The sequence below is a fragment of the Mangrovitalea sediminis genome, assembly GCF_002514725.1.
GTDB lineage: Bacteria > Pseudomonadota > Gammaproteobacteria > Pseudomonadales > Oleiphilaceae > Mangrovitalea > Mangrovitalea sediminis.
The window spans coordinates 1-57,671 of record NZ_NTLB01000007.1; the positions used below are offsets into that span (position 1 = coordinate 1).

A 57,671-nucleotide genomic window follows, 5' to 3' on the forward strand; every position below is an offset into this window, starting at 1 on the left:
GAGCCATGATCAAACTCTTCAGTTTAAATCATTCGGTCCGAAGACCTATTCTTGCTCAAGGTCAAATCACTCATCGTTGACGAGCTCTGACCTTAATGTTTCTTACCGAAACATCCCAGCCAGCGCCCACACGAATTACTTGGTCAACTTGTTAAAGAGCTGCGAGCTTTCGCTCAATCAAGGCCGCGTATTCTACCGTAACCTTGCTGACTGTCAACTTATTTTTTCAGAAAGTTTTCGGTTTATCTTGAAAACTCAATTAGTTGCAGCCCTCTCTGGCGTTCCGTACTGCTGTGCTCACCTCGAGAGTGGGGCGCATTCTACAGCCTCACAGAAAACTGTCAACAACTTTCCGAAAGGTTTTTTTGAATCACCCAAGCCGCCGAGAAGGAGCCCGCGTACGCCATCCATTCAGACAACCCTGACACGGGCAATTTTCTTTTTCCCAGCCTGAATAACGTGGGCATCCCCCGGCTTCAACATCAAAGAGGCCTCTGCAACGGCGCCATCGATATACACGGCTCCTCGCCCCAGGACATCCTTGGCGGCTGCACTGTTTTTCACGAGACCAGCCAACCGCAACACAGCGACCAGCGGCAACGCTGCCTGCCCTTCTGTATCGACATCGACTTCCGGCACATCCTCAGGAATATCCCCCAGGCCAATCCGGTTACCAGCAGAGCGATGGGCCGACGCTGCCGCTTCCGCCCCATGAAAACGCTCAATAATCTCCTCGGCCAGAATCCGCTTGATATCCTGGGGGTTAGCGCCCGCCTCCATATCCCGACGAAAACCATCCACCTCTTCCATGGGTCGGAAGCTCAGAAGCTCAAAGTACCGCCAGAGCAGTTGATCCGGCATCGAAAGAATTTTTCCGTACATCTCGCCCGGCGCATCGTTCACGCCGATGTAGTTCCCCAAAGACTTGGACATCTTCTGAACACCGTCCAAACCCTCAAGAATCGGCATGGTCAGTATGACCTGCGGTTCCTGACCATAATGGCGCTGCAGAATCCGCCCCATCAGCAGATTGAACTTCTGATCCGTACCACCCAGCTCGACATCCGCCTCCAACGCAACAGAGTCGTAGCCCTGAACGAGCGGGTACAGGAACTCATGGATGGCAATCGGCTGTTCGGAGTGGAAACGCTTACTGAAGTCATCACGCTCCAGCATACGGGCAACCGTATATTGACCAGCCAACCGTATCACGTCCGAGGCGTTCAGCTTATCCATCCAGGATGAATTAAAGGCAACCGTCGTTTTTTCCGGATCCAGGATCTTGAACACCTGTTCTTTGTACGACTTTGCGTTTTCGGCAACCTGCTCACGGGTCAGCGGCGGGCGAGTCACACTTTTCCCCGTCGGGTCGCCGATCATTCCGGTAAAGTCGCCGATCAGAAAGATGACCTCGTGCCCCAGATCCTGAAACTGACGCAGCTTATTGATCAGGACCGTATGCCCAAGATGCAGATCCGGCGCGGTCGGGTCGAAGCCCGCCTTTATCTTGAGCTTGCGACCCGAACGCAGCTTCTCAATCATTTCCTCTTCGGGCAGTAACTCATCCACCCCACGCTTGATCAATGCCAAAGCTTCGTCGATCGCGCTCATTCCCGCTCCATCGCAACAAATATTTACTCGAAGATTCATTACATTACGCAGGATCCGGACCCATATCTCAGTTCCAATCGTCCTGCATGGCTACTCTTTTGTGGGCGGCATTATAGCAGGAAGCCTGTATACACTCAGGCACAGAGACAATTTTGGCGAGCCCATGCTTGTGGCCTATACTGCGATCAAGTTTACGGTGCGCGCCCAACCACTGGGTTTTGCGAGAAAATCAGGTAAAAAGACGTGTTCCACACTCTCCCGAAAAAGCACTTGGTTGCAGCGGCCTTGCTTAGCGCCCTTGTCGGAGTCGGCCTCTTTTTGAGTTCCAGCGAGAACGTCGAAGCACAGCGGATATCTATACCGTTGTCGCTCAAGACCCCACAGACGTCAAACTCACCAGCGGAAGAAGCCATCCGGGTTGCCACACAATCCCTCGCCGGCCCCACTGCCGCAGCGAACATCCCGCCAAGCCAGCAGCCCGCGGAGACAGCCACGCTGCAATGGCACGAATACCAGGTCCGCAGCGGCGACTCCCTCTCCACCCTCTTCCACCGGGCAGGATTCGACGACAGCCTGATGTTCACAGTCCTCAACGGCAAAGGGGACGGCAAGGCGCTGGCCGACCTATACGTTGGCGAAAAGATTGCCTTTGGGATTGACGACCAGCAGCACTTGGCAGGCATCAGGCTTACCAAGAGTCGCCTTTCGCGCATCGAAGTCACCCGGGAAGGCGACCATTATGAAACCCGAAAAATCGTACGCCAACCGGAGGTGCACGTCGCCTTTGCAGACGGCGTCATTCAGGACTCTCTGTTCGTCGCCGGCCAGAAGGCAGGGCTGTCCGACCGGTTAACCATGGAACTGGCGGGCATCTTCGGCTGGGACATCGATTTCGTTAACGACATCCGCCAGGGCGACCGTTTCGACGTCGTTTACGAGCAGCTCTATCTCGACGGCGAAAAAATCGGGAATGGCCGCATCCTGGCCGCCTCATTTACCAACCAGGGCGACGAATATCAAGCCGTTCTCTATACCGATGCCAGTGGTGAAAGCGAATACTACACACCCGACGGCAAGAGCATGCGCAAGGCCTTCCTGCGAACCCCCGTCGCCTTTACCCGCATTTCCTCACCGTTCAACATGCATCGCCTCCATCCCATCCTGCACCACTTGCGCAAGCATGAGGGAACTGATTTCGCCGCACCATCCGGCACACCGATAAAAGCCGCCGGGGACGGGAAGATCATTTACGTCGGACGCAAGGGCGGCTATGGCAACATGGTCATTATCGCGCACGGGCAAGGGATCACCACAAGGTATGGCCATATGCGTAGCTTTGCCCGCAGGACACAGGTCGGCAGTCACGTCACTCAAGGTCAGGTTATCGGGTATGTTGGCCAAACCGGCCTTGCTACCGGACCACACCTGCACTACGAATTCCGCGTTCATGGCGTACCACGCAATCCAGTCACCGTTCATTTGCCGGATGCCAATCCGATCTCGCGCCAAGAGAGAGCGTCATTCGACGCCCAGACGACCAAGTTGCTATCGCAACTCAACACGTTTGAGGCGACCACACGGATCGCCCTGACCCAGCCCGATAAAGAGGCTCTTTGATGACAGAACCCCACGCCCATTATGTGGGGCTGATGTCGGGCACCAGCATGGACGCCGTCGATGGGGTGCTGGTGTCCTTTTTCCCGGACAGAGTTCACCTTACCTGTACACACTCGATGCCCTATCCCGCAGAATTACGGGAAGGTCTCCTCAGACTGGTGAACAATCAGGGAACACCGGAAGACCTCGGCACAGCCGATCAGTGGGTCGGAGAAGTATTCGCGCAATGCACCAACGAACTGATCGCCGCGAGCGGGATCGACCGTAAACACATTGCCGCGATTGGCAGCCACGGTCAGACACTACGACACCATCCTGGCGGCCCCCACCCCTTCTCCCTGCAGATTGGCGACCCCAATGTGATCGCGGAGCGTACCGGCTTGACCACGGTTGCCGACTTCCGCCGCCGGGACATGGCCGCCGGGGGGCAAGGCGCACCCCTGGTTCCGGCATTTCATCAATGGTTGTTTCAAACAACCGCCGAAACCCGGGCTATCGTCAACATTGGCGGAATTGCCAATATCACGGTGCTACCACAAGCCCCCCAGGACACCGTCCTTGGCTTTGACACAGGCCCCGGCAACGGCCTGATGGATGCCTGGTGCCAGCAACACTGGCAACAGCCCTTCGATGAAGACGGCCGTCATGCCCGCGCCGGCACACTGCTACCGCAACTTCTGCATGCGCTACTATCCGACCCATACTTCAATGCACCACCGCCCAAAAGCACGGGGAAAGAGTACTTCAACCTGCAATGGCTGAATCAGCGGGCACCTGGACTGCATCAGGCAAACCCCGAAGACATCCAGCGCACATTGCTTGAACTGACGGTAGCCAGCATCGCAAAGGCGATCACGGACGATGAAAGTATCGGAGGTGTTTATATCTGCGGCGGGGGTGCTCGGAACACCATGCTAATGAAACAATTGACGCATCAACTTGCCAACTACAGGCTCTGCTCGACACAGGACATCGGTCTGGCACCGGAGTGGGTGGAAGCGGCCGCCTTCGCCTGGCTAGCCATGCGCTCGCTACAGCAAGCCGCAGGAAACCTGCCGACGGTTACCGGTGCACGCGGCCCCAGGATTCTCGGCGCCATTTACGCGGGCGCCAGCACGCTCAGCATCCGCTAAAAAGCGCCGCCGAAACAAAAATGCCCGCCAAAACAAGGCGGGCATTTTGCGCGGCCCCCAATCATCCGAGGCCCAATCACTGCAATTCATTATTAAATGGAGAAGGACGACCCACAGCCACAGGTAGTCGTGGCATTGGGATTCCTGATCACAAACTGAGATCCCTGAAGCCCTTCCTGATAATCCACCGTAGAACCCACCAGGTACTGGAAACTCATAGGATCCACGAGCAGTTTTACACCCTCCCGCTCGACCACCGTATCATCCTCCGCCTGCTCTTCGTCGAAGGTGAAGCCGTACTGGAAACCGGAACAGCCACCGCCGGTCACAAAAACCCGCAGTTTCAACTCCAGATTGCCTTCATCTTCGACCAGCTCGCGGACCTTGGCGGTCGCAGAATCCGTGAGAAACAGCGGGGTCGGTACATGTTCCTGGACTGCGCTCATGCTCGACCTCTAGCAACAGATTTCTATTGGACCCAGATTATCGTTTTCCTGACTAAAACAGTCAACTACTAGACCTGATCCCCCAGCAAGCGCTGCTCGGTAGAATCACCCTGCTCCGATACCTCCGCGTCCGGGGCATCGGCCTCCTGCCCATGGCGCAGAAGGCCTACCGGCTCCTTCTGATGCACAAGGTTCCCGTTAACCTCTGCTCCCATAGCCATCTCGATCAGGTTGTAATACACATTCCCCTTAATGGAGGCTTTCGACGCCAACTCAAGATGCTTGGACGCATAGACATCGCCATGAACCGTGCCATTTATGATGACATGGGGTGAAAACACGTCGCCTTCGACCTCACCGACTTCGCTGATGCGAATGACGGCGTCACTGTTTTCCTCCGCACGGACATTACCCTTGATGCGACCATCCAAATGCAGCCCACCGGCGAACGCGATATCCCCCGTCAGGGAGGTCTTGCTTGAAATCAGGGTGTCGAAGTGTCGAACCGGTCTGGATTGCTTCTTCTTACTTTTGCCCAACATTGGCTTGCGTCTCCATCAGTTTCCGCCATGGGAAGGTACGCTCGATGCGAGCAGCATCACGCCCCTGCGCCTGCGCGACCACCTGGATCTCATCGGGAGAGAACCCTGGAGGCAACACCAGCTCACCATCGATATCCTGAAAATAGCGGAAATTGAACGGGATGCCTAATTGCTGAACAGAAGTCGAGACGTCCCTAAGGGGCAAAACATCCTTTTTATCGTCGCGGGTACCGATCAGGTTAACGGCTACCACACCGCGGACGTTCTGCCGATTGTCCCCCACCTGGGCCAGCACCAGCCGGTAGGCAAACTGCGAATCCCCCGACCCGGCATGAAGATCCAGACGCTGAACCTGGAAGCCGGTTTTTCCTGAAGCCGGTGCCATGATATTCCGGTAAAAGGTCACGTCGGACTTGAGGCTATTAACCTGAGATTGCAGCCCCTCGATCATATGCCGAGCCTGCGCCAGCGACTGCTGATCGATGCCGTGCCCGCGTTGCAGATCAACGATGCGCTGCGCCATCTGATCGCCACGGGCTTGCAGCCTGGCCAATTCCGCCTTGAGTGCCACAGATGCCTGCTCGGCATCGCGATAGCCGTGCTGATTCTGCCACGCCCCCATCCAAAAGCCGACAGCAACCGCCAGCACGGAACAGCACAGGAGGATCAGAAAACGGCGGAGGCGGTACCCCGGCTTGAAACGAACGACGATGTATTCCGTGTGTTCCGAGCGCTTAACCATATCCGCCCCCGTCAGGGCAAGAGGGCCGGTTGATCGAGTCCAGCGGTTTCCGGAAGTCCGAACATCACATTCATGTTCTGCACAGCCTGACCTGAAGCCCCCTTGACCAGATTATCGATCACGCCGGAGACAATCAGCGTGCGGCTATTCTCCTGCCGATGCAGGGCAAGACGACAGTGATTGGCCCCACGCACGCTCCTCGTCTCGGGGTGGCTGCCAAACGGCATCACATCCACAAACGGCTCGTTCGCGTACCGCTCCTCATAGAGCGACTGGAGATCCAGATGGTCGGATTTAAGCTCTGCGTAGAGCGTGGCTTCCATTCCGCGAATCATCGGCACCAGATGGGGAACGAACGTCAGACCGATCGGCGCTTTCGCAACATGCTGCAACCACTCGCGGATTTCGGGGCCGTGACGGTGGCCGGAGGCACCATAGGCCTTGAAGCTTTCCCCAACCTCGCCCATCAGAGAGCCCAGCTTAGCCTGACGCCCGGCACCGCTGACGCCGGATTTGGCATCCGCAATCAGCCGCGAAACATCGACCAGCCCCCGCTCCAGCAATGGCAGGAAACCCAGTTGGATAACGGTCGGATAACAGCCCGGATTGGCCACGAGCTGGGCCTTGCGGATCGCATCCCTATGGACTTCCGGGAGACCGTAAGCCGCCCGCTCTGCCCACTCGGGGGAAACGTGGGTTTCGCCGTACCAGTGTTCCCAGACAGGAAGGTTTTTCAGACGGAAGTCGGCCCCCAGATCGACGACCCGGACACCTTTTTCCAGCAGTTCCGGCGCCTGACGCATGGCAACGCCATGCGGTGTAGCGAAAAACACGAGTTCGCAAGCCACCAGGTCGGCGGAGTCCGGCGTCACGAACTCCAGGTCACAGAACCCACGCAGGTTCGGGAAGAAGTCGTCGACACGCTGCCCAGCTTCAGAACGGGAGGTAATCGTCACCACTTCCGCGTAAGGATGGTTGGCAAGGATGCGAAGCAGCTCCACACCCGTATATCCTGTTCCGCCGACGATACCGACCTTGATCTTGTCCTGCGGCACTGAAACCCGGTGACTCATTGCACTGTAACCCTGTTCCGAAGGTAGAGGCCGCTATAATGCCACGAACACCAACGGATTTCCCGTCCGTACCGGCCCTTAGGGCATCGGCGAACGCGTCTGCTGTCCCGACGAGGAATCCTTGCCCGCTTCCGATTCCATGGGGTGCACGCGCCCCTCAGCCAGACCATGAGCCAGCGCATCGTACAACGGATCGGGCTGAACCAGCCGGGAAATACCGTGCGCCAGGAAAGCCCCCACCATCAGCGGCAGCAAAAGCTCGTGATTGTTTCCCGTCAACTCCATAACGATGGCAAATGACGTGATAGGGCGCTGAATAACCGCCGACAGGTAGCTCGCCATGCCCACCACGGTAAGTGCGCCCAACGATATCGCAGGAAACGCCTTCGCGATCAAGGCACCGAGTCCGGCCCCCGTCGCCAGGCTCGGCGAGAACAAACCTCCGGGAATCCCGCTGTAATAGGAAACCAACGTCGCAACCAGCTTGGTAATCGGGAAGGTCCAATCGGCAGCCGTTTGGCCGGACATCAGCGCCGTGGCCTGAGCGTAACCGCTACCAAAGGTTTCCCCATGAGTGAAGAAACCGATAGTTGCGATGGAAATCCCGCAAGCCGCTGCAATCCAGATCGGATGGCGGCGAAGGTAAGGTGCCATGCCACGCGTACCGAGAATCAGCAGGCGCCCGAACAGGCCGCCACCGATGCCGCAAACCGCGCCGATCAGCAACACCGCGGGCCAGGAGCTCGATATCGGCAGAGAGCCTTCGGTATGACCGAAATAACTGTAATGCCCCGACAACATTAAGACGACGACACCGGAGAGGATGATCGCCATGATCAGGGTCCCGCTGGTGCGCTGCTCAAAGGACTGGGCCAACTCTTCGATGGCAAACACGATGCCCGCCATAGGCGCATTGAAGGCTGCCGCCACACCCGCGGCACCCCCCGCGACAATCAGCGAATTGTCCACATAACGCTTGTGCAATCCGCCCTTGAGACCAATGCGATGCATCAGCGCGGCACCGACATGGACGCTCGGCCCCTCCCGACCAATCGAGGCACCGGAAAACAGACCGATACAGGTCAGCAGAATCTTGAAGAATGCCACCTGCAACGAGAGGAAACTCGGTCGTAGCCAGTTGTAGCGCTGTTTGAGCACCAACAACACTTGCGGGATACCGCTACCCTGAGCCGCCGGGCTGAAGCGGTTCATTAACCACGCGATCAGCACAAAGCCCATCGGGGTAATCAGGAAAGGCCAGTAATGGGATTTCCAATACAGGGTATCGAACTGGTCCGTAAACCAGTTGGAAGCCCTTGCAAAAAGCTCCACTACGACGCCAACCAACAGCGCGCCGCACCAGAAGATCAACTGGATCTTCCAGTCCTGTAGAGAACCTATTCGCCGACTGGAAAAACGCCAATAGCGCAGATAAAGGAATTTAGCTGTGCGTAAATTCGAATGTTTTTTGGGTATCATGCGTTCCACTGCAACCGCAGGCGCGGCCACCTAAGAGATACTCTTGCTGTTCAGGCAAGGAAAGAGAGCGTTAAAGTATACGATTCTTGGCGGATTAACTCCAATCACTCCAGCGACAAAATGGACAAGGAATAAACAATCCGTCGCCTCAAACAGGAGGGTACATGCTCTGGGTCAAGGCCTTTCACATCATTGCCGTTATTTGCTGGTTCGCCGGCCTGTTTTACTTACCCAGACTATTCGTCTATCACGCGATGAGCGAGGACGCGGTCTCGCGCGAACGCTTCAAGATCATGGAGCGAAAACTGTACCGCGGCATTATGATGCCCTCGATGATCGCAACCGTGGCACTCGGACTTTGGTTGTTCAGCTATGCACCAGAGGCCTACCTGCAGGCAGGCTGGTTCCACGCCAAGTTGGTGCTGGTGGTGCTGTTGCTGATCTACCATTTCTATTGCGGCCACCTCGTGCGCGTTTTTCGTGATGACGGGAACCAGCGCTCCCACGTGTTCTATCGCTGGTTCAACGAAATGCCCGTCCTTGCCCTGATCTCCATCGTCATCCTTGTCGTCGTCAAACCGTTCTGATGCCCATGATGAAAAAGCCTGCTGTCCTTGTTGTAGCTGGCCTGGACCCTTCCGGCGGTGCCGGCATCCAGGCCGATATACAGGCCATTACGGCACTTGGCGCACACCCCCTGCCAGTGATCAGTTGCCTGACCGTTCAGGACACCCGGGATGTACACGCCAGTGAAGCCGTTGACCCTGAGCTGATAAAGCGCCAGCTAGACTGCCTGAACGACGATATCGAAATTGCCGCCATCAAAACCGGCGCCTTGGGCCAGTCGGCAATCGTCACGGCGCTTGCCGACTTTCTCAGGCGCCGCCCGCCGCTTCCCCTGATCCTTGATCCGGTCATTCGCGCCACAGGAGGCGGACAACTGGCCGATGAGGCGCTCATCGAGACATTGCGCTCCACGCTTTTCCCGTTGGCCGAGCTGTTGACTCCCAACGGCCCCGAGCTCGCCCGTCTGGGCAACGCGGACGATCCCCGGGAGGCAGCCGATCGCCTGTTGCGGCGGGATAAGGTATCAGCGCTGCTGACAACCGGTGGTCACGGCGGTGGCGATCTCCTCACAAACCGTCTCGAATACCGGGACGGGCGCAGCCGCGAATGGCAACTGAGACGACTCCCTGGCGAATACCATGGGACGGGGTGCACCTTTGCGTCTGCGATTGCAGCCCGACGGGCCTGTGGCGACGATCTCGAAACCGCTATCAGTCGCGCCCAACGCTATGTCAGCGAGACGCTGACCTATGCCCTGAGCGTCGGCAAAGGCCATCCCATTCCACACCGAATCGCCTACGACACCTTATGACGAACTTCACCCTCCAGGGCCTTTACGCCATTACCGACCCGGAACTGCTGCCCGGCACCAAACTGATAGAAGGCGTCGAAGCCGCTCTCCGTGGCGGAGCCCGTGTTGTTCAGTACCGGGACAAGGCCGCCTCCGCGGAGAAGAAACATCGCTCGGCTTCCGAGCTACTGGCCTGCTGTCGGGACTATCAGGTGCCGCTACTGATCAATGACGATCTCGCGCTCGCCGAAGCCATCGGTGCCGACGGTGTCCACCTCGGACTGACCGATCATGACCTGGCGGATGCCCGCCGCCGACTCGGCCCCAACGCCATTATCGGCGCCACCTGCCATGCCTCGCTGGACCTGGCCCGGCAGGCACGGGCGGTTCCCGTCGACTATGTTGCATTCGGTCGATTTTTCCCCTCGCAGACGAAATCCAGCGCACCACCGGCGCCACTATCCTTGCTCGAACCGGCCCGCCAACTCGGTATGCCCATAGTTGCGATTGGCGGCATCACGCCGGACAATGCGTCCCAGGTTATTGAAGCAGGCGCCGATATGCTTGCCATTGTCCACGGGCTTTTTGCCGCCGATGACATCGAGGCGCGCGCCCGGATGCTCTCGTCCTTGTTTTTACCGTCTGACAGGAACTCATCACCATGACCCATTCCGACACCCTGTTCGAACAGGCCCAGCAGTTCATTCCCGGCGGCGTGAATTCACCCGTGCGCGCCTTCCGCGGCGTCGGCGGCAACCCCGTCTTTTTCAAGCGCGGCCAGGGAGCCTACCTGTTCGACGAAGACGACCGCCGCTACATCGACTATGTCGGCTCCTGGGGCCCCATGATCCTGGGACATGCCGATCCCCGGGTACTGGACGCGCTGTCCGCACAGATCCAGGAAGGCGTCGGCTTCGGTGCACCGACGGCCATCGAAACGGTAATGGCGCGCAAAGTATGCGAGCTAGTGCCCTCTATCGATATGGTGCGGATGGTGAACTCGGGCACGGAGGCCACCATGAGCGCCATCCGCCTGGCGCGTGGGTATACCGGCCGCGACAAGATCGTCAAGTTCGAAGGCTGCTATCACGGTCATGCGGATTCATTGCTGGTCAAGGCCGGATCCGGTGCGCTGACACTGGGGGTCCCCAATTCACCGGGCGTGCCGGCCAGCGTCGCCGAACATACCCTGACACTACCGTTCAACAGGCTGGACGCCGTTGAAACGCTGTTCGAGGAGATGGGCGAACAAATCGCGGCGATCATTGTCGAGCCCATTGCAGGCAACATGAACTGCATTCCTCCCGTCCCCGGCTTTCTTGAGGGCCTGCGTGCGGTGTGCGACCGCTATGGAACGGTGCTGATCTTCGATGAAGTAATGACCGGTTTCCGCGTTGCCCTGGGCGGAGCGCAGAGTCATTACGGCATCACGCCGGACCTGACCACGCTGGGCAAGGTTATCGGCGGCGGTCTGCCCGTCGGTGCCTTTGGCGGCAAACGCGACATCATGCAGCACATTGCCCCCCTGGGACCGGTCTATCAGGCAGGCACACTCTCCGGTAATCCGTTAGCCATGCGCGCCGGTCTGACGACATTGGAAGCGATTTCCGAGCCCGGCTTCTTCGACCGACTGACGGCCATTGCCGACAAGCTCAAGCAAGGCCTGCACGGCATCGCTCGCGATTGCGGTATTCCCCTGACGGTACAGGGCGTGGGCGGCATGTTCGGTTTCTTCTTCACCGAGCAAGCTCCCGTCACCCTGTACGAAGAGGTAACCCGCTGCGATCTCGACCGTTTCCGACACTTCTATCACGGTATGCTGGATCGGGGCATCTATCTGGCGCCCTCCGCCTATGAGGCCGGCTTCGTCTCCATCGTCCACTCCGACGACGATATCGCTCATACCCTGGATGCCGCCCGCCAGGTGCTCTCTGGCCTAAAATAACAACCCCTTCCTGTGATGCGCCTCCCAATTCCGGGAGGCGCCCACCGCTAGGGCCCGCCTTGCGTTGACGTTTGGTACAACTGTTCGAAAAAATGCAGATGTGCCCGCCAACGGGTACGCGCTGACTGCGGCAACCCACTACAAGAACAACATGGTAAGCAGTGATATGGCTGGCGCTGTGCCAGGAAGCCGCCATGAAGGAGGGGTTGAACAGGTCCGGTGTCACAGGCGTTACCTGACAGGACGTTTGTTCATCTGAGCGGTCTCGCGTCACGCCAGACCAGGATGCGCTATTCAGGGAGTTAAGGACACGGACCTTTCCGTCAGTTCAATAACAACGACAACAAAACTGAAGGGAAGATCGACATGCGACAGCTATTGCGTCTTTTAATGCTCGTCCTCGTTGTAGGGTGGGCCACTCCCAGCGCCGCCTGGTGGTGGAATTCAAAACCGTCTGATTATGCCAAGACCCGTTATCCGATCGTGCTGGTACATGGCATGTTCGGCTTCGACAGTATTGGCGGCATCGACTATTTCTATGGCATTCCCGACGAGTTACGTTCCTATGGTGCGACTGTCTTCGTGGTGCAGGTACCGGCACTCGACAGCACTGTCGCCCGTGGCGAAGCCCTGCTGCCTCAGGTGGAACAGATCGCCGCGATTTACGGCAAGGTCAACCTGATCGGCCATAGTCACGGCGGCCCGACCGCACGCTACGTGGCCCACGTCAGACCAGATCTGGTGGCTTCCGTTACGTCGGTTGGCGGCCCCAATAAGGGATCGCCCGTCGCGGATCTGATCGTGAACTCGCCTGCGGACGGCCTGGCCGTCACTCTGGGGAACGCACTGGGCAGCCTGATAGATCTGCTCTCCAGCGGCGGTTACCCCCAAAACATGCAGGCCAGTCTACAATCGCTGACCACCCAGGGCAGCGCCCAATTCAATGCGCTGGCACCTGAAGGGATTCCGACCACAGCCTGTGGCGAAGGCGCCTACTCAGTGCATGGCGTGCGTTATTACTCCTGGGGCGGCACTGGCGTTCTGACCAATGCACTGGATGCCTCGGATGCATTGCTGGCAGTAACCAGCCTGGCTTTCAGCGGCCAAACGGACGGCCTGGTGGGACGCTGCAGCAATCACCTGGGCCAAGTCCTGCGCGACAACTACTTCATGAATCACCTGGATGAAGTCAACCAGTTGTTCGGTCTGCACAGCCTGTTTGAAACCGACCCGAAAACGGTTTACCTGGAACAGGCCAATCGCCTGAAGAATCTGGGGCTCTGACACCTCAGAGAAGAATGGATGGGAGGCCCTCTCTGGGCCTCCGGTTCAGAAGTTGTTCGCCCGATCCAGCGCCGCCTGGGCGCCCTTACCGTCACCTTGCGCCCGCAGGATATCCGCCATCAAGAGCCAGCCGGAACGCCGCAAGCGGTCACTGGAACCCGCCAGCGACAGTCCTTTACGGGCAAACTGCTCGGCAGTCCCGTAATCGCCCTGTCGCATATAACCTTCCGCCATGGTGTAGTAGACCTCCGGCGCCCTCGGTGAAATACGCTGCGCCCGCTCAAGACGACTGATCCCGCCCAGGATATCGCCACTGGCAATCTGCGCATTGGCCTGACGAATCATATCCGCCGCGACCGGACTCAACGCATCCCCCTGCTGACGATAGCTGGGCGTGACGATTTTGGCCGGCGCCGCCTCATGGGTCGAAGGCGAGGGCATTGAAGAGGCTTGCGACGGCGGGCTGACAGGCACATAGATAGACTCCTGCGGCCCCATCGCCGAACAGCCTGCCAGCAACATCATCACCGACAGTGCACCGGACTTCATCGACACACCCTTGAATCCGGATGGTTTTCTCATCGCATCAAATCCTCGAACCAGGAACGAATCCGGTGACCGATAGCCCCCGCACAGCTGACCGTACGCTTGGGCTCACTGCCATTGATGAAAGGCACATAGCGCGCGCCAGGGCACCCTTCCTCGGTCAGTGCCTGGGCCTTCCCGTCAACCCAATAATAGGTTACGCCGGCAGGCACCACCGGCTCGAGGCTATGCTGAGGCAGGCTCGCCATCAGGTCGCTCCATACCCGCAGAGCGCCAGTGGCGCCAGTGAAACGCGTCGGCGCATTATCGTCCTTGCCGACCCAGGCCACGGCCAGATAGTCACCGGTAAAGCCGGCAAACCAGCTATCGCGGCTGTCGTCGGTCGTCCCCGTTTTGCCCGCCGCAGAAAGATCGCTCGGCAGATAGCGATAAGCCGACTGCCCCGTGCCTTCGCGCATGACTTCCTGCATGGCATATTGCACAAGATGATCCGCTCGCGGGTCGACCACCTGTTTCACCTTAAGGTTATAGCGGGACAGGACCTTCCCATCCGCCGTCATCACATCGCGAATAGAACGCAGCGGCACATCAAAACCGCCAGCGGCAATCGACTGGTACATGGCAGTGACATCAACGGGCGTCAACGTCCCTGCCCCCAGCAGCATCGCCGGATAACTGGGCAACGATTCCTTAACGCCCAGCTTGTGCATAGTGTCGATCACGTTATCCACGCCGACGTCGAGCCCTACGCGAACCGTCGCCAGGTTGTAGGAATGGGCAAGTGCCTCGTGCAACGGCACTTCACCATGCGCCTCGCGATCGTAATTTCGCGGTGCCCAGGACTTGCCGTCATCGAAAACGATGTTGAAGGGTTCATCCTTCAGCGGGGTGATCAGGGTGTAGCGGTCCGGATGCGATAGCGCCGTCAGGTAAAGGGCAGGCTTGACCAGCGAACCGATCTGCCGGCTGGCATCCAGCGCCCGATTGAAACCGGCATAACGCGGATTGCGCCCACCCACCAGCGCCAGCACTTCCCCGCTTTCCTTACCGGTCACGACCAGCGCCCCTTCGAGCGGCGACTTGCCCGGGTGCGGATCCAGGCGAGCCAGCGTCGTCGACTCCGCCTGTTCGGCCGCATGCTGTACCTGGGGATTCAGGGTCGTAAAGATGCGCAGGCCCGCACTACGCAGATCCTGCTCTTTGTAATCCCGGGAAAGGTGGCGCTTCACCAGATCAACGAACGCCGGATACAGGTCTTCACTGTAGGAGGGGCGCTGAATCACCCCCAGAGGCTGCGCCATCGCCTTATGTGCGGTCGCCGCATCGATTTCCCCATGATCCGCCAGCAGTTGCAGGATCATATTGCGGCGCTGCATCGCATGCTCTGGATGACGACGCGGATCATAATAGGTTGGCCCCTTGACCATCCCGACCAGCATGGCGACCTGGGGCAGTGACAAGGTGTGCAGCGGCTGACCGAAATAGAACTGACTCGCCAGTCCGAAACCATGGATCGCCCTTTTGCCATCTTGCCCGAGATAGACCTCGTTGAGGTAGGTCTCGAGGATTTCGTCCTTGCTGTAATGGAAGTCCAGCAGAATCGCCATCATGGCTTCGGTTATCTTGCGGCCGATCGTGCGCTGGCGCGTCAGGAAGAGGTTCTTCGCCAACTGCTGGGTCAGGGTGCTGCCCCCCTGCACCACGTGACCGGCCCGCAGGTCGACAAATAGCGCCCGCAGCATCGACAGGGGTGCAATGCCGAAGTGGTGATAGAAATCGCGGTCCTCGACCAGGATCAGCGTATCGCTCAAATGCGGGGGAAGATCCTTTAACTGGATGAGAATGCGGTCTTCGTTGTCGCTGGGATAGATGCCCCCAATCTGCAACGGCTGCACCCGTACGATATTACTGGGAGCGCCCTTAAGAACCTGCATTCCCGCAACGCGATCCCCCTGAATGGCCAGGGACACCTCGCGGGAAGGTTCCATCCCATCGGGGAACCGGAAAGCGTGGGTATAGATGACGAAGCGATCGCCTGACCGCTCGAATTGACCGGCTTGGGAGGGATCAGAGCTGACCGGCGTAAAGCCGACCTGCTTCAACTCCCAGGCCAGCCCGTCGCTGGTGAGACTGGCCCCGTTATAGAGCTCGAGCGGCCGCGCATAGACCCGGGACGGAACCTGCCACCGCCGCCCCTCGAACCGGGATGTCACCACCGCATCGAGATAGGCCACCCAACCCGCGAACAGGACCAGGAGAACAAGCGCAGCCTTCCAGTAAAACGAGCGGCGTGAGGATTTCGCAGCCGAGCCGCGAGAGCCTGACGACGAGGGTTTTCTCGAGGATTTACGTTTAGTCATGGCGCGGCATTATAAAGACAGCCATCGAGGGTCGCGAGTGACATTACTGTTAGTTCACCCCAGCCAAGGCAATAGGATTTGCCGGCAGGCACCGCTATCATAGCCCTCCAAGCAAGGAGCCGTGGCAACGTCAGCCACACATGCCGATAACAAGAGAGGAGAACCCTGTGTCCAGCACCCTGATCAACGCACTGCAGGATGCCCAACTTTACGATCATCCGGTGGACAAGTTCGAGACACGGGAAACCCACATTTCTCACGTTCTGCTCACAGGCTCCTTTGCCTACAAGATCAAGAAGCCCCTGAACTTCGGCTTTCTCGACTTTTCCGAGCTGTCCAGCCGCCGCTTCTACTGCGAAGAGGAAGTGAGACTGAACCGTCGTCTGGCGCCAGACCTTTACCTCGGCGTGGTTCCCATCACCGGCAGCCCTGAGCGTCCCATACTGGGTGGCGACGGAGAACCCTTCGAATATGCCGTAAAAATGCGACAGTTCGATAGCGACCAGATGCTGGACAACCTGAACAGCGAAGGTTTACTCACCCCCCAACATATCGACGAACTGGCTGAGCTGCTGGCCCGATTTCATGCAGGCATTCCCCTGGTCGACCAGGACAGCGACCTTGGCACGCCTGAAGCCGTGCTGGCCCCCATGGCACAGAACTTCGCGCAAAGCGCGCCCTTACTCAGCGATCCGGACCTTGTCGAGCAACTGGAAGCACTCGAAGCCTGGACCCAGAGCACCTACGAACGCCTGGAGCCGGTCCTGGAGAAGCGCCGCGCCTCCGGCGCCATCCGCGAATGTCACGGCGATCTGCATCTCGGCAACATCACCCTCTACAAGGGGCATGTGACGGTCTTCGACTGTATCGAGTTCAACCCCGGCTTTCGCTGGATCGACACCATCAACGACCTCGCCTTCCTGTTGATGGATCTGGAAGACCGCAAACTGCCGCACTTCGCCAGCCGGTTGCTGAACCGCTACCTGGAACTGACAGGCGATTTCCAGGGCGTCACCCTGCTGCCCTTCTACAAAGCTTACCGCGCCATGGTCCGCGCCAAGATTGCACTCCTCACCATGGGCAATGACAGCCTGGATGACACCCAAAGGGCCGCCCTGCTCGATCGCTACCGCGGCTATGCCAATCTTGCCGAGAGCTACACGGGGATTCCAGACCGCTTTCTGCTCGCCATGCATGGCTTTTCCGGTTCCGGAAAATCGGTGATCAGCTTAGGCTTGAGCGAAGAACTCGGTCTGGTACGCCTGCGCTCCGATGTCGAGCGGAAGCGGTTGTATGGATTAAGTCCGGAAGCCAGCAGCCGTTCGAAGGCAAAGGAAGGCATCTACAGCGCGGAGGCAACCCAGCGCACTTACGATCGACTGGCCGCCCTGGCAGACCAATTGTTGTCTGCCGGCTGTGCAGTGGTTGTCGATGCCGCCTGCCTGCGCAACGCGGAACGCGCCTGTTTCGAAGAGATCGCCGAAAATCAGGGTGTTCCTTTCCTGCTGATTGCATGCGAAACCAATATGGCGGTTCTAAAGGAACGGGTTTCCGCCCGCGCCGCAGCAGGTAAGGATGCCTCCGAGGCGAACCTGGATATCCTGCAGCGCCAGCAGGACTGGCTGGAACCGCTGACAGACATAGAGCGGCGCCATTTGCTGCATGTGGACACCTCCGTGCCTCAAATTGCCACTGAGCTGGCCCGCCGCATCCGCGCAAGACTGGGGGCTTGATCCCACAGTGCCTCGCGGTAACACCCTATCCATAGATTGTCTATACTCAAGAAACGTTGAGCAGTCGGCCGCCGGAAACGGCGGCCGTTAACGACTATCCGGGGTGGAGACGCACAATGACAGAAGAGATGGTCCACGGTATCGACGATCCGCTGTATCAACTCCTTCGCAACGAAAACGTGGAAGCGTTCAATCAGGCCAGGGCCAAGCGGGACAACTTACCCAGCTTTGCCTTTGGTGATTTCCGCGGGCTGGATCTACGCGGCCTCGAATGTGAAGGGATGGACTTTAGCAACGCCTATTTCCGCGGCGCCGACCTGCGGGGTATCGATTTCAGGAAAACCAATCTGGAAGGCGCGAGCATCGCTGGCGCAAAGATTTCCGGATGCTACTTCCCCGTTGAAATCTCAGCGGACGAACTGGTGATGTCCCTCAACCATGGAACGCGCATGCGCTACATGCCTTAAAGGATTTACGCATGTTCCTACCTGGCCTACAACCCGACCAGATCGATACGCTTCTGGAAGAATACGCTGCGCTCAGCGGAACCCTGGCACTGGAAAGCGAGACCCCCGACATCCCCGTCCTGCCTGGCAGTGACTGCACATCGCTATTGCCACCCGGTGAACTGGTCAGGCTGACGCAGGGCACCGTGGAAATACGGCATGGCGACCGCGTCGCCATGATTCTGCAGGCCGGCGATTATTTCCTGATACCGGCGACCAGCGACCAATGGCCCTTGCGCTACCACTGCGAGGAACCCGGAACGCTAAGCCTGATCGGCAAGACCGTGCTCGAAAATGCGCTGGAGAATGCCGTCTTCGCCCAGCGCTTCACCCGGCTGCTAATGACACAGTCACTGGTACTGACCCTGGCTTACGCCGTCGCCAACCGCTACGGCCTGCGCCCCAAAGCCGGTTTTCAGCGCCAACCCGCCGGCAGCCGCCTGATAGCGCAGGGCACCGAAGCCCATGAAGTCTACACGCTGATGCGGGGGCGCTGTCGCGTCGAAGTGGCGGGTATTCAGGTCGGAAGCATTGAGGAAGGGGATATTTTCGGTGTCCTTGCGGCACTGACTGGCAGCCCGCGGACGGCGGATGTTATCGCCGAAACCGACGTGACGCTCATGGCCGTGCCGCGCGATCAATTCATTCGCCTGATCCAGGCGCAACCGGAAACGTTCCTGCGACTGCTGCGCACCCTGTCACGCCATATCGACGACCTCAACCAGCGACTGGTGGACAGCCTGCGTAATCAGCGCCCCCGTCCGGTGTCGACCAACGTCAAATCCTGACTTCAATCCCGAAGCCCCACGCCATGTCCTCAGGAACGTCACAGAAGAGCAGCTTCCTCTGCGGGTTCGACAGTCTGCGGGACGGCCAGGCCAGGGCCTTCGAGGTCAACGGTGAAAGCCTGTTCCTGGTGCGCTCTGCAGGAACCGTCTTCGCCTACGAAAACCGCTGTCCTCACCGCTTCCTGGAACTGAACTGGCTGCCCGACACTTTCCTGGACCACAGCAAATCCTTTATTCAGTGCGCTGTGCATGGCGCACTTTTTCAGATCGAGGACGGCCGCTGCATTGTGGGGCCCTGCATAGGCGACAGTCTTAGCCCTCGCCCCATCACCATCGTCGACGGTCAGATTTTCCTGCAACAGGACGACACCTGACCTCACAAAGCACCTCAGACAATCGAGAACGGGATGGCCCGCTCGAGCGTAATCGACTCTGGAGAAATCGCTGCACGCCAAGCCAGGAATTCCACACCGACATCCACCGCTTCCCGAACCCAGCGCGCATAGACAGGATCGATAGCCACCGCGGGTTCGACCCGCTCTATGCCGGTATGGCTCACACAAAAGAACAGCACGGCCCTTTTCCCCGCCGCTGCCATGGCCATCAATTCCCTGATGTGCTTCTGCCCGCGGGTGGTCACCGCATCCGGGAACAAGCCGAGTTCTGCTTCGGCCAGCGTGACATTCTTGACCTCGACATAGGCATCGGGCAGGCCGGCGGCATGTTCGGAAAGCAGCCAGTCGATTCGGCTGCGCTCCTCGCCGTAACGCACCTCACTCTGCAACTTCCCATACCCGGACAGCTCCGGAATACGACCGGCGGCAATCGCCTCCCCTACGATGCGATTGGGCAGGGCCGTATTGATGCAGGCAAGCGCGCCATGTTCAACTTCCACCAACTGCCAGGTAAAGCGCAGCTTTCGGCGAGGGTCATCATGGGCACTGACCCAGACGCGGCTCCCCGGGAGATTGCAGCCGAGCATGGAACCCGTGTTCGGGCAATGTGCCGTCACCACCTCGCCGTCAGGCAACTCTATATCGGCAAAGAAGCGTTTATAACGCCTTAGAAATGTGCCTTCGATCAAAGTTTGCCCAAACTGCACAAGACACCTCCCAAAATCAGGTTATTATTCGCGACCGCAGACCAGGGTCGAGTTCGCCGGACGCTCCGCTGACGCGGTCTTATGAGGCTGGCGCACCCGGTTCAGATCTGCTATTTTTCGCAGGCTCGCCGGTCGGGGTTGCGCGCCGACCTTCGACACGGTTATATAACGCGCTGCGCTCAAGGAATGCGGGCAATCGGGCAGAAGGGCGTATCGCCGGTAATTCCTAGTGGTCGCTCTGTCGGAGTAGATGAAAGGGGCAGGTCTTATGCCGAGCACTGAAAAGGTTCGTGAACGCTTTACCAACTTCACCCCCTACGACATCCAGTCGGGTGAAGAATACATGAATGATGCTCAGTTGGAGCACTTTCGTGCCATCCTGCTTTCCTGGAAACAGGAGCTGATGGAAGAAGTCGACCGCACCATGCATCACATGCAGGAAGACGCCGCCAACTACGCCGATCCAAGTGATCGTGCTACGCAGGAAGAAGAGTTCAGCCTCGAACTGCGAACCCGGGATCGCGAACGTAAACTGATCAAGAAGATCGATCAGACGCTCGATCGTATCGACAAGGGTGATTACGGCTTCTGCGATCAGTGCGGTGTCGAGATCGGCATCCGTCGACTGGAAGCTCGCCCAACGGCAACGCTCTGTATCGACTGCAAGACGTTGGCCGAGATCCGCGAAAAGCAGACCGGCATTTGATTGTAGTATCCCGGTGAGCCAGGCCCGTCATGGGCCCGGCTCTTCGCACCCGCATGTCACACAGCTACCGTGGTCGCTTCGCCCCATCGCCAACCGGGCCATTGCATTTTGGCTCTCTGGTTGCTGCACTGGCGAGCTATCTTGAAGCCCGCTCCCATAACGGCCACTGGCTCGTCCGCATTGAAGACCTCGACCCACTCAGAGAACCGCCTGACGCCGCGGATCGCATTCTGCGAACGCTGGAAGCACACGGCCTGACCTGGGACGAAAGTGTCGCCTACCAATCTCAGCGCAGCGATCTTTATCGCGGCCAGCTAGCAGCACTCCGTTCAAAGGGCTATGCCTATCGCTGCCCTTGCAGCCGCCGCGACCTTGCCGAAAACCAGGGCAAGCACCCTAATGCGTGCCGGCATCATCCCGATCGTCACTATGACGAGCCGACAGCCTGGCGCTTTGCCGTACAAAGCGGCCTTTACGCGTGGCAGGACCAGTTGCAGGGATACCAGCAATACCAGCTTGAAGCGGAGCGGGATGACTTTGTCGTCCAGCGCAAAGAAGGCTTTTACGCCTACCAACTGGCCGTTGTCTGCGATGATGCCGAACAGGATATCCGGCATATTGTCCGCGGTAGCGACCTTCTCGACTCAACACCATTGCAACTGGCCCTGCTTGCCGCACTGGAACTCCCCATTCCAAGCTACCTGCACGTCCCGGTCATCGTCGACAATCACGGGCAGAAGCTAAGCAAGCAGAACCATGCCACCGCCATCGACGACAGGATACCTGGCCACAACCTGTGGCTCGCGCTGGTCGCACTGCACCAGTCGCCACCCGCAGACCTGAAACTGGCTCCGCCGGAAACGGTGTTGGCATGGGCTGGCGAGAATTGGTCACTCACCCACCTGCCCGCACAAAAAACGCTCCCCATGCCTGCCGCCGAGGAAGCCTGAACCATGGCTTTGTTCGTCTCCGCCAGCGCCGGTTGCTACACTATGGGCCAACAGCCATCACAAGGCGGACCGGGGCGCTGACAGCATGTATATCTATCGACTCGTCTTCCTGTTGGTCCTGGCGATCTATGTCTTTTCGCCCAATATCATGGATTGGTGGATTGCACCGGGCAGCGCCTGGTACCGCCCTTTCCTGGTCTGGCTTGCATTGATCGGGCTCGCCTTCTGGCTGGAAGTTCGTAGGGATCCGAATGAGTTTTAACCTGGTCGAACTCCTCCTGGCGGCATTCGGGTACCTGTCGCTGCTGTTCCTGTTGGCCTACGCCACCGAACGAGGCTTGATCCCTCGTCGCTGGAGTCGTCACCCGCTGGTCTACGTGCTCAGCCTTGGGGTTTACTCGGGCGTCTGGGCCGTCTATGGGTCGATCGGCATGGCCTATCAGTATGGCTATGGCTATCTCGCATACTATCTTGGCATCTGCGGCGCCTTCCTGCTCGCACCGGTTCTCCTGCACCCGATACTGCGGATTACCCGCGCCTACCAGCTCACGTCCCTGGCAGATCTGTTTGCCTTTCGCTACCGGAGTCAATGGGCCGGCACCCTGGTCACCATTGTGTCGGCAGCCTCGGTACTTTCGCTCCTCGGCCTGCAAATCAAAGCCGTCACCGACTCGCTGGCGATCCTCGCACCAGGCGCGCCGACCGGAGAGCTGAGCATTCTGTTCAGCGTCACGATCGTCCTGTTTGCCGTGCTATTCGGCGCCCGGAACAATCAGGGATCGGAAAACCATGACGGGCTGGTCATGGCCATCGCCTTCGACTCCCTGGTCAAGGTCATCGCCATGCTGGTGCTTGGTGCCGTGGTGCTTTTTGTCGTATTTGGCGGACCGGGCGGGCTCAATGACTGGCTGACGACCCAGGCGCCGCGGGTCAGCGCCCTGGAACGAAGACTGGGTGACGGCGGCTGGCGCGCCCTGCTGCTGATGTCATTTGCAACGGCGCTGGTCATGCCCCACATGTTCCATGTGACGTTTACCGAAAATGCCAATCCACGCTCCCTGTCCAAGGCCAGCTGGGGCCTGCCACTCTACCTACTGCTGCTGGCGATTCCTGTCCCGATACTGCTCTGGGGTGGCATAGAGGCGGCCATTCCCACCGATCCCAATTTCTTCGCCCTTGGCGCCGGCATCACACTTGGCCGCCCCTGGCTGGTGATATTGACCTACATCGCAGGCACTTCCGCCGCCAGCGGCCTGATGATCATTTTGACCCTGGGCCTGGCCGGCATGGTGCTCAACCACGTCGTACTGCCCTTGCGGCCACCGCGGGAACAAGTGGACATCTATAGCTGGCTGCGCTGGGTCAAACGTGTCCTGATCGCCCTGATCATCCTCGCCGCCTGGCTGTTCAACTGGAGTGTGGGCCACAAACTGGACCTCGCCGTACTGGGTGTACTCGCCTTCTCAGGTGTGCTTCAACTCTTACCAGGCGTACTCGCAGTTATTTATTGGCCGGAGGGAAACCGCAAAGGCGTCATTGCCGGCCTGCTAACCGGAATGGCCTTCTGGCTGGCCACCCTGGTACTGCCGCTGACCTTTCAGGTCAACGCCCTGAGGGACATCGGCATCAGCGCACTACAACTGAGCGACCAGCACAACTGGTCAGTTTCCGTCTTCACCTCGCTAACGGCAAATGTGGCCGTGTTCGCCCTGATCTCACTGATTACACGCGTCTCCCGGGAAGAAGCCAGCGCGGCACAGTCCTGTTCACTGGGCGCCCTATCGCGACCACAAAGACGCGAACTCATCGCCACCTCTTCAGAAGACTTTAAACAGCAACTGGGCATACCGCTCGGTCCCCAGGTCGCTGAGCGGGAAGTGGGGCGCGCGCTACAGGCACTTCAATTGCCCAGCGTCGAATACCGTCCCTACCAGCTGCGCCGCCTGCGTGACCAGATCGAGATCGGGCTGTCCGGGCTACTCGGCCCTGGGATCGCCCAGGATATCGTCAAACGGCACTTGGGTTACAAGCCATTGGCCGGTGGCGACCCTGCGCAGGACATCCACTATGTGGAGCGAGCCCTGGAGGATTATCAAACCCGCCTCACCGGTCTCGCCGCCGAACTCGACAACCTGCGCCGCCATTATCGGCAGACCTTGCAGAACCTGCCTATCGGTGCCTGTTCCATCGGCAACGACGGCGAAATCCTGATGTGGAACCAGGCACTCCAGGAGCTGACCGGCATCTCCGCTGAGGAGGCTGTCGGCTCGCATCTCTCAGCCCTGAAGCCTCCCTGGCACGAAGTATTGCCCGAGTTTGTGGAGGGCGCCGAACTACGTCTGTACAAGCAGCGAGTCCTGCTACAGGGCCGCCCGCACTGGCTGAACCTGCACAAGTCGCTGCTGGGCGGTCCGAACCACCCTGAAGACGGCATGGTCATCCTGATCGAGGACCAGACCGAGACGCGCGTACTGGAAGACGAACTGATTCACAGTGAGCGCCTGGCCTCCGTTGGTCGATTGGCCGCTGGCGTTGCACACGAAATCGGCAATCCTGTAACAGGAATCGCCTGCCTTGCACAGAACCTGCAACTGGAAACGGACAACGAGGAAATCCTCGACTCAGCCGCTCAAATCCTGCAGCAGACGCGCCGGATTTCCGGCATACTGCAGTCACTGATGAATTTCTCCCGCAGTGGCAATCACGCCCAGACCAATCACTACGAACCTGCCAACGTGCACCGCTGTATCCAGGAGGCGATCAATCTGTTGACCCTGAGCGACAAACCCGAACGCATTCATTACGAGAATCTGTGTCCGGCGGACCTCAACGTTGTCGGTGACGAACAGCGCCTGGTTCAGGTTTTCGTCAACCTGCTGGGTAACGCTCGCGACGCCTCCCCTGATGGCGCAACCGTTAGGGTCGGTGGAAATCTCGACGGCTACTCCGCTATCATTGACGTTTCGGATGAAGGGTGTGGGATTCCTGCCGATCAGCTCGATCATATCTTCGAGCCGTTCTACACGACCAAAGGCCCACAGGAGGGAACCGGCCTGGGGCTATCACTGGTTTACAGCATTGTCGAGGAACACTACGGCAATATTCAGGTCGAAAGCCCGCTAAACCCGGAAACCGGCCGGGGTACTCGGTTCGTCCTACGCCTGCCGGTCTACCAGGACGACGCAGACAACACTGCCAGCCAAGAGGACCGGGAAGCGTCGACATGAGTCGTATTCTGATAGTTGAAGACGAAGAGGTTATTCGCGCTGCGCTGCGCAAGCTGCTGATCCACAACGGCTATGATGTGGAAGAAGCCTCTTCCGTAGACGATGCCTCGCGCAGCGATCTCGCCCAGTACGACCTGATCATTTCCGATCTGCGTCTTCCCGGCGCAGCGGGTACCGAATTGATCCGACTGGCACCCGAAGTGCCGGTACTGATCATGACCAGCTATGCCAGCCTGCGCTCAGCTGTGGACTCCATGAAGCTTGGCGCTGTGGACTATATCGCCAAACCCTTTGATCACGACGAAATGCTGGCCGCGGTCGATGACATCCTTGTGCGCTACCGCAACCGGCCGAGAACGCCCGACCAGGAGCAGGATTCGCCGCCGATGTCACATTGCGACGCGGATCCAGCGCATATCATGTTCGGCCAGTGCGAGCCGATGCAGCGGGTATTTACGCTGATTCGCAAAGTCGCACCGACCGAAACCACGGTCTTGATCCACGGTGAATCGGGCACAGGCAAAGAACTCGCCGCTCGCGCCCTGCATCAACTGAGCCCGCGAGCCCGCCAGCCGATTATCTGCGTCAACTGCGCCGCCATTCCGGAAACACTGATCGAATCCGAATTGTTCGGACACGAAAAAGGTGCCTTTACCGGTGCGGTATCTTCCCGCAACGGCCTGATTGAGGCTGCCGACGGCGGTACGCTCTTCCTTGATGAAATTGGCGAACTCCCCCCCGAAGCGCAGGCCCGACTACTGAGAGTGCTGCAGGAAGGCGAAATACGCCGAGTTGGCTCCACCCAGAGCCGCCAGGTGGACGTCCGTCTCATTGCAGCGACGCACCGAAACCTGAAAGCGATGACCCGCACCGGGGAGTTCAGGGAAGACTTATATTATCGATTGAATGTCATGCAGATACGCTTGCCGCCATTGAGAGATCGTGGCGACGACGTGCTGGGACTGGCCAAACGCTTCCTGCGCGACACCGGCGAGCGCATGCACAAGCCTACCCTGCGCCTGACGCCGGAAAGTATGCGCGCCATCGAATCCCACCGGTGGCCCGGTAACGTGCGCGAACTGGAAAATGCGATTGAGCGGGCCGTCATCCTGTGCGACGACGACATGATCACGCCGGACTTGCTCGACCTCGACAACGAGCGGGAAGACGTCCACCTGCCGGAAGCCTTCGTACAGTCCGAGGAGGACCCTTCAAGCGCTCATGGAGAACAGCCCAAGGACCTTTCGCTCGAAGATTACTTCCAGCACTTCGTTCTGGAAAACCAGGACAAGATGAGTGAAACCGAATTGGCTCAGAAACTGGGCATCAGCCGTAAATCGCTGTGGGAGCGTCGGCAGCGCCTGGGCATTCCCCGCAAGAAAACATCCAGCGGCAATGCCTGAAGCTCAGGGTGTTCCCAGGGTGTTACCGGGTGTTCCGCAAGGTAACACCCTCTTTCCAAACCCGTCGTTCGAGTAACAGAAAAACCCTGCCCCGCCCCCCCCCTTCAGCCTTACACTTTTTTAACCTACTGTTAATAAAGAATTTTGTGAAAGTGGCACAGCAAGTGCTCTTATACCGGGCAAGAACAAGAACAGTCGACGGATTCGGTAGCGCCAAAAACAAAAACAAGAAGCTACCTGGCGCCCGCCAACAAAAACAAGAACTGGGCGCGTGCGAACCGAGTGTTTTGGGTGCAGAGCTTTTTAGCGGACCCGAAACGAATGCGAGTGGTGTCAGCCGGACAAGAACTATCGGTAAAACGGTAGCCCTGGAAACACTTCATGCCCGCATTCGTTCATCCCGCTCTCCGTATCCAAAGCTTTCTGTTCGTGAACAACTAAAAGCTCTCTCGGAGCTACTAATAACAGCACCACAGGACACGGAAATACAAAAACAATAAATGGTTGTCTCTTTTCTTCCCGGCGGGGCCGGTTATTCACTACCCCGCCTGTTGATTTCCCCACCCCGAACAGAACCCGACACCACAGCGTATTCCAGCATGTCGCGTCCCGGCGAGTCGCCAAGCGCGCCTCAAACCGTTAAACTGCGGGTCCTGCTGTACAATCCCAGCGCGAATCAATGACGTTATAACCAATGCCGAAAAAACTGGTGAAGAAACTGTTGTCGTTCATCCCCGGCAAACCAGCGGTGACCGCTAAGAAACGCTACACCCTGAAGGTGATCCCGCGAGACCAGCACTGCATCTCCCGCAAGGACATCAGCGAACCTGCCAAGAAGGTGCTGAACCGGCTTAACAATGCAGGCTATGACGCCTATCTCGTTGGCGGCGGCGTTCGTGACCTGCTATTGGGTCAGCATCCCAAAGATTTCGATATCGCGACCAACGCCACTCCGGAAGAAGTGAACCAACTGTTCCGCAATTCGCGGCTCATTGGACGGCGTTTCAGGATTGTACATGTACTGTTTGGCCGCGAAGTTATCGAGGTCACCACCTTTCGCGGCGGTCAAGTCGAACAGGAAGAAACAGACACCGAACGCGCAGTTAACGAACACGGCCACCTGGTGCGCGATAATGTCTACGGCAGCAAAGAGGAAGACGCCCTGCGCCGAGACTTCACGGTCAACGCGCTGTACTACTGCATCCGGGATTTTACGGTCCACGATTACGCGGATGGTGTCCGCGACCTGGAGGCTCGCCAGCTAAGACTCATCGGTGACCCCGAAACCCGTTACCGTGAAGACCCGGTCCGCATGCTTCGCGCCATTCGGTTTGCCGCCAAACTGGACTTCGCGATTGCCGAAGAATCCGCAGCACCAATACCCGAGCTGGCGGGTTTGCTGGAACATATTCCGCCCGCCCGCCTGTTCGAGGAAATTCTCAAGCTGTTCGGTGCAGGCTACGGCGAGAAGACCTATGTCCAGATGCAGCACTATGGACTTTTTGGCGCACTGTTCCCCACCACGCAGGCGGCGCTGGACCAGGGCGAAGAAGATGACATCATTCGCCAGGCCCTCCGCAATACCGACGAGCGCATCCATCAGGGCAAATCGGTGACACCCTACTTCCTGTTTGCCGCGCTGCTGTGGCCCGCATTGAAGCGGGAATGGCAAAGACTGGAAGACAATGGCGAAGCAACCTATCCGGCCCTGCAACTGGCCGCGCATCGCGTCATCGACCGGCAGGTTCGCTCCATTGCCATCCCTCGCCGCTTCTCGGTCCCCATGAAGGAAATCTGGGAAATGCAGCCCCGCCTGACCCGCCGCCAGGGCAAGCGGGCGGAGATGCTGGTCGAGCACCCTCGCTTCCGGGCCGCCTACGATTTCCTGCTGGTGCGGGAAGCGGCGGGTGAACACACCGAGGGCCTGGGTGAATGGTGGACACAGTATCAGCAGCAGAACGACGGCGAACGACGCAAGATGACCAGCCAGGTCGCAAACGACGGCCAGCGCCGGCGGCGGCGACGCAGGAAACCCCGCGTTGACCAGTAACGTTGCCTACATTGGCCTGGGCAGCAACCTGGACAGGCCCCTGGACCAACTGCGAAAAGCCATCGTCTCGCTCTCGTCCCTACCGCAATGCCGGCTATTGGGCCAGTCCCGCTTCTATCGCAGCCGCGCTGTGGGTCCTGCCGATCAGCCTGATTACGTCAACGCCGCCGTGCGCCTGGAAACCGGCCTGTCGCCAATTGCGCTGCTCGATCACCTGCAACACATCGAAAACCAGCAGGGCCGCGTCCGCCATATTCGCTGGGGCGCCCGCACCCTGGATCTGGACATGCTGCTGTTCGGCGACTGCACCATGACGACGCCCCGCCTCACCCTGCCGCACCCGGAAATGGCCAACAGGGACTTCGTGCTGCAACCGCTCCTCGATCTGACGCCCGACCTCTCATTGCCAGACGGCCGCCGTATCAGCGAATTACGACGCCAATGCCCAGACAACCATCTCGTCCCTCTGGAAGATGCCTGAGCCCTCATCCAGCAGTCATCCCATAAGCTCCCGATAACGCCTTACGGTTGCCTACCGGCACCACGGCCATTAACCTAAGGACCTCGGGGACGTGCCTCCTTCGCGATACCCCGTGTAGACTTGGCGCCTCCAGACGGGCACCACCTCCGACTGAACTCACGAGAAGGTCCAATCCCATGGCCGTGACGATTAACACCCTGCGCGACTACAAGCGCAATGGCGAAAAGTTTCCGATGCTCACCGCCTACGACTCGACCTTTGCCCAGGCAATCAGCGCGGCGGGCATCGATGTGCTGCTTATCGGCGACTCCTTGGGAATGGTCCTTCAGGGGCACGACAGCACATTGCCGGTCACTGTGGAGGACATCGCCTATCACACGGCCTGCGTGGCGCGAGGCAATCAGCACTCCCTGATCATGTCAGACCTCCCGTTTATGAGCTACGGCACACCGGAAGATGCCCTGCGTAATGCCGCAAAATTGATGCAGGCCGGCGCGCATATGGTCAAAATAGAAGGCACCGACTGGCTGGCCGAAACCATTCGTCTACTGACTGAACGCGGCGTGCCAGTCTGTGCCCATCTGGGCCTGACCCCGCAATTCGTCAACAAGTTCGGGGGCTATAAAGTCCAGGGCCGCGATGAGCGTCAGGCCGGGCTGATGGTGCAGCACTCCCGTATGCTCGAACAGGCCGGCGCCGATGTCATTATACTTGAGTGCGTACCCAGTGCACTGGCCGCCCGCATTACGGAGGCCGTGACAATCCCGGTTGTCGGCATTGGCGCCGGCCCGGATACCGATGGGCAGGTACTGGTCATGCATGACATGCTTGGCCTGGGCGGCCGCAAGCCCCGGTTCGTCAAGAATTTCCTGGAGGATGCGGGCAGCATACAAGGTGCCTTCGAAGCCTTTGCCAGCGCCGTCCGCGAGCGTCGTTTCCCAGCACCGGAGCACTGTTTCAGCGCATGAGAACCATTCATACCGTCAATGAACTACGCGCAAACCTGCGCACCCATCGGGAAAACGGCAAACGCATAGCCTTGGTACCAACCATGGGTAATTTGCATGCCGGCCATATTTCACTGGTCGAACGTGCGCGAGACCTTGGCGATGTCGTCGTGACCTCGATCTTCGTCAATCCCATGCAATTCGGCGCCAACGAGGACCTCGACGCCTACCCCCGCACACTGGCGGAGGACCAGGAGAAGCTGGAGAAAGCCGGCAATGACCTGATTTTTGCCCCCAGCGTAAACGAGGTGTATCCGCACGGTCTCGGACATCAGACCCAGGTCATCGTACCCGACGTCACGGAACTCCATTGCGGCGCCAGCCGGCCCGGCCACTTTAACGGCGTCTCCACCGTGGTCACCATGCTTTTCAACATGGTGCAGCCGGACATCGCTGTCTTTGGCGAAAAGGATTACCAGCAGCTGGCGGTCATCCGCAAAATGGTGCGCGACCTTTTTATGCCCGTCCAGATCATCGGTGTACCCACCGCGCGTGACGAAGACGGCCTCGCCCTGAGTTCGCGAAACGGCTATCTGACACCAGCGGAACGCCGGATCGCCCCACGCCTGCGACAGGCGCTGGAAGATACCGCGCAGGCCCTGCAGAACGGTTCTCGCGACTTCGCAGCTCTCAGCCAGGCGGCCACAGACAGCCTGACCCAGCAGGGTTTCCGTCCCGACTACTTCAACATCGTGAACAGCGACACCCTGCGACCGGCACAGCAGGATGAAACCAGGATCACAGTTCTGGCTGCCGCATTCCTGGGCAAAACACGCCTGATCGACAACATCAGCCTCAAACTCTGAACACCACAGTAACCAGGGATTCGGAATGACTGACAAACGCCAGCAGCACCTGACCCAATCTGCGGAATGGCTTGCACTGTCACAGCACGCCGAGCATATGCGCGACGTGCACATGCGCGACCTCTTCGATCAGGACCCCGAGCGGTTCGAGCGTTACTTCCTCTCTGCCGCCAGTTTGCAACTGGATTACTCGAAGAACCTGATTACTGACGAGACACTTGATCGGCTCGTGGCCCTGGCAAAGGCCCGAGACCTGCCGGCGCGGATCGAAGCCCTGTTCCGCGGCGACAAGCTCAACACCACCGAACAACGCCCGGCACTTCATACGGCATTGCGCAACCTGACTCAGGAATCCGTTTATGTCGATGGCGCCGACGTCATGCCCGAGATCCGGGCCACACTGGCGCAGATGGAGCAATTCGTGTGGCGGGTCCGCAGCACCCAATGGCGGGGCTTCAGCAACAAGCCGTTCACCGACGTGGTAAGCATCGGCATCGGCGGCTCCTTCCTGGGTCCCAAACTGGTCTCCGCCGCCCTCAAGCCGTATTGGCATGGGCAGCTCAACTGCCATTACGTCGCCAATATCGATGGCAGCCACATCACCGAAGTGCTGCGACACATCAATCCGGAAACCACCCTGTTTCTGATCCAGTCAAAATCGTTCCGTACCCAGGAAACCCTCGAAAATACCAAGGTCGCACGCGAGTGGTTCCTGCATAACGGCGGTAGTGAAGATTCGATCGGCAAACACTTCGTGGCCGTCACCGCCAATCGCGACGAAGCCGTCCGCTTCGGCATATCGCAAGACAATATCTTTCCCATGTGGGACTGGGTGGGGGGACGCTATTCACTATGGTCGGCCATCGGCCTCCCCACAGCGTTGACGATCGGCATGGACAATTTCCGCGCCCTGCTTTCCGGCGCGCACAGCATGGACAAGCATTTCCGCTCGGCGCCGCTGGAGAAGAACCTTCCGGTCATCATGGCATTGCTGGGAATCTGGTACGGCAACTTCTTCGGTGCCGAGGCACACGCCATCCTTCCCTACGACCACTACCTGCGAGGCCTACCCGCGCACCTCCAGCAGTTGGACATGGAAAGTAACGGCAAATGTGTCGATCTCGACGGCCAGCAGCTGGATTACGCCACTGGCCCCATCATCTGGGGTGGCGCGGGCGCCAACGGCCAGCACGCTTATCACCAGCTGCTGCACCAGGGAACCCGGCTGTCGCCTGCGGACTTCATCATTCCCCTGCACACCCACAACCCTGTGGCGACGCACCACGCGATCCTGTTCGCCAACTGCCTGAGCCAGACCCAGGCACTGATGCGCGGCAAGACGCTGGAGGAGGCTCGCCAGGAACTGATCGATCAGGGTTATTCGGTAAGCGAAGCCGATGCACTGGCGCCGCACAAGGTCATTCCCGGCAACAAGCCTTCCAACACCCTGCTTTTCGAGCGCGCAACACCCCGCACCATCGGTGCCCTCGTCGCGCTCTATGAGCACAAAGTGTTCGTCCAGGGCGAGATCTGGAATATCGACTCGTTCGACCAGTGGGGGGTTGAGCTGGGCAAGCAGTTGGGCAACAACATTCTCGAAAGATTGCTGCAGAGCGACGAAAGCACCGGTTTTGACAGCGACAGCTCGACCGCGGGCCTGATCGAGCTATACCGCCGGCGGCACGAAAGCGAGAGGGACTGAACGCACTAGGGGCGCGGCGAAATCGCGCGCCCCTGCCATTCGAAAGGTACAACCCACAGCCTCTGGGCTCGATCGTAGCGCGCCCAGAGGTCTGCATAACGCTCCCCCGTCTGGGGATGCCTTTCGTCCGCGGCAATTTCCGCCAACGGACGCAAAACAAAGGCATTCTTCAGGATCTCACCACGCGGCAAAGTCACTCCATCGTGCAGTCCCACGACATCGCCATAGGTCAGAATATCCAGATCCAGCGTTCGGGCACTGAAGCGCGGTACATCTCGAAGGCGGCCATTGGCATCTTCCAGCTGTTTCAACGCCCGGCTTAATTCGCCGACCGGCAGATCGGTCTCGATGCCGACGACCAGATTATAGAAAGGCTCGCCGTCAAAGCCCACAGCCTCGCTCTCATACACCGAGGAGATCTGCAGGGCCCCGAAGAGATGCGACAGACCATCAAGCGCCGCCTGAATATGGCGGTCACGATCGACATTGCTCCCAATACTCAGATAGACACAGGTCATACCCGCTCGCCCCGCTCGATCACCACTCCGACACTGTCGGCAGCCGGAACGGCACCCGGCTTGGCAATCCTCAGGCGTAGCCAGGGCATCGCGAAACGCTCAAGCAACCGATCCGCCAGACGTTCGGCAGCCGTCTCCAACAACTGAGGATGGAACGCCTGGAAAAATGCGGCCACCTCATCACTGACGGCCTTGTAATCAAGGGCGTCGGCCACATCATCCGAGTTCCCTGGACGGCGGTTATCCCAACCCATGTCCAGGTCAATCACCAGGCGCTGGGTCACTTCCCGCTCCCAGTCATACACCCCAATGATCGTCTCAACGGTGAGACCGCTGATAAACACCGTATCCAACACGCCACTCCCTACTGCCGCCTGCCGGCTTTCACTGATGAGGTTGGCGCTTGTATCGCGCCGGCCAAGGATCTAGTGTAGAGGCTTACCCGGACAGGCCCTTGTTCGAACCCTATTGCCGCGTCGCGATCCGCACACCCGAAATTGTGCGAATTGTCGCATAGATCCCGGAGCGAGTCTTTCGCATGAGCCAGCCACTTGTGCTCGCCTTACTGTGCGTCGGCGCCTATCTGCTGGGCTCTTTTATCACAGCACCGGTGGTCTGCCGCGCCTTCGCTGCGCCTGACCCTCGCCTTCACGGCTCCGGCAACCCGGGGGCTACGAATGTCTACCGTCTCGCCGGCACTGCTCCCGCCATCGTCACTCTCATTCTCGATGCCGCCAAAGGCGCCGTGCCCGTCGGTCTGGCGCATGCGCTCGGCATCACCCCCTTATGGCAGGCGATTGTCGGCCTTTGCGCCATTACCGGGCACATGTTGCCCCTATTCGCCGGATTCCATGGAGGGAAAGGGGTCGCCACGGCATTCGGCGCCGGACTGGCAATAGCGCCAGCCACCATGAGCGTACTGGCATTTGTCTGGCTGCTACTGGTCTGGCGCACCCGGATATCCGCCATCGGATCGATTACCGCGGCACTGCTGGCGCCTATTGTCAGCGCACTGCTCGACCCGGACAGCCTGCTGCTCTTCGTCCTGATGACCCTGCTAATCCTGGTGCGGCACCGGGACAACCTGATACGCCTCCGGCAACGCCGGGAGAACAAGCTTTAGTTCGAGGGCTCGCGCAACCCGTCCTCACAGAGCGCATCCAACGGTGGCAATTCCGCCATGGGCCACCGCGGAACCGCCCATATGCGATCTCCATCGCGCTGCCCTGCCTGCAAACGCTGACAGCCGGCATAGGCAATCATCGCACCGTTATCGGTACAGAATTCCGGGCGGGCGTAAAACACCTCACCCTGCACTTTGCCCATCTGTTCCGAGAGAACCTTGCGCAGGTGCCGGTTAGCGCTGACGCCGCCCGCCACCACCAGGCGCCGACAGCCCGTTTCCTGCAGCGCGCGCCGACATTTGATCGCCAGGGTTTCCACCACGGCGGTTTCAAACGCCAGCGCAATGTCCGCCCGTGTTTGATCCGACCAGGATCCATCGGCTTTAGCCGCATTGACCGTATTCAGGGTGAAGGTCTTGAGGCCGCTGAAGCTGAACGCCAGGCCGGGACGGTCAGTCATCGGACGCGGGAACACAAAACGTCCCGGCACGCCCTGCTCCGCCAAAGCGGCAACCTGAGGCCCGCCAGGGTAGCCCAGCTCCAACATTTTGGCGGCCTTATCAAAGGCCTCACCAGCGGCATCGTCCACCGATTCGCCCAACAAGGTATAACGGCCGATGCCATCCACCTTGACCAACTGCGTATGCCCCCCGGAGACCAGCAGGGCAACGAACGGGAATTCGGGCGGCTGAGGTTCCAGCATCGGCGCCAGAAGGTGCCCCTCCATGTGGTGCACTCCCAGCACCGGAACGTCGAGCGCAAATGCCAGGGCATGAGCAAAGGAGCCGCCAACCATCAAGGCGCCGATCAACCCCGGCCCCGCCGTGTAGGCAATGGCATCGACGGAGGAGAGGTCCAGCTCTGCGCGACTCAGAACCTCTTCGCAAAGGGGCAACAATTTGCGGACATGGTCCCTGGAGGCAAGCTCCGGCACCACGCCACCATAGTCGGCATGCATCGCCACCTGACTGAACAGGGCATGCGACAGCAATCCCCGCTCGCTGTCATACAGGGCAACGCCCGTTTCATCGCAAGACGACTCAATTCCCAGAACCCGCATCGTTTACCACTCACTCTTTCCATACCGTCATTGCCATCGGCCACACCGCAGCAATTGCGCGCGCTACTTTACCAGATCCAACTGCACTTGGCGGCACCTTGTCCCCCGTTTGGATGCACACAAGCCTTTACAAGATCGTCCGGCTCGCGATAGAATTCGCGGCCCTGGTGGCTCCATTGCGCAAAATACGAGCAATGAATGTCAAGGCCGTTTAAGGTGTAGGCCCGCACAGCCACCCAAGAATGCTTAATTCCAATCCCGATTCAAAGGATGGTGATTTCCGAATGCCTGCTGTCAAAGTGAAAGAAAACGAGCCGTTCGACGTCGCGCTGCGTCGCTTCAAGCGTTCCTGCGAAAAGGCAGGCATCCTGTCTGAAGTTCGTCGCCGCGAGCATTACGAGAAGCCGACGTCTGTGCGCAAGCGCAAGGCAGCTGCGGCCGTTAAGCGTCACCTGAAGAAGCTTCAGCGCGAACAGAAGCGTTTCGAGCGCCTCTATTAAGCAACGCTTCACGCCTGCTTAAAACGCGTTAGACCGATTGCCGGACGGGCGACCTCTTTATTGCGGTCACTTTAGCACCCCGCCCTGCAGTCGGTTTTTGTGTTTTCGGAATCATCGAGGTCGGTCACCTGACGAACGCCCCGATATCCGTGGCACTCTTAGCCTCTTTTGAGAGCAACATCCGATCACCGGAGTTGAAACCATGAGCGAAGCCCTCCTGAAAAACCGCATTACTGAAGCCATGAAGACGGCAATGCGCGAGAAGGACCGGGAGCGCCTTGGCACACTTCGACTGATCCTGGCTGCAATCAAGCAGATCGAAGTCGATGAGCGCATCGAACTCGATGACGCACGAGTGCTTGCCGTGCTCGACAAAATGGTGAAGCAGCGTCGCGATTCCGCCCAGCAATACAGTGACGCTCAGCGGCAGGATCTGGCCGACCGCGAAAATGCGGAAATTACGGTCATTCAGGAATTCCTGCCGACGGCACTGACTGCCGACGAAGTTACCGCCATCGTCAAGGATGCTGTCGCCCGTAGCGAGGCCAACGGCATGCAGGACATGGGGAAAGTGATGGCGCTCGTGAAGCCCGAAGTTCAGGGCCGCGCAGACATGGGCGACGTCAGTCGCATCGTCAAGCAGATCCTGGCCGGCTGACACCCGCTTTCGCCCATCCCGAAAAAAGCGGACACTACCGTCATGAGCGGCATGATCCCCCAAGGTTTTATCGACGAACTACTGGATCGCGTCAATCTGGCGGAAATTGTCGGCGCCCGCATTTCACTGCGAAAAGCCGGCGCCAACTTCAAGGCACGTTGCCCTTTTCACGACGAAAAGACGCCATCCTTCAATGTGCGCCCGGACAAGGGCTTCTACCACTGTTTCGGCTGCGGCGCGCACGGCGACGCTATAAGTTTTATCCGGGAGTTTGACCATCTCGGTTTCACCGAAGCTGTTGAGACACTTGCCCGGCACGCCGGCATGGAAGTCCCCTATACCGAGAGTGTGCGACAGGAAGTGGTGCATTCCCGCACACTGACGGAGGCACTCGATCAGGCTGCGGCTTTTTACCAGCACCAGTTGTCGACGCATCCGACCAGCGAGTTTGCACGCCGCTACCTGCGCGAACGCGGCCTGAACGATGAGATCATTAAGCAGTACCGCCTCGGCTACGCGCCCGCCGAAGAGGACGCCCTGGCCCGAAGCTGCGATGCCGCTACGCTAAAAGCACTTCTTGAGACTCGCACCGTCTCGGATGCTTACGGCCGAAACAGGGACCTGTTACGCAATAGAATCGTCTTTCCGATTCGCAACACGCGCGGCCGGACTGTCGCATTCGGCGGAAGGACATTGGGGAACGACAAGGCGAAATACATCAATTCGCCCGAGTCTGACGTTTTCCATAAGAGCCGAGAAGTCTATGGGCTCTACGAAGCCATGCAGGCCGTCCGCCAGCTCGATCGCCTACTGGTGGTCGAAGGCTATATGGACGTCATCGCCCTGGCCCAAAACGGCATCCCTTATGCAGTCGCCGCCTTGGGCACGGCGACGAACAGCGACAACATCAGCAGCCTGCTAAAGCAGGTCCGTCACCTGATTTTTTGCTTTGACGGAGATAACGCGGGCTTCCGCGCCGCAGACCGGGCGCTGGACAACTGCCTCGAACTGCTACAGGACGGCATCCACATTCAGTTCCTGATGCTGCCCGAAGGCGAAGATCCGGACACCCTGGTCCGCAAGGAGGGCAAAGAGGCCTTCCAGCGACGCATTGAACAGGCCAAGCCCCTTTCGCGGTTCCTGTTCGATCGTCATCAGACGGGCCTGGACCTGAATTTGCCGGAGCACCGTGGTGAACTGCGCGCCCGCGTCGACCCACTCATCCAGCGCATGGCGCGCTCGACGCTGCGGGACGCCATGTGGCATGAAATGATGCGACTGTGCGGCAGCCGATTTGAGAAGCGCCCCTGGAAGGGAGGCGACAAAACCGCCCAGACTTTTGTACCCCGGGAAAAACCGGAATTCAGGCTCAATCGCGACACCATGCTGTGCCTGGCCTTACTGGAAGATCCCGGCCTGGCTGAACAGGTACTTGAACTGCAGGCTGAAGACTCCAATTTGCCCAGGGCCCGTCAATTTGCCAGCTGGATGCAAGCCAGCAGTTGCCATACCCGGGAAGATGTCATACGAGGCCTGGCACTGGACATTGAAGCGCATCAACGCTTCCACGGGCTCTTTGACGGCATCGAGCATTTACCGGAAAGACCGGAAATTCTTGAGGACGCAAAGACCAGTCTAGCCCTCTCGATTCCCCGAGTCGGCAAGGCCCTGGCATCCGGGAAAGCGGCAAACCCCAGTGAATGGAGCGAAGAGGACAAGAGAAATCTCAAGGAAACTTTGCGGAAGATCGGTCGTCAAAAGGGCGTAACAACACCCTCTACCGATACCCACTGACAGATCTGCAGACAATGCTTTAACCGATCGGCAGAAAAACCGTCTGCCCTTGCGGCCAAACGAGCCGCCGGTCGTCGCGTAGCGTAAACAACGCGCGCCAGAAACGACCCGTAGAAAACAGTGACTAGCTGAAAGTACTTATTAGAAAGAAACAACAGATTGAACTTAGCTGAAAGGTAACAAACTTAGATCGTATGTGCTCGAAAAGCCCTTAAAAACCTGGGGCCGAGCGCGTCTGCCTTGAATTTAGGCATTTGGTCACCATCTATGCAGTTGGTGGCGGCAAATGCCCACCAAGGCTATAATGGCTGTTTACCTTTTTCACCATACCACCGAGTCCAAAGGGTGACTATGTCAGGCAATTCGCAGAAGTCCCGTTTGAAAGATCTTATCGCCCGCGGTAAGGAACAGGGTTACCTGACCTACGCTGAAGTCAACGATCACCTGCCTGAAGACATCGCTGACCCGGACCAGGTCGAAGACATTATCCGTATGATCAATGATATGGGTATTCAGGTCTGTGAGGAAGCCCCTGATGCCGATACATTGCTCATTACCGACGGCGACTCCGCTGCCGATGAAGCCGCTGCAGCCGAAGCTGCCGCAGCTCTGGCTGCTGTCGAGACGGATGCAGGCCGGACAACGGACCCTGTGCGCATGTACATGCGCGAAATGGGCACCGTCGAACTGCTGACCCGCGAAGGCGAAATCCAGATCGCCAAGCGTATCGAGGAAGGCATTCGTGATGTCATGGCAGCCATTGCCCATTTCCCGGGCACCGTAGCGACCGTTATTGCAGCCTACGAAGACATTATCGCCAACGAAGGCCGCATCAGCGATATCGTGAGCGGATTCCTCGACCCGGACGATGTCGATCCGCCCTTCTCCGCGGAAGAAATTAACATCGCCGCGGCGGAAAACGACACCACGCCCGCCGACAGCGATGACGACGACGATTCCTCGACCGAAGACGAGACCGATAATGGTCCGGATCCAGAGGAAACCCGCCTGCGCTTCGAACTGCTGCGCGAAAAGCTGGTTGTGGCAGAAGGCGCGCTGGTCAAGCACGGCCGGGACCACGAGGTAACCCAGCAGGCGCTGGCCGAATTGGGCCAGGTATTCGCGCCGTTCAAGCTGGCTAACAAGCATTTCGACGAGCTGGTCAACATCATCCGCTCGACCAACGAAGCCATTCGCGAAAACGAACGCACCATCATGGCTATCTCTACCCGCGATTGCCGTATGCCGCGCAAGGACTTCATCAAGCAGTTCCCCGGCAACGAAACCAATCTCGAGTGGACCGCCAAAATCGCCAAGAGCAAGAAGGACTACGCCAAGGCGATCGATGAGCGCAGCGACGAAATCATTCGTCTGCAGAAGCGGATTGCACAGGTCGAAGGTGACATCCAGCTGATCGTGCCGGAAATCAAGGAAATCAACCGCCGCGTTTCCATTGGAGAAGCGAAGGCTCGGCGCGCCAAGAAGGAAATGGTCGAAGCCAACCTGCGCCTGGTTATTTCCATTGCGAAAAAATATACCAACCGGGGCCTGCAGTTCCTGGACTTGATTCAGGAAGGCAACATTGGCCTGATGAAGGCGGTCGACAAGTTCGAATACCGCCGTGGGTACAAGTTCTCAACCTATGCAACCTGGTGGATTCGCCAGGCCATCACTCGCTCCATTGCCGACCAGGCTCGCACCATCCGTATCCCGGTACACATGATCGAAACGATCAACAAGCTGAACCGGATCTCTCGGCAAATGCTGCAGGAGATGGGACGCGAGCCAACGCCGGAAGAATTGGGCGAGCGCATGGAAATGCCTGAGGACAAGATCCGGAAGGTGCTGAAAATCGCCAAAGAGCCGATTTCCATGGAAACGCCCATCGGCGATGATGAAGATTCGCATCTGGGCGATTTCATCGAAGATATCCAGGCCCTGTCGCCCGTTGATTCCGCCACGGCCGAAGGCCTGCGCGAAGCCACCCGCAAGGTGCTCGCCGGCCTGACTGCCCGCGAATCGAAAGTGTTGCGCATGCGTTTCGGTATTGAGATGAACACCGACCACACGCTGGAAGAAGTCGGCAAACAGTTCGACGTAACCCGCGAGCGGATCCGCCAGATCGAAGCCAAGGCCCTGCGCAAATTGCGCCACCCTTCGCGCTCCGATCACCTGCGCAGCTTCCTCGACGAGTAAGCACAGCCCTCCTCTGGCGGGCGCCATTACCTCTGGGTATAATGGCGCCCGCTTTGTTTTGAGCCCCACCCAAAACAACACGTCTATTCAGGGCCTATAGCTCAATTGGTTAGAGCAGCGGACTCATAATCCGTTGGTTGCAGGTTCAAGTCCTGCTGGGCCCACCACTCAATCAATCCCCCCTGCACTCCGATACTAGAGGTATCATGACGATTTGGGTTGGCGTTTCGCATGCACCCTTTTCCGTCGGAGTCGTATGATCCCATGAAATACCGCATCATTCCGGTCACTGCCTTTCAGCAAAACTGCACCCTGATCTGGTGTGAACAGACACGAAAAGCAGCTGTAGTAGATCCCGGTGGAGATCTCGAGCACATCAGGTCGGTGGTTACCGAGGAAGGCGTCACGCTGGAAAAGATCCTGCTGACCCATGCCCATATCGATCATGCAGGTGGCACCGCGGCGCTCGCCGAAGAGTTCGCTCTTCCGATCGAAGGCCCCCATATCGAAGACAAGTTCTGGATCGATGCACTGCCTCAGCAAAGCCAGATGTTCGGCTTTCCACCCGCCAACCCCTTTACGCCCGACCGCTGGCTCGACGACGGGGACACTGTAACCGTCGGAGAGCAACGCCTGCAGGTGATCCATTGCCCAGGCCACACACCGGGACATGTTGTGTTCTACCACCCCGAGTCCGCACTCGCCCTGGTAGGCGACGTGCTGTTTCAGGGCTCCATTGGACGCACCGACTTCCCCAAAGGCGATCATGGGACCCTGATTCGCTCCATTCGGGAAAAACTCTTTCCCCTGGGAGATGACATCCGCTTCATTCCGGGGCACGGTCCCATGTCGACCTTCGGCGCGGAACGTCGCAGCAACCCGTTTGTCGCCGAAAGATAGCCTTGCCACAAGGGGCTCGAGCCCACCTTCAACCGAGCCCTGGCAACTCACCCTTCCTGCAACGAATAAAAGCGATGGGGCGCCAACGCAACCTGCAAACAGGTACCTTAAGTACGCACATCACTACATATTACTTTTGGATATAAGCTTATTCTAAAATTTGACAAGGCCCGCCAACAGCGGTGAAAATGGACGCTCCCATTGACTAACCTGGAGGCAGCCATGTCAGCGCCTGACGTCAAAGGCTTCTTCGACCCGGACACCTTTACGGTCAGCTATGTGGTCAGCGACCCGGAAACCCGCCAGTGCGCACTGGTCGACTCCGTTCTCGACTATGACCCCGCGTCCGGCCGCACCCATACCGCATCGGCGGACAAGCTGATCGCCTATGTCAAAGAGCAAGGCTTGTCGGTCCAGTGGATTCTGGAAACACACGTCCACGCCGACCATCTCTCTGCGGCGCCCTACCTGAAGAATGAGCTGGGCGGGCAACTGGCGATCGGATCGCACATCACGCGTGTACAGGAAACATTCGGCAAAGTGTTCAATGCCGAACCCGGTTTCGCGCGCGATGGCAGCCAATTCGACACCCTGTTCGATGACGGCCAGCGCTTCCAGGTCGGTAATATCGAAGCACGTGCACTGCACACGCCCGGACATACCCCGGCCTGTATGACGTACCTGATCGGCGATAGTGGCTTTGTCGGCGATACGCTTTTCATGCCGGATTACGGAACAGCACGCTGCGACTTCCCTGGCGGCGATGCCCGACAGCTCTTTCAGTCCATTCAGAAGATCTTCGCGCTTCCCAATGAAACCCGCCTGTTCCTGTGCCACGACTACCTGCCACAGGGCCGCAGCGAGTACCGCTGGGAAACCTCGGTAGGGGACCAGAAAGCGTCTAATATTCATGTGCATGAAGGTATTAGCGAGGAAGCCTTCGTTCGCATGCGGACTGAACGCGACGCCACACTGGGGATGCCCCGACTGATTCTGCCGTCGGTACAGGTCAACATGCGTGCAGGTCAGCTACCACCGGCGGAAGACAACGGCGTGCACTATCTGAAAATCCCTGTAGACGCCCTATAACCTATAAAAAGCGCCAACCGAATTGGGAACCCATCATGGTCGATAGAAAAAAACTAACCCCTTTTCTTTGGGTATCACCTCAGATCAGTGAAAGCGATATCGGCAGTCTGGCAGCTGCCGGATTCCGGACCGTCGTCTGCAACCGTCCGGAGGGCGAATCCTCTGACCAACCGGCCACGGCGGCCCTCGAGCAGGCGGTAAAGCGCCAGGGAATGGATTTTGTGCACCTCCCGGTTCGCTCCGGTGATATCACCGACCAGAACGTCAAGGATTTCCGCCACTTACTCGAAACCGTCAGTGGGCCCGTGCTGGCATTCTGTCGCACAGGCACCCGCTCCACGTCCTTGTGGGCCCTTGCGGAAGCTCACCATCTCACACCGGATACCGTCATCGCCACCGCCGCAGAAGCAGGCTATGACCTTTCCGGCTTGAGAGGGAGACTGGACACCACCTGGCAGAAGGCCGACAAGAAAGCCTCCAAACAAGCCCCCAGCAGCAACCTGCCGCGCTTCGATACCCTGATCGTCGGTGGTGGCGCAGGAGGGCTGGCAGCAGCAGCCAGCCTGCTCAAACGGCGCCCGAACCTGTCTATCGCCGTTGTCGAGCCGAGCGACAAGCACTATTACCAGCCGGCCTGGACACTGGTCGGCGCTGGCGCCTTTGCCAGATCCGGAACAGAGAAGGCCATGGCCGGCGTCATTCCGGCAGGCTGCAAATGGATCCGTGCAGCAGCCAGCGACTTCGACCCCGAGAACCAGGCCGTGATCCTGGAAGACGGCGAGCGCCTCCATTACCGGACGCTGATCGTCGCTCCAGGCCTGAAGCTGGATTGGGATGCAGTGGAAGGCTTGCGCGACACGCTGGGGCGCAACGGAGTCACCTCCAATTACCTGTTCGACCTGGCTCCCTATACATGGGAACTGGTGCAGAACCTCAAGGACGGCAAGGCGCTCTTCACCCAGCCGCCCATGCCGATCAAATGCGCCGGCGCGCCGCAAAAAGCGATGTACCTATCCTGCGATCACTGGCAGAAACAGGGGCGACTGCCCAGCATCAATGTCGAATTCAATCTGGCAGGCGCAGCTCTCTTCGGTGTGGCCACCTTTGTGCCGCCGCTGATGAAATACGTTGAAAAATATGGCGCACAACTGGCCTTCAACAGCAATCTGATCAAAGTGGACGGCCCGGCCAAGAAAGCCACCTTCCGGGTAACCGATGCCGAAGGTAACACGGAGACAGTCACCAAGTCGTTTGACATGCTCCATGTGTGTCCGCCGCAGACCGCGCCTGACTTCATCCGTAACAGCGTGCTCGCCAACGAGGCCGGCTGGGTGGAAGTCAACGGCGAAACCCTGCAGCATAGCCGGTACAGCAATATATTCAGTCTGGGCGATGCCTGCTCCGCCCCCAACGCCAAGACGGCGGCCGCCGTGCGCAAGCAGGCACCGGTGGTGGCAGAGAACCTGTTGGCGGTACTCGATGGCGAACCGTTGCGTTCGATCTATGACGGCTATGGCTCCTGCCCGCTGACAGTGGAGCGAGGGAAAGTCGTACTGGCGGAATTCGGTTACGGCGGCAAGCTGCTTCCCACCTTCCCGTTGGAGCCGACGGTACCCCGGCGTGTCATGTGGCTGCTCAAGGCTAAGCTGATGCCCTGGATCTACTTCAAGCTGATGCTTCGCGGTCGTGAATGGCTGGCAGCACCCGAGCGCCTGCCGCACGCCCCGCAACCCCACGAGAGCCAGACGGCACTTAACGACGAAAAACGCGGACGCTAGACTCTGTGACCGCCGAAAAGGCTATAAAACGTTACCTTCGCTGGCTACCGGCGACTGAGTGGCTGGCCACCTATCAGAGGCGCGACGCGCTCTCTGATGGCGTGGCTGCCGTTATCGTCGCCATTATGCTGATCCCGCAGGGCCTGGCATACGCACTACTCGCAGGCCTGCCACCCCAGACGGGTCTCTATGCCAGCATCCTGCCCCTGGTCGTCTACGCCTTTTTCGGCACCAGCCGAACCCTATCGGTCGGTCCCATGGCGGTCATGTCGTTGATGACCGCCGCCGCGGTGAGCCGTATCGCCACACAGGGCACGGCAGAGTATTTGACGGCAGCCATGATGCTCGCCTTCATGTCCGGCATGGTGCTCGTCGTTCTGGGGGTATTACGACTGGGCTGGATCGTCAACCTGCTATCACGGCCGGTCATCTCAGGCTTTGTCAGCGCTTCCGGCGTTTTGATCGCCGCCAGTCAGCTCAAATACCTGCTGGGCGTTCCCATGCATGGCGGCAATCTCTCAGAGATGCTGGCGTCGCTGACACCCCACCTGGCAGACTTCAACTGGCCGACACTGTGTATTGGCGCAGGCACTACGCTGTTCCTCTTCTGGGCACGCAAAGGACTGAAGCCATTACTACGCAAAATCGGGCTTAAGCCGCTGCCGGCCGACCTGTTGACCAAAGCAGCTCCGGTCCTGGCGGTGATCGTAACGACACTGATCGTAGCCGGCCTGCACCTGACCCATGCGGGCGTAGCGGTTGTAGGAGAGATACCGAAAGGGCTCCCGGCGCTCGCCATGCCCGTGGGCAAGCCTGAATGGTGGCATGAACTGCTTCTGCCGGCCGCGCTCATCGGCCTGATCAGTTTTATCAGCTCCATTTCCGTCGCCCAGGCTCTGGCCGCCAAACGACGCGAACGTCTTAATGCAAATCACGAATTATTCGGACTCGGTGCAGCCAATCTTGCCAGCGCCTTTTCCGGAGGATTCCCCATCACCGGTGGGTTCTCCCGTTCCGTCGTCAATTTTGAGGCTGGCGCCGTCACGCCCATGGCCGGAGTCTTTACGGCGGGCGGAATCGCACTCGCAGCTCTATTCCTGACGCCGCTGATGTATTACCTGCCCAAAGCCACGCTGGCTGCAACCATCATCGTTGCAGTTCTTCCCCTGATAGATATAGGGGAAATGCGCAAGATCTGGCGCTATTCCCGCTCGGATTTCGCGGCGATGGCGGCCACTATCGCCGTTGTTCTTGCTGTGGGGGTCGAGAGCGGGGTTGTCGCCGGTGTTGCCGCCTCGATATTGCTGTTCCTGTGGCGCACCAGCACACCTCACGTGGCCATCATCGGACAGGTTCCCGGTACCGAACATTTCCGCAATGTCCTTCGGCACCAAGTCAACTGCAGTCGGGCGGTACTATCCGTGCGCGTGGACGAATCTCTCTATTTCGCCAATGCCCGCAACCTCGAAGACCAGCTTTATGACGCCGTGCTTCTACGCCCGACCGTAAAACATGTCGTGATCATGTGCTCGGCGATCAACCAGATTGACGCCAGTGCCCTCGACAGCCTGGAGTCCCTCAACCGCCGACTGCAGGATGCCGGCGTAAAACTCCACCTGTCCGAAGTGAAGGGTCCGGTCATGGATCATCTTCGGGATTCTGACCTGCTCAGCCAACTGAGCGGCCAGGTCTATCTCAGTCACTACGAAGCCATAAAAGACCTCGACCCCGACTGTCTCGCCACCCCAGATCATCACTGAGCAACGGCGTATCAGACTCCCGGGCCCACCGTCGGCGCGCCTGTCTGTATAGATAGAGCCCGAAGGGCGTATGGTAGGCCACCGACGCGCTTACTCGCTTACTCTGCAAATGAACCTGCGATCACTCGCCAAAGGCCCCCAGAAAGCCCCTCAGGGGGCTACAACCGATGCATACAAAATCATCGCCCCCCCCGAATCATCAGGGCTTGCCACATGGATTGGAAAGAACCGCGCCGGATCAGAACGCCAATATTGATTGTTTCCACAGCAGGCATTCGAAACCTCAGCGCTGTCACCACGCTGAAACCCGCTCGGCGAGCCACAGCGAAAGCGACCTGAAAAAGGGGATAATGACGAATCGATTTAGCCTGGGATACATCGAACGCTATTATCGATCCTCATATTTCCAGCCAAAGACCTGACTATTACTAAGGATTTCAGTTTCAATAATAAGCGTTCACAGATGCGACATTAAAATCGTCTACAGTACGACAACAGGAGAAACATAAAATCGGCCCCAATCAGAAACCCCGGGGCAAATAATTCCAGCAAAAGCGACTTACCCTCAACGTCATCAGGCTCTTTAACAGGTTGAAGAGACCTGCCTGCCACCAGGATGCAGAAGGCAAAAACAGTTGATCCCGCCCCAACAAAAAAGGGCTTCCAACGAAGCCCTTTTCAAGTCAAGACGCGATTAAGCCTTTTCCTTCCACGAGTCCACTTTGTCCGCGCCATATTTTTCCCGCCATTCCTTTAGCGTTTTGGTGTTACCACCACGAGTTTTGACCACTTCCCCAGTATGCGGATTCTTGTAGACCATCAGCGCACGGGTTCTGCCGGAAGAGGCCGGCTTGGCGGCTTTTTTTGCTCCGCCGGTAGCAATCGACGGATCGATTTCGGAAAGTACCTTGAACGCGTCAGCCGCCGTCTTAGTGTATTTTTCCAAAAGTTTTTCAAGCTGAGTCTTGAACTCCAGCTCTTTTTTAAGATCTTCGGAGTTTTCGAGCTGTTGTAGCTCTGCCTTCAGTGCTTCCAACTGGCGCTTCTTCTCAGAATACTCGACCAGAATTCCCATATTTAAGACTCCAGACAATCAGGTTTTATTGCAGAAAAGATTCTAGCAACAAAATATTGAAATAAAAATCACTTCATCAAAAATAAGTAAAGGCAAGATACTTCATGACACTTTATTCACCCTTAAATTAGTCAATAATATCGATCCGAATCCAGAGGCAAGTTAAAACCGGCGCCCTTTAATGCTTTTCAAAACCTTATGGAATTAAGTTCCACAAATTACGTATAGATAGAGGAAGAAAACCTTCCAGAAAACCGCTTACGAGCACGCTGAATTTCCAGATTACTGCTGATGAAGAGACATATTCCAGGACAACATCAAGCCGGGCGTTACATCAAGTAAAGCGCTTAATTCGCCATTGAAGATCCATCCCAACGGACACTGCGCTTACGCGAGAGTTCGCCCGTGCCAACAGAATCGCCGCCAACCATTGCTCGCGTCGGGAAGGGCCTTTGCGTCACCGGGTGCCGGCAGCCAAGCGAATTCACCCACCTACACCCTGCGCTCAAACTCTGTTTTTCCCTCATTTGCAACGTCGCAATAGATCCCTTCGCCGTCTGCACGTAAAATCGGCGATTTCGGGACAACAATTAGGATATCAACGTGGGTCGCGCTTACCAGAACCGTAAAGAATCAATGGCCAAAACGGCCGAAGCAAAAACCCGGGTCTACAGTAAATATGCCCGGGAACTCTATGTCAGCGCCAAATCCGGTGGCGTCGACCCCGCAGGGAATGTCGCTCTGCGGGGTCTGATCGAACGCGCCAAGAAGGCTCAGGTGCCGACACACGTCATTGAGAAGGCGCTGGCCAAAGCCAAAGGTGCTGGCGGCGAGGACTTCTCCGTCGCGCGCTATGAAGGCTTTGGTCCCGGTAACTGCATGGTGATCGTCGAATGCCTGACCGACAACCCCAACCGGACTTTCGGTGACGTACGCCAGTGCTTCACCAAGACCAAAAGCAAGATCGGCACGCCCGGCAGCGTCAGCCATATGTTCGATCATTGCGCCATTCTTGCCTTCCGGGGGGACGACGAAGAGCCCGTATTGGAAGCGTTGATCGAAGCGGGTGTGGACGTTACCGACATCGAAAACGAGAACGGCCTGATTACTATCTTCGCGCCGAATACCGAGCACTTCAGCGCCAAGCAGGCACTAACAGAAGCCTTCGGCGAAATCGACTTCGAAGTGGATGAAATCCAGTTCCTGCCCCAGACCACCACCGAAATCACCGGTGATGACGTCGCCATGTTCGAGAAGTTTCTCGATATGCTTAACGATCTGGAAGACGTTCAAAACGTTTATCACAACGCTGAACTGGCAGATGCCGATCAGTAGGGCACTGAGCGGAGATCGGCGGTAAAAAGCGGGTTGGAACCTGAGATCCGAGGATTTACGGAAAACGCCCTTTAGGCCGCTTTTCGAAAATCCTCGGATTTCATCGCTTTGTCCCGCTTGCGGTTATAACGGGTCTTATCGGAAACGACCTGCATACGGTAAAGCGGTGAACGCAGATCCCGCTGCAACTGACTCTCTTTTGTAGGGGTTCGTTTCTTGCGGGCCATGATTGGACTCCTCGGATGGATTGGCCTCACTATGGTAGGCCAATCTCTCGCTGGAGCACCAGTCCGGACAACTACGCAAGGCGCGCCGGACTGGCCGCTGTCATCAGACCTTGAACTGCCCCACCAATGTGCGCAGGCTTTCGCCCAGACGAGCCAGTTCTTGGCTTGCATCGTTCGTCTGGCTGACCCCCGCATCGCTACGCTGTGCTGCTTCGACGATGCGAATGACATTACGATTGATCTCTTCCGCCACCTGGCTTTGTTCTTCGGCGGCGGCAGCGATCTGCGTCACTTCATCATTGATATTACCCACCGAGCTTTCGATGGTCTTCAGCGCGCCCGTCGCATGGTTGATACGCTCCACCGTTTCATTGGAGCGGGCCTGAGAGGCCTTCATCCGCTCCACCGCTCCGCGAGAATCCACCACAAAACCGTCGATCATCTCTCGAATCTGCTCTGCGGACTCAGCACTGCGGCGCGCCAACTGCCGCACTTCATCCGCCACGACGGAGAATCCCCTGCCGTGTTCACCGGCCCGGGCCGCTTCAATGGCGGCGTTCAACGCCAGCAGGTTGGTCTGCTCAGTCACCGCATGAATGACATCCAGCACCTGTTGGATCGAATCGGACTTCTCAGCCAGTTGTTCGATACGCTGAGCGCTGGCATGAATTTCCTGAGACAGATCGTTCACCGAAGACTGCGCGCTGGTTATCGTCTGACGGCCATCCCTCGCCAGCCTGTCCGCATCCGCGGCAGCCCCCTGAACCGTGTTGGCATTACCGGCAATCTCCTGGATGGTCGCCGCCATTTCATTGATCGCCGACGCGATCTGATCAGTCTCAGAGCCCTGTTCCTGAACGGCCGACCGGGTATCTTCAGCCACCCGGCTTAGCTCTTCGGCGGCAGCCGCTAGCTGGTCTGTCGTTGACCCGACCTCTCTTATTGTCGCCTGGATCTTGCCAGCAAAGGCATTAAAGCGGCGCCCCAGTTCAGCCAGCTCATCCCGGCCGGAATCCGGCAGACGCTGGCGTAAATCGCCCTCACCCTCCGCAATTTCCTGCATCAGGCGGCTAACGCGATTGAGCGGGACCGTAACCGTGCGCCCCACCAACAGCCCCAGAATCAACGCAATAACGACTACCGCCGCCGTTGCTGCCAAAACGAAACCCAGCGTGGACTGGACTTCCTGCTCGACCTTCTGACGCGCGGCATCGAGCGTCCGCTGGATATCGGTCGTGTAAACACCGGCACCGATCAACCAATCCCATCCCGGAATAATCACCGAATAGGAAACCTTCGGCTCGACATTGCCTGAGGCGGGATTCATCCAGTTATACGCAAGAAAGCCATCCTTTTCCGCAGCGTCGAAGAGCTGGTTGACCAATTTCAACAGGGTAGGATTACTGGTCGGCCCCTCTTTGGAAGGGTCAGGATGATAGGCTAGATTGAAACCATCCCGCTGCCGGGCAAACACGTAGTTGTCGTTGCCGAAGGTGATCGAACGAATTCGGCTACGCGCTTCCTGCTTGGCCTGCGCTTCTGTTAGCGAGCTGTTGTTCTTTGCTTCCAAAACCACGGACTTTGCGGCATCCACCAGGTTTTTTAAGCCTTCCTTCCGTGTCGCCATCAAGCGCTCCTGGAGCCGCTGAAGCTCTGCCTGTCCATTGGACTGTACCCGACTCACGCTGATCCAGGCGATCGTTATCGCCGTCAGGATAACCGGGACCATGACAGCAATCAGAAGCCGTGAGCGAATACTCACCCCGCTTAACACTTTCATATGACATTTCCCAAGACAGGTCGTTATCTGATGATTATATAGCCAGTTGTAGCAGGAGCTGTTTTGATTTGTAAGCGAAACGCCTGGCTCAAAATACTGTATATGCATACAGATTCTAACAAGGTAAGATAGCCCCTGCCTCAAACAGCTTCCGACCGCTCGAAGCTGTCCGGACATTTACTGGAGATCGAATCGATGGCCGTTAAAGCGTTGTATTACTCAGAAAGGGATGGGCTCGATATGGCACTGAAACATGCCGATAAACTGCTGTTCTCATCCAAGGCCGATGCCGACGCCCGCGACAAGCTGCTTGAACTGTCTGAAGAGATCACCCTCTTTCTACAAAAGCGGGTGGAAGGGCTGAGCGAAGAGTTGGCCGAACAATGTGCCCTGGTCATCGCCGAAGAGAAGGACCTGTTTGCCCGCGCCCTGAAAAAACCGGAACTGCTGAATCAGCCGGACAACGGCGGTGACGACTGAACATCCCGCCACCAACGGGAACTCCGACCATGGCGTCGGGGGCACCGGCCCCCACAGGACGAAGCACTACCCGCTATTGCTGCCGCGCCCAACGGCCCAGGTCGGCCCGCTCCTGCGGGGTGATCTTGGTGAGATTGCCCAGCGGCATGTAGTGCGTCGCGACCGCAGCCTGGTAGATGCGTTGCGCATAGGCCTTCGCCATTTGCGGAGTCTCCAGCTCGATGCCCGCAGGCGGGGCGCTAAAGCCGGGCTCCGTCGGATGTGCCGAATGACAGGCACTGCAGCGCGCACTGAGGATCGTCTGAATGCGCGCCTCGGAAACCGAGGGCATATTGCCGTTAGCGGCCTCCATCACAGGCTTGATTAATATGGCCAGCACGCAGAGCAGGGCTGCCGCCGAGACCAGTATCATCGGCCGGATCTTCCCCCGATGCCGCAAATTAAAGAAATGACGGGCCAGAGCTGCGATAAAGCCTATCGCGGCCAGCACCAACCAGCTGTGGGCATGGCCATAGGTCATCGGGTAGTGGTTACTGATCATGATGAAGATCAGTGGCAGGGTGAAATAGTTATTGTGCGTCGACCGTAACTTCGCCATCGCCGCCAGATGGGCAATGCGCTCGCCCGGCACCTCGCCACGCGCCACCGTATCCACCAGCGCCCGTTGCGACGGCATGATACCCACCAAGACATTCGCCACCATAATGGTGCCGATCATGGCACCGACATGAATGTAGGCGCCGCGCCCGGTAAAGACGTGATCCAGCCCCCAGGCCGCAAACACCAGTACCGCATAGATCAGGATACCGAATACCAACCCATGCCGGCTCAGGGGGCTACGAATCATCAGCTCGTACACCACGAACATCGCCGCAATACTGCCTAACCCGAGAGCGATCGCTTCTGGCCGCGTCAGCACGCTGCCTGCCGGCAACAGCAAACCGGGTGGCCCCAGGTAATACACCAGGAAGAGTAACGTCGTGCCGGTCAGCCAGGTCGTGTATGCCTCCCACTTGAACCAGTGCAAACGGGTGGGCATTTGTTCCGGTCCCAGTTGGTACTTGGCGACCTCATAAAACCCGCCCCCATGCACGGCCCAAAGGTCTCCCTTGATGCCCTTGGCCTTTTTCCAGGCGGGGGGCTCCTCCAGGCTATTGTCCAGCCAGACGAAATAGAAGGACGCACCGATCCAGGCTATACCCGCAATAACATGAAACCAGCGGAAGAACAGACTCAGCCAGTCGATGGTGTAACTCAGCATGGACGTCCCTCGTGACGGGAAGACTCAGGCCGCTGGTAACCGCAGCGACCTGCAATATGAGTGGCGCGCACCGCCCGGTCGTCCCCCAGAATAATCAGGTTGAATAGGATGTCCTGCAGGGATTTCGCCAATGCATCCTTGCGCGCCAGCAACGGCGTGGCGTGTCGGTCCAGCACCACAAAATCCGCTTCGCGCCCCGGCTGGAGATTGCCGACATGAGTATCCAGCCCCAGCGCCCGGGCATTGCCCAATGTTGCCAGGTAAAACGCCTGAAACGGGTTCAGTGAACGCCCGCGTAACTGCGTGACCTTATAGGCTTCGGCCATGGTCTGCAGCATAGAGACACTGGTACCGCCCCCCACATCGGTGGCAAGACTCACCTGGATACCCGCTTCACGGGCCGCATGCAGATCGAAGAGGCCGCTCCCCAGAAACGTATTCGACGTAGGGCAGAACGCCGCCGTTGCGCCCGCATCGGCGATACGCCGCCGGGCATCGTCATCGATATGCACGCAGTGGGCAAAAACGCTACGCTCGCGCAGCAAGCCGTAGTGATCGTAAACATCCAGATAGTCACGACGATCCGGATAAAGACGGAGGGTCCAGTCGATCTCCGCCAGGCTTTCCGCCAGATGGGTCTGCATCGGCAGGCCGGGATAATCCGCCAGCAACCGACCGGCAAGGCGCAACTGTTCTGGTGTCGACGTCGCTGCAAACCGAGGCGTAACCGCATACTCCAAGCGCCCCCTCCCATGCCAGCGTTCGATCAGCTCCCGACTCTCGCGATCACCGGATTCCGGCGTATCACAGAGCCCGGCCGGCGCATGCCGGTCCATCAGCACCTTACCGGCAACCAATCGCAGATTACGGCGCTCGGCAGCGGAGAACAGCGCCTCTGCGGAGGCCGGATGCACGGTACAGAACACCATCGCACTGGTCGTTCCGCAGCGTAACAGTTCATCGAGAAAGACGTCCGCCGTGGCCTCCGCATAGCCAGCATCGGAAAAGCGCTGCTCCGCCGGAAACGTATAGTTGTTCAGCCATTCCAACAGTTGTTCACCGTACGAGGCGATGACATCGAGTTGCGGGAAATGGATATGGGCATCGATAAAGCCCGGCACAATCAAACTGTCCGGCCAATGCGTCAGACTCAGCCCCGCGGGCAAGACCGGCAGCAGGTCGGCAGCCGCACCCAACGCCAGCACCCGCCCCTGAGAGATCAGGAGAATGCCATCCTCGAACCACTCGAAGGCATCGCTGCTCGGAGGACCGTCCAGTCCAGGATCGTCGATCAGGTGAAACAGGCTCGCGCGATAGGCGCAGGTATCGGCGGGCAGATCCATCAGCTTCCCCGGTAGGTGCTGTAGCCCCAGCGATTCAACAGCAGGGGCACATGATAATGGGTTGTCGCGTCGTCGACGGAAAACACGATGTCGACCATGGGATAGAAACAGTCTCGCGACTGCCCGGCAAACCAGTCCCCGGTTGCAAAACTCAGGCGATAGGTGGCGACACACAGGTTGAGGTCACGCCAGAGGCCGACGCGCCCGTCAGCGTCCGTCCGGCCGTCACCCAGAGCCTCCCAGCCGGAGGCCGTCTGTTGCGATAAAGTGACCGCCAACCCCGAGGCGGGGCGCCCTTCGCCCAAGTCCAGTACGTGGGTGGTAATCCCGGTTTTCATAACAGTTTCTCCAGTCTCAACCGGGTAATGGCGGCCTGTTCGACGGCCGCTATCCGGATTTCCTCTTCAGGAGAGTGCGTCAGTCGTTGGCGCAGGATGTCCAGCATCTGCGCCGCAGACTTGCCGGTCGCGCAAACGATGTAACGGTAACCGAAACGGCGCTCGTAGTCGGCATTACCTTCGCGCAGAGCAATCTGGGTCGCATTGTCTGCAGCACCGGCACCGGCCTGCTCCGCCGACGCCAGTGCCGCGGTATCCGCATGCTTGCGGGGCAGGCTGTCCAGATCGCCGATACGGGGGTGGGCGGCAAATGCCTCAAGCCAGTCGTCCGCAGACAGGCTGTCCCAAAGCTCCCGGGCTCTTTGCAGCAGCTCCCCCGCGTCACCGTAGGGCAGGCCTTCGGCCATGCCCGTCGCCCATTGACGGGAGCCGCAACACTGCAAAAACTTCGCGTAAGCCGCAGAGGCAGATAGGTGATTGAGATCGGCCAGCGCCATCAGGAATCCTTATTTGTATCAGGCATGGCTTGCGTCATGAGCTGCCGCATATCCGGCCAGGACAGCCCCCGCTTTCGCGGACGTGTCATCGTGCCGCCAGCGTCCGCCGCCAGCGCCAGTAACTCACCGGCAATGGACACGGCAATCGCCATCGGCAGCTTCCCCGGTACCCCGGACAACCCCACCGGACAACGCACACGCCCAATCGCGTCGTCGTCAAAACCGCGATGGGCCAAACGCTGCCGAAACCGGGCCGCCTTGGTCGTGGAACCGATCAAGCCAATAGAGGCAGCCCGGTCGTCACGCAACAAGGCCATGCAGAGTTCAAAATCCAACTGGTGATTGTGGGTCAGAATCACCTGATGGGCGGCAGCAGGCAGCCGGGGAATGTCTCCCACCGGGTCGTCCGTCACGCGGCACTCGACATTACCCGGTACATTCTCGGGGAACAGGTCGGCGCGGCTGTCCAGCCAGAGGACCCGGCAGTCCAACTGCCCCAAGATCGCCACCAGAGCCCGCGCCACATGCCCCGCACCAAAAACCGTCACCCTGAAGGTCGACGCCGGCTGAGGCTCCATCAGCACCGAAACGCTGCCCCCGCAACACTGCCCCAGACTCGCACCCAAGGGGAAGTGCTGCATGGCATACCCATAATCCCCTGTCGCCAGTCTCTCCCTGGCTGCCTCGATCACCCTGAATTCCAGGTGCCCCCCGCCGATCGTGTCGTAGGTCTCCCCGGCCGTCACGACCATCTTGCTGGCCGGCTCCCGTGGTACCGAACCCGCCACGCCCAGGACCGTCACCAGCACATAGGCTTCGCCCCGCTGCTCGCAACCGGCTACGGCGTCATACCACCGGCAAGTCTGCATCGATTGCCTCCTTTTGCGACTGTTGCGCCGCTTCCACCGCCCAAAGAACCCGTTCCGGCGTTGCCGGGGTATCGAGCGGCGGGCAATAGCGATAGCCGGTCAGGCTGGCCACTGCATCGCGCAGGGCCGACCAGACCGAGATTGCCAGCATGAAGGGCGGCTCGCCCACTGCCTTGGAGCGGTAGATCGTTGTCTCGTGATTGGGGTGCTCCGCCAGCAACGCCACGCGAAAGTCCGGTGGCGTATCCCCCACCGAGGGAATCTTGTAGTTTGCGGGACTGTTCGACAGGAGACGGCCGTCGGCATCCCAGACCAGCTCTTCCGTCGTCAGCCAGCCCATTCCCTGAATGAAACCACCTTCTATCTGACCAATATCGATCGCCGGATTCAACGAGCGGCCGACGTCATGCAGGATGTCGACGCGCAGCACCCGGTATTCCCCGGTCAGCGTGTCCACCAGTACCTCGCTACAGGCCGCACCGTGGGCGAAGTAAAAGAATGGGTGCCCGGTCCCCGTGGTTCGGTCGTAGTGGATACGCGGCGTCGCGTAATGACCGGTGGCCGACAGCGACACGCGCCCCCGATAGGCCTCCTGAATCAGTTCCGCCCAATCCACCTCTCTTTCACCCAGGAGGACACGCCCCTTGCTGAACACGACCTGCGACGGCTCGAGCCCATAGGTCTCACAGGCAAAATCGACCAGCCGCTGACGCAGCGTCATGCAGGCATTGAATGCCGCCATACCGTTGAGGTCGGATCCGGCCGATGCGGCGGTGGGCGAGGTATTGGGGACCTTGTCGGTGCGGGTGGCAGACACCCGTATCCAGCGCGGATCGATCTGGAACACATCCGCGACGACCTGGGAGACCTTCACGAACAGTCCCTGGCCCATCTCGGTTCCGCCATGATTCAGGTGGATGCTGCCGTCGGTATAGATATGCACCAGGGCTCCCGCCTGGTTCAGGTGCTTGACGGTATAGGAGATGCCGAACTTCACCGGCGTCAGCGACAACCCTTTCTTGAGAATCGGATTGGCCGCATTGAAGGCACGAACCGACTCCCGGCGCTGGCGATAGTCAGCACTCACCTCCAACTGGTCGATCAAGGCCGGCAACACATGCTGCTCGATCTTCTGCCCATAGTGGGTCACATCCTGGCCGGGACGGTAGAGATTGCCCTTGCGCACGTCCAGCGGGTCCTTACCGAGATAGCGGGCAATATCATCCATCGCCTGCTCGATAATCATCATGCCCTGAGGCCCGCCAAATCCGCGGAACGCCGTATTGGAAACCGTATGGGTCTTGCAGCGGTGACCGACAACCCGCGCCTGATCGAGGAAGTAGGCATTGTCGGCATGAAACATCGCGCGGTCGACCACGGCATCCGACAGGTCAGGCGAATAGCCGCAACGACCACAGAGTTCGATATCGGCCCCCCACAGCCGGCCGTCGTCATCAAAACCGACTTCGTAGCGGTTGTGGAAATCATGGCGCTTGCCCGTCATCACCATATCGTCAGCCCGCGGCATGCGGTACTTCACCGACTTGCCGGTGCGGCGGGCCAGGACCGCTGCAATGCAGGCCAGCGGCGCAGCCTGGGTTTCCTTGCCGCCGAAGGCTCCGCCCATGCGACGCACCTCAACCTGCACTTCGGTAATCGGCACACCCAGCACTTCCGCGACCAGTTTCTGTACTTCTGTGGGATGCTGACTGGATGTCCGCACGAAGACGCCGCCGTCTTCCGATGGCGTTGCGATACAGGCCTGTCCTTCCAGGTAGAAATGCTCCTGACCACCGACACGTTGCTCGCCGGATAGGCGGTGCGGTGCTTCCGCCAGTGCAGCCGCCACATCACCCCGCACCTGACGGTGCAGCGGACGAACAAAACTGTCCGCCGCCATGGCTGCCTCTATGTCGAGCACAGCCGGCAGTGGTTCGTAGTCGATCCGGGCCAACCGGACGGCTTCCCTTGCCGCACGCAGGCTGGTGGCCGCCACGGCGAAGATCGGCTGACCGACGAACTCGACGACACCATTCGCCAGCATAGGGTCACCTGGAAATACCGGACCGATATCCAACTGACCGGGCACATCGGTAGCGCAAATGATATCAACCACACCCGGGTGGGCTCGGACGGCATCGAGGTCCATCGAGAGAATGTGCGCATGCGCCTGAGTGCTTTTCCCGCAGGCCACATGCAGCATACCGGCCGTTTCGGGAATGTCGTCGATATACAGGGCACTCCCGGCAACATGCTTATGGGCGCTGTCGTGGCGACGGTCATTCCCCAGAACCGGGGCCACCGGCGCCTGCACCGCGCCCGCAGGGAGATCCACGAGCTTACGCATGATCGAATATCCTTGTGGCTGTATCCGGCTGCACCGTTTCCACCACCGCCCGGCGCAACAGATTCGCGGCGACCTTCAACCGGTAGCCCGCACTCGCCCGGACATCGGACATCGGCTGAAAGCTGGCCGCCAGCGAGGCCTCGACA

At 58.8% G+C, this 57,671-nt stretch carries 55 protein-coding genes and 1 tRNA gene (1 of these 56 running past the window's edge); 34 read left to right on the top strand and 22 right to left on the bottom strand.

Annotation, left to right across the window (positions count from 1 at the left end; all coding sequences use genetic code 11):
* Window positions 1–411: 411 nt before the first annotated feature.
* On the bottom strand, window positions 412–1,611 hold the full coding sequence (gene tyrS, locus CLR77_RS17135) for a tyrosine--tRNA ligase (RefSeq protein ID WP_097461936.1): 1,200 nt from the start codon (window positions 1,609–1,611) through the stop codon (window positions 412–414).
* A gap of 243 nt (window positions 1,612–1,854) precedes the next feature.
* Here tyrS and CLR77_RS17140 point away from each other — a divergent pair, with 243 nt between their 5' ends.
* Both CLR77_RS17140 and CLR77_RS17145 read left to right on the top strand, forming a co-directional pair.
* Window positions 1,855–3,228, top strand: a complete 1,374-nt coding sequence (locus CLR77_RS17140) for an OapA family protein (protein ID WP_097461937.1) — start codon at window positions 1,855–1,857, stop codon at window positions 3,226–3,228.
* Window positions 3,228–4,361: an anhydro-N-acetylmuramic acid kinase gene (locus CLR77_RS17145; RefSeq protein ID WP_097461938.1), complete on the top strand. Its 1,134-nt coding sequence runs from the start codon at window positions 3,228–3,230 to the stop codon at window positions 4,359–4,361. The genes CLR77_RS17140 and CLR77_RS17145 overlap by 1 nt, the downstream gene beginning before the upstream one ends.
* 92 nt (window positions 4,362–4,453) lie before the next feature.
* Here CLR77_RS17145 and erpA read toward each other — a convergent pair whose 3' ends face one another.
* The 5 genes from erpA to CLR77_RS17170 form a co-directional block, all read right to left on the bottom strand.
* Complete coding sequence (gene erpA / locus CLR77_RS17150) at window positions 4,454–4,807, bottom strand: iron-sulfur cluster insertion protein ErpA (RefSeq protein ID WP_097461939.1); 354 nt, start codon at window positions 4,805–4,807, stop codon at window positions 4,454–4,456.
* A 68-nt stretch (window positions 4,808–4,875) separates the two neighbouring features.
* Window positions 4,876–5,349 (bottom strand): bactofilin family protein, encoded by a 474-nt coding sequence (locus tag CLR77_RS17155; protein ID WP_097461940.1) that lies wholly within the window; start codon window positions 5,347–5,349, stop codon window positions 4,876–4,878.
* Window positions 5,333–6,091, bottom strand: a complete 759-nt coding sequence (locus CLR77_RS17160; protein ID WP_097461941.1) for a DUF6776 family protein — start codon at window positions 6,089–6,091, stop codon at window positions 5,333–5,335. Before CLR77_RS17160 ends, CLR77_RS17155 begins: the two co-directional genes overlap by 17 nt.
* 11 nt (window positions 6,092–6,102) lie before the next feature.
* Complete coding sequence (gene argC / locus CLR77_RS17165) at window positions 6,103–7,164, bottom strand: N-acetyl-gamma-glutamyl-phosphate reductase (RefSeq protein ID WP_097461942.1); 1,062 nt, start codon at window positions 7,162–7,164, stop codon at window positions 6,103–6,105.
* Window positions 7,165–7,242: 78 nt separating this feature from the next.
* Window positions 7,243–8,643 (bottom strand): chloride channel protein, encoded by a 1,401-nt coding sequence (locus CLR77_RS17170; RefSeq protein ID WP_143269437.1) that lies wholly within the window; start codon window positions 8,641–8,643, stop codon window positions 7,243–7,245.
* Window positions 8,644–8,807: 164 nt separating this feature from the next.
* Between CLR77_RS17170 and hemJ the strand changes: the two genes are divergently transcribed.
* From hemJ to CLR77_RS17195, 5 genes are all read left to right on the top strand, one after another.
* Window positions 8,808–9,230, top strand: coding sequence for a protoporphyrinogen oxidase HemJ (gene hemJ / locus CLR77_RS17175; protein ID WP_097461944.1), 423 nt, complete (start codon window positions 8,808–8,810; stop codon window positions 9,228–9,230).
* Between the two features lie 5 nt (window positions 9,231–9,235).
* Complete coding sequence (gene thiD / locus CLR77_RS17180) at window positions 9,236–10,021, top strand: bifunctional hydroxymethylpyrimidine kinase/phosphomethylpyrimidine kinase (RefSeq protein ID WP_097461945.1); 786 nt, start codon at window positions 9,236–9,238, stop codon at window positions 10,019–10,021.
* Window positions 10,018–10,665: a thiamine phosphate synthase gene (thiE, locus tag CLR77_RS17185; protein WP_097461946.1), complete on the top strand. Its 648-nt coding sequence runs from the start codon at window positions 10,018–10,020 to the stop codon at window positions 10,663–10,665. Before thiD ends, thiE begins: the two co-directional genes overlap by 4 nt.
* Window positions 10,662–11,945, top strand: a complete 1,284-nt coding sequence (hemL, locus tag CLR77_RS17190; protein WP_097461947.1) for a glutamate-1-semialdehyde 2,1-aminomutase — start codon at window positions 10,662–10,664, stop codon at window positions 11,943–11,945. The genes thiE and hemL overlap by 4 nt, the downstream gene beginning before the upstream one ends.
* Before the next feature lie 366 nt (window positions 11,946–12,311).
* Entirely contained in the window at window positions 12,312–13,229 is a 918-nt protein-coding gene (locus tag CLR77_RS17195) for a lipase family alpha/beta hydrolase (protein WP_097461948.1), read from the top strand.
* Window positions 13,230–13,274: 45 nt separating this feature from the next.
* Here CLR77_RS17195 and CLR77_RS17200 read toward each other — a convergent pair whose 3' ends face one another.
* On the bottom strand, window positions 13,275–13,811 hold the full coding sequence (locus tag CLR77_RS17200) for a tetratricopeptide repeat protein (protein WP_097461949.1): 537 nt from the start codon (window positions 13,809–13,811) through the stop codon (window positions 13,275–13,277).
* A complete protein-coding gene (mrcB, locus tag CLR77_RS17205) occupies window positions 13,808–16,135 on the bottom strand; it encodes a penicillin-binding protein 1B (protein ID WP_097461950.1) in 2,328 nt (775 codons plus the stop codon). Before mrcB ends, CLR77_RS17200 begins: the two co-directional genes overlap by 4 nt.
* A 167-nt stretch (window positions 16,136–16,302) precedes the next feature.
* On the opposite strand from mrcB, the gene CLR77_RS17210 reads away from it, so the two are divergent.
* From CLR77_RS17210 to CLR77_RS17225, 4 genes are all read left to right on the top strand, one after another.
* The gene (locus CLR77_RS17210; protein ID WP_227519986.1) at window positions 16,303–17,868 is read left to right on the top strand and encodes a bifunctional aminoglycoside phosphotransferase/ATP-binding protein; all 1,566 of its coding nucleotides are present in this window, start codon (window positions 16,303–16,305) and stop codon (window positions 17,866–17,868) included.
* Between the two features lie 116 nt (window positions 17,869–17,984).
* Window positions 17,985–18,335, top strand: coding sequence for a pentapeptide repeat-containing protein (locus CLR77_RS17215; RefSeq protein ID WP_097461952.1), 351 nt, complete (start codon window positions 17,985–17,987; stop codon window positions 18,333–18,335).
* An 11-nt stretch (window positions 18,336–18,346) separates the two neighbouring features.
* Window positions 18,347–19,162, top strand: coding sequence for a Crp/Fnr family transcriptional regulator (locus tag CLR77_RS17220; RefSeq protein ID WP_097461953.1), 816 nt, complete (start codon window positions 18,347–18,349; stop codon window positions 19,160–19,162).
* Between the two features lie 23 nt (window positions 19,163–19,185).
* Window positions 19,186–19,536 carry a Rieske (2Fe-2S) protein gene (locus tag CLR77_RS17225; RefSeq protein ID WP_097461954.1) on the top strand — a complete coding sequence of 117 codons (351 nt, stop codon included), beginning with the start codon at window positions 19,186–19,188 and terminating at the stop codon, window positions 19,534–19,536.
* Between the two features lie 14 nt (window positions 19,537–19,550).
* Here the strand turns inward: CLR77_RS17225 and sfsA are convergent, their stop codons facing one another.
* The gene (sfsA, locus tag CLR77_RS17230) at window positions 19,551–20,264 is read right to left on the bottom strand and encodes a DNA/RNA nuclease SfsA (RefSeq protein WP_097461955.1); all 714 of its coding nucleotides are present in this window, start codon (window positions 20,262–20,264) and stop codon (window positions 19,551–19,553) included.
* A 268-nt stretch (window positions 20,265–20,532) separates the two neighbouring features.
* Between sfsA and dksA the strand changes: the two genes are divergently transcribed.
* From dksA to pgi, 11 genes are all read left to right on the top strand, one after another.
* The gene (gene dksA / locus CLR77_RS17235; RefSeq protein ID WP_097461956.1) at window positions 20,533–20,970 is read left to right on the top strand and encodes an RNA polymerase-binding protein DksA; all 438 of its coding nucleotides are present in this window, start codon (window positions 20,533–20,535) and stop codon (window positions 20,968–20,970) included.
* Between the two features lie 29 nt (window positions 20,971–20,999).
* Window positions 21,000–21,920, top strand: a complete 921-nt coding sequence (gene gluQRS / locus CLR77_RS17240) for a tRNA glutamyl-Q(34) synthetase GluQRS (protein WP_227519987.1) — start codon at window positions 21,000–21,002, stop codon at window positions 21,918–21,920.
* Window positions 21,921–22,005: 85 nt separating this feature from the next.
* Window positions 22,006–22,182, top strand: a complete 177-nt coding sequence (locus CLR77_RS20220) for a hypothetical protein (protein WP_198962810.1) — start codon at window positions 22,006–22,008, stop codon at window positions 22,180–22,182.
* Window positions 22,172–25,147 (top strand): ATP-binding protein, encoded by a 2,976-nt coding sequence (locus tag CLR77_RS17245; RefSeq protein ID WP_097461957.1) that lies wholly within the window; start codon window positions 22,172–22,174, stop codon window positions 25,145–25,147. Before CLR77_RS20220 ends, CLR77_RS17245 begins: the two co-directional genes overlap by 11 nt.
* On the top strand, window positions 25,144–26,550 hold the full coding sequence (locus tag CLR77_RS17250) for a sigma-54-dependent transcriptional regulator (RefSeq protein WP_097461958.1): 1,407 nt from the start codon (window positions 25,144–25,146) through the stop codon (window positions 26,548–26,550). Before CLR77_RS17245 ends, CLR77_RS17250 begins: the two co-directional genes overlap by 4 nt.
* A 146-nt stretch (window positions 26,551–26,696) precedes the next feature.
* Complete coding sequence (locus tag CLR77_RS20045; protein WP_143269438.1) at window positions 26,697–27,050, top strand: hypothetical protein; 354 nt, start codon at window positions 26,697–26,699, stop codon at window positions 27,048–27,050.
* A 194-nt stretch (window positions 27,051–27,244) separates the two neighbouring features.
* Window positions 27,245–28,600, top strand: coding sequence for a polynucleotide adenylyltransferase PcnB (gene pcnB / locus CLR77_RS17255; RefSeq protein WP_097461959.1), 1,356 nt, complete (start codon window positions 27,245–27,247; stop codon window positions 28,598–28,600).
* Window positions 28,590–29,081, top strand: coding sequence for a 2-amino-4-hydroxy-6-hydroxymethyldihydropteridine diphosphokinase (gene folK, locus CLR77_RS17260; RefSeq protein WP_097461960.1), 492 nt, complete (start codon window positions 28,590–28,592; stop codon window positions 29,079–29,081). The genes pcnB and folK (CLR77_RS17260) overlap by 11 nt, the downstream gene beginning before the upstream one ends.
* A 176-nt stretch (window positions 29,082–29,257) precedes the next feature.
* Window positions 29,258–30,049: a 3-methyl-2-oxobutanoate hydroxymethyltransferase gene (panB, locus tag CLR77_RS17265; protein ID WP_097461961.1), complete on the top strand. Its 792-nt coding sequence runs from the start codon at window positions 29,258–29,260 to the stop codon at window positions 30,047–30,049.
* The gene (panC, locus tag CLR77_RS17270) at window positions 30,046–30,894 is read left to right on the top strand and encodes a pantoate--beta-alanine ligase (protein ID WP_097461962.1); all 849 of its coding nucleotides are present in this window, start codon (window positions 30,046–30,048) and stop codon (window positions 30,892–30,894) included. The genes panB and panC overlap by 4 nt, the downstream gene beginning before the upstream one ends.
* A gap of 25 nt (window positions 30,895–30,919) precedes the next feature.
* Entirely contained in the window at window positions 30,920–32,596 is a 1,677-nt protein-coding gene (gene pgi / locus CLR77_RS17275; RefSeq protein WP_097461963.1) for a glucose-6-phosphate isomerase, read from the top strand.
* A 5-nt stretch (window positions 32,597–32,601) separates the two neighbouring features.
* Here pgi and folK (CLR77_RS17280) read toward each other — a convergent pair whose 3' ends face one another.
* Together folK (CLR77_RS17280) and folB are read right to left on the bottom strand one after the other, a co-directional pair.
* Window positions 32,602–33,114: a 2-amino-4-hydroxy-6-hydroxymethyldihydropteridine diphosphokinase gene (gene folK, locus CLR77_RS17280; RefSeq protein WP_097461964.1), complete on the bottom strand. Its 513-nt coding sequence runs from the start codon at window positions 33,112–33,114 to the stop codon at window positions 32,602–32,604.
* Complete coding sequence (folB, locus tag CLR77_RS17285; RefSeq protein WP_198962831.1) at window positions 33,111–33,467, bottom strand: dihydroneopterin aldolase; 357 nt, start codon at window positions 33,465–33,467, stop codon at window positions 33,111–33,113. Before folB ends, folK (CLR77_RS17280) begins: the two co-directional genes overlap by 4 nt.
* A gap of 185 nt (window positions 33,468–33,652) precedes the next feature.
* Between folB and plsY the strand changes: the two genes are divergently transcribed.
* Window positions 33,653–34,237: a glycerol-3-phosphate 1-O-acyltransferase PlsY gene (gene plsY / locus CLR77_RS17290; protein ID WP_097461966.1), complete on the top strand. Its 585-nt coding sequence runs from the start codon at window positions 33,653–33,655 to the stop codon at window positions 34,235–34,237.
* Here plsY and tsaD read toward each other — a convergent pair.
* Window positions 34,234–35,298 (bottom strand): tRNA (adenosine(37)-N6)-threonylcarbamoyltransferase complex transferase subunit TsaD, encoded by a 1,065-nt coding sequence (gene tsaD / locus CLR77_RS17295; RefSeq protein ID WP_097461967.1) that lies wholly within the window; start codon window positions 35,296–35,298, stop codon window positions 34,234–34,236. The two genes, plsY and tsaD, sit on opposite strands and share 4 nt — an antisense overlap.
* 284 nt (window positions 35,299–35,582) lie before the next feature.
* Between tsaD and rpsU the strand changes: the two genes are divergently transcribed.
* The 9 genes from rpsU (at window position 35,583) to CLR77_RS17340 (ending at window position 45,973) form a co-directional block, all read left to right on the top strand.
* Window positions 35,583–35,798, top strand: a complete 216-nt coding sequence (rpsU, locus tag CLR77_RS17300; RefSeq protein WP_097461968.1) for a 30S ribosomal protein S21 — start codon at window positions 35,583–35,585, stop codon at window positions 35,796–35,798.
* 202 nt (window positions 35,799–36,000) lie between these two features.
* On the top strand, window positions 36,001–36,456 hold the full coding sequence (locus CLR77_RS17305; RefSeq protein ID WP_097461969.1) for a GatB/YqeY domain-containing protein: 456 nt from the start codon (window positions 36,001–36,003) through the stop codon (window positions 36,454–36,456).
* Window positions 36,457–36,498: 42 nt separating this feature from the next.
* Complete coding sequence (gene dnaG, locus CLR77_RS17310; protein ID WP_097461970.1) at window positions 36,499–38,250, top strand: DNA primase; 1,752 nt, start codon at window positions 36,499–36,501, stop codon at window positions 38,248–38,250.
* Window positions 38,251–38,601: 351 nt separating this feature from the next.
* Entirely contained in the window at window positions 38,602–40,446 is a 1,845-nt protein-coding gene (gene rpoD / locus CLR77_RS17315) for an RNA polymerase sigma factor RpoD (RefSeq protein ID WP_097461971.1), read from the top strand.
* A gap of 90 nt (window positions 40,447–40,536) precedes the next feature.
* A tRNA-Ile gene (locus CLR77_RS17320) sits at window positions 40,537–40,613 on the top strand.
* Window positions 40,614–40,710: 97 nt separating this feature from the next.
* Complete coding sequence (locus CLR77_RS17325) at window positions 40,711–41,346, top strand: MBL fold metallo-hydrolase (RefSeq protein ID WP_097461972.1); 636 nt, start codon at window positions 40,711–40,713, stop codon at window positions 41,344–41,346.
* Between the two features lie 222 nt (window positions 41,347–41,568).
* Window positions 41,569–42,435: an MBL fold metallo-hydrolase gene (locus CLR77_RS17330; RefSeq protein ID WP_097461973.1), complete on the top strand. Its 867-nt coding sequence runs from the start codon at window positions 41,569–41,571 to the stop codon at window positions 42,433–42,435.
* A 35-nt stretch (window positions 42,436–42,470) separates the two neighbouring features.
* Complete coding sequence (locus tag CLR77_RS17335; RefSeq protein WP_097461974.1) at window positions 42,471–44,213, top strand: bifunctional protein tyrosine phosphatase family protein/NAD(P)/FAD-dependent oxidoreductase; 1,743 nt, start codon at window positions 42,471–42,473, stop codon at window positions 44,211–44,213.
* A gap of 5 nt (window positions 44,214–44,218) precedes the next feature.
* Entirely contained in the window at window positions 44,219–45,973 is a 1,755-nt protein-coding gene (locus CLR77_RS17340; RefSeq protein WP_227519988.1) for a SulP family inorganic anion transporter, read from the top strand.
* Window positions 45,974–46,667: 694 nt separating this feature from the next.
* On the opposite strand, the gene CLR77_RS17345 is transcribed toward CLR77_RS17340, so the two are convergent.
* Window positions 46,668–47,048 (bottom strand): histone-like nucleoid-structuring protein, MvaT/MvaU family, encoded by a 381-nt coding sequence (locus CLR77_RS17345; RefSeq protein WP_097461975.1) that lies wholly within the window; start codon window positions 47,046–47,048, stop codon window positions 46,668–46,670.
* A 603-nt stretch (window positions 47,049–47,651) separates the two neighbouring features.
* Between CLR77_RS17345 and CLR77_RS17350 the strand changes: the two genes are divergently transcribed.
* Window positions 47,652–48,383 (top strand): YebC/PmpR family DNA-binding transcriptional regulator, encoded by a 732-nt coding sequence (locus tag CLR77_RS17350; protein ID WP_097461976.1) that lies wholly within the window; start codon window positions 47,652–47,654, stop codon window positions 48,381–48,383.
* A gap of 71 nt (window positions 48,384–48,454) precedes the next feature.
* Here the strand turns inward: CLR77_RS17350 and CLR77_RS20225 are convergent, their stop codons facing one another.
* Both CLR77_RS20225 and CLR77_RS17355 read right to left on the bottom strand, forming a co-directional pair.
* Window positions 48,455–48,610 (bottom strand): hypothetical protein, encoded by a 156-nt coding sequence (locus CLR77_RS20225; protein WP_198962811.1) that lies wholly within the window; start codon window positions 48,608–48,610, stop codon window positions 48,455–48,457.
* A 103-nt stretch (window positions 48,611–48,713) separates the two neighbouring features.
* On the bottom strand, window positions 48,714–50,390 hold the full coding sequence (locus CLR77_RS17355) for a methyl-accepting chemotaxis protein (protein ID WP_097461977.1): 1,677 nt from the start codon (window positions 50,388–50,390) through the stop codon (window positions 48,714–48,716).
* Window positions 50,391–50,585: 195 nt separating this feature from the next.
* Between CLR77_RS17355 and CLR77_RS17360 the strand changes: the two genes are divergently transcribed.
* A complete protein-coding gene (locus tag CLR77_RS17360) occupies window positions 50,586–50,870 on the top strand; it encodes a YebG family protein (protein ID WP_097461978.1) in 285 nt (94 codons plus the stop codon).
* Between the two features lie 73 nt (window positions 50,871–50,943).
* Here CLR77_RS17360 and CLR77_RS17365 read toward each other — a convergent pair whose 3' ends face one another.
* The 7 genes in view from CLR77_RS17365 to xdhA are tightly spaced (at most 5 nt apart) and all read right to left on the bottom strand, a layout consistent with a single transcriptional unit that may run on beyond the window.
* Window positions 50,944–52,131: a urate hydroxylase PuuD gene (locus CLR77_RS17365; protein ID WP_097461979.1), complete on the bottom strand. Its 1,188-nt coding sequence runs from the start codon at window positions 52,129–52,131 to the stop codon at window positions 50,944–50,946.
* Window positions 52,125–53,468 (bottom strand): guanine deaminase, encoded by a 1,344-nt coding sequence (gene guaD / locus CLR77_RS17370; protein ID WP_406564969.1) that lies wholly within the window; start codon window positions 53,466–53,468, stop codon window positions 52,125–52,127. The genes CLR77_RS17365 and guaD overlap by 7 nt, the downstream gene beginning before the upstream one ends.
* Before the next feature lie 5 nt (window positions 53,469–53,473).
* Window positions 53,474–53,812: a hydroxyisourate hydrolase gene (gene uraH, locus CLR77_RS17375; RefSeq protein WP_097461981.1), complete on the bottom strand. Its 339-nt coding sequence runs from the start codon at window positions 53,810–53,812 to the stop codon at window positions 53,474–53,476.
* A complete protein-coding gene (gene uraD / locus CLR77_RS17380) occupies window positions 53,809–54,309 on the bottom strand; it encodes a 2-oxo-4-hydroxy-4-carboxy-5-ureidoimidazoline decarboxylase (protein WP_097461982.1) in 501 nt (166 codons plus the stop codon). Before uraD ends, uraH begins: the two co-directional genes overlap by 4 nt.
* A complete protein-coding gene (gene xdhC, locus CLR77_RS17385) occupies window positions 54,309–55,178 on the bottom strand; it encodes a xanthine dehydrogenase accessory protein XdhC (protein WP_097461983.1) in 870 nt (289 codons plus the stop codon). Before xdhC ends, uraD begins: the two co-directional genes overlap by 1 nt.
* A complete protein-coding gene (gene xdhB / locus CLR77_RS17390) occupies window positions 55,156–57,525 on the bottom strand; it encodes a xanthine dehydrogenase molybdopterin binding subunit (protein WP_097461984.1) in 2,370 nt (789 codons plus the stop codon). The genes xdhC and xdhB overlap by 23 nt, the downstream gene beginning before the upstream one ends.
* Window positions 57,518–57,671: the 3' portion of a xanthine dehydrogenase small subunit gene (gene xdhA, locus CLR77_RS17395; RefSeq protein WP_097461985.1), read on the bottom strand. It continues 1,271 nt past the right edge of the window; the window shows 154 of its 1,425 coding nt (coding positions 1,272–1,425); the start codon falls outside the window, past its right edge; it ends in the stop codon at window positions 57,518–57,520. The genes xdhB and xdhA overlap by 8 nt, the downstream gene beginning before the upstream one ends.

Coding starts and splice junctions, on each gene's coding strand:
- xdhB (WP_097461984.1), bottom strand. CDS start 57,525: ATGCGTAAGCTCGTGGATCTCCCTGCGGGCGCGGTGCAGGCGCCGGTG.
- dnaG (WP_097461970.1), top strand. CDS start 36,499: ATGAGCGGCATGATCCCCCAAGGTTTTATCGACGAACTACTGGATCGC.
- gluQRS (WP_227519987.1), top strand. CDS start 21,000: ATGGGCCCGGCTCTTCGCACCCGCATGTCACACAGCTACCGTGGTCGC.
- CLR77_RS17200 (WP_097461949.1), bottom strand. CDS start 13,811: ATGAGAAAACCATCCGGATTCAAGGGTGTGTCGATGAAGTCCGGTGCA.
- CLR77_RS17195 (WP_097461948.1), top strand. CDS start 12,312: ATGCGACAGCTATTGCGTCTTTTAATGCTCGTCCTCGTTGTAGGGTGG.
- CLR77_RS17250 (WP_097461958.1), top strand. CDS start 25,144: ATGAGTCGTATTCTGATAGTTGAAGACGAAGAGGTTATTCGCGCTGCG.
- CLR77_RS17330 (WP_097461973.1), top strand. CDS start 41,569: ATGTCAGCGCCTGACGTCAAAGGCTTCTTCGACCCGGACACCTTTACG.
- hemJ (WP_097461944.1), top strand. CDS start 8,808: ATGCTCTGGGTCAAGGCCTTTCACATCATTGCCGTTATTTGCTGGTTC.
- thiD (WP_097461945.1), top strand. CDS start 9,236: ATGATGAAAAAGCCTGCTGTCCTTGTTGTAGCTGGCCTGGACCCTTCC.
- hemL (WP_097461947.1), top strand. CDS start 10,662: ATGACCCATTCCGACACCCTGTTCGAACAGGCCCAGCAGTTCATTCCC.
- CLR77_RS20220 (WP_198962810.1), top strand. CDS start 22,006: ATGTATATCTATCGACTCGTCTTCCTGTTGGTCCTGGCGATCTATGTC.
- uraH (WP_097461981.1), bottom strand. CDS start 53,812: ATGAAAACCGGGATTACCACCCACGTACTGGACTTGGGCGAAGGGCGC.
- CLR77_RS20225 (WP_198962811.1), bottom strand. CDS start 48,610: ATGGCCCGCAAGAAACGAACCCCTACAAAAGAGAGTCAGTTGCAGCGG.
- CLR77_RS17245 (WP_097461957.1), top strand. CDS start 22,172: ATGAGTTTTAACCTGGTCGAACTCCTCCTGGCGGCATTCGGGTACCTG.
- argC (WP_097461942.1), bottom strand. CDS start 7,164: ATGAGTCACCGGGTTTCAGTGCCGCAGGACAAGATCAAGGTCGGTATC.
- rpoD (WP_097461971.1), top strand. CDS start 38,602: ATGTCAGGCAATTCGCAGAAGTCCCGTTTGAAAGATCTTATCGCCCGC.
- CLR77_RS17215 (WP_097461952.1), top strand. CDS start 17,985: ATGACAGAAGAGATGGTCCACGGTATCGACGATCCGCTGTATCAACTC.
- CLR77_RS17335 (WP_097461974.1), top strand. CDS start 42,471: ATGGTCGATAGAAAAAAACTAACCCCTTTTCTTTGGGTATCACCTCAG.
- CLR77_RS17220 (WP_097461953.1), top strand. CDS start 18,347: ATGTTCCTACCTGGCCTACAACCCGACCAGATCGATACGCTTCTGGAA.
- rpsU (WP_097461968.1), top strand. CDS start 35,583: ATGCCTGCTGTCAAAGTGAAAGAAAACGAGCCGTTCGACGTCGCGCTG.
- CLR77_RS17325 (WP_097461972.1), top strand. CDS start 40,711: ATGAAATACCGCATCATTCCGGTCACTGCCTTTCAGCAAAACTGCACC.
- pcnB (WP_097461959.1), top strand. CDS start 27,245: ATGCCGAAAAAACTGGTGAAGAAACTGTTGTCGTTCATCCCCGGCAAA.
- uraD (WP_097461982.1), bottom strand. CDS start 54,309: ATGGCGCTGGCCGATCTCAATCACCTATCTGCCTCTGCGGCTTACGCG.
- CLR77_RS17225 (WP_097461954.1), top strand. CDS start 19,186: ATGTCCTCAGGAACGTCACAGAAGAGCAGCTTCCTCTGCGGGTTCGAC.
- CLR77_RS17160 (WP_097461941.1), bottom strand. CDS start 6,091: ATGGTTAAGCGCTCGGAACACACGGAATACATCGTCGTTCGTTTCAAG.
- xdhC (WP_097461983.1), bottom strand. CDS start 55,178: ATGCAGACTTGCCGGTGGTATGACGCCGTAGCCGGTTGCGAGCAGCGG.
- pgi (WP_097461963.1), top strand. CDS start 30,920: ATGACTGACAAACGCCAGCAGCACCTGACCCAATCTGCGGAATGGCTT.
- plsY (WP_097461966.1), top strand. CDS start 33,653: ATGAGCCAGCCACTTGTGCTCGCCTTACTGTGCGTCGGCGCCTATCTG.
- CLR77_RS17360 (WP_097461978.1), top strand. CDS start 50,586: ATGGCCGTTAAAGCGTTGTATTACTCAGAAAGGGATGGGCTCGATATG.
- CLR77_RS17355 (WP_097461977.1), bottom strand. CDS start 50,390: ATGAAAGTGTTAAGCGGGGTGAGTATTCGCTCACGGCTTCTGATTGCT.
- CLR77_RS17365 (WP_097461979.1), bottom strand. CDS start 52,131: ATGCTGAGTTACACCATCGACTGGCTGAGTCTGTTCTTCCGCTGGTTT.
- CLR77_RS17345 (WP_097461975.1), bottom strand. CDS start 47,048: ATGGGAATTCTGGTCGAGTATTCTGAGAAGAAGCGCCAGTTGGAAGCA.
- tsaD (WP_097461967.1), bottom strand. CDS start 35,298: ATGCGGGTTCTGGGAATTGAGTCGTCTTGCGATGAAACGGGCGTTGCC.
- panC (WP_097461962.1), top strand. CDS start 30,046: ATGAGAACCATTCATACCGTCAATGAACTACGCGCAAACCTGCGCACC.
- CLR77_RS17145 (WP_097461938.1), top strand. CDS start 3,228: ATGACAGAACCCCACGCCCATTATGTGGGGCTGATGTCGGGCACCAGC.
- CLR77_RS17155 (WP_097461940.1), bottom strand. CDS start 5,349: ATGTTGGGCAAAAGTAAGAAGAAGCAATCCAGACCGGTTCGACACTTC.
- panB (WP_097461961.1), top strand. CDS start 29,258: ATGGCCGTGACGATTAACACCCTGCGCGACTACAAGCGCAATGGCGAA.
- CLR77_RS17170 (WP_143269437.1), bottom strand. CDS start 8,643: ATGATACCCAAAAAACATTCGAATTTACGCACAGCTAAATTCCTTTAT.
- CLR77_RS17305 (WP_097461969.1), top strand. CDS start 36,001: ATGAGCGAAGCCCTCCTGAAAAACCGCATTACTGAAGCCATGAAGACG.
- erpA (WP_097461939.1), bottom strand. CDS start 4,807: ATGAGCGCAGTCCAGGAACATGTACCGACCCCGCTGTTTCTCACGGAT.
- dksA (WP_097461956.1), top strand. CDS start 20,533: ATGCCGAGCACTGAAAAGGTTCGTGAACGCTTTACCAACTTCACCCCC.
- folK (WP_097461964.1), bottom strand. CDS start 33,114: ATGACCTGTGTCTATCTGAGTATTGGGAGCAATGTCGATCGTGACCGC.
- thiE (WP_097461946.1), top strand. CDS start 10,018: ATGACGAACTTCACCCTCCAGGGCCTTTACGCCATTACCGACCCGGAA.
- tyrS (WP_097461936.1), bottom strand. CDS start 1,611: ATGAGCGCGATCGACGAAGCTTTGGCATTGATCAAGCGTGGGGTGGAT.
- mrcB (WP_097461950.1), bottom strand. CDS start 16,135: ATGACTAAACGTAAATCCTCGAGAAAACCCTCGTCGTCAGGCTCTCGC.